Source organism: Pseudoxanthomonas sp. (assembly GCF_035999195.1).
In the GTDB taxonomy this organism is placed as follows: domain Bacteria; phylum Pseudomonadota; class Gammaproteobacteria; order Xanthomonadales; family Xanthomonadaceae; genus Pseudoxanthomonas_A.
The window spans coordinates 1-56,577 of the sequence record NZ_DASYGY010000009.1 but is presented as its reverse complement, the minus strand read 5'-3'; the positions used below and the strand labels follow the sequence as shown (position 1 = coordinate 56,577).

The following is a 56,577-nucleotide window of genomic DNA, read 5'->3' as shown; positions in this document are numbered from 1 at the left end:
CTGCACAACGGCGCGTACTTCTGCCAGCACGAGTCCGTCAACGAATTCGACCTGGCCGAGCCGATCCCCGGCCCCAGCACCGAGCGGCTCGGGAAACTGGCCAAGCAGCACGGCGTGGTGCTGGTGTCGTCGCTGTTCGAGCGCCGCGCCGCCGGCCTGTACCACAACACCGCCGTGGTGTACGAAAAGGACGGCAGCATCGCGGGCAAGTACCGCAAGATGCACATCCCCGACGATCCGGGCTTCTACGAGAAGTTCTACTTCACGCCGGGCGACATCGGCTTCACGCCGATCGACACCTCGGTGGGTCGCCTCGGTGTGCTGGTGTGCTGGGACCAGTGGTATCCCGAAGCCGCGCGCCTGATGGCGCTGGCCGGCGCCGACCTGCTGCTGTATCCCACCGCCATCGGCTGGGATCCGGACGACGAGCAGGCCGAGAAGAACCGCCAGCGCGATGCCTGGGTGCTGAGCCACCGCGGCCACGCCGTCGCCAACGGCCTGCCGGTGCTGAGCTGCAATCGCGTCGGTCACGAGCCGTCGCCGCTCGGTGCCTCCGGCATCCGGTTCTGGGGCAACAGCCATGTGCTGGGTCCGCAGGGCGAGTTCATCGCCGAGGCCGGCGGAGACCCGACCATTCTCATGGCCGAGGTCGACCTGCAGCGCAGCGAGCACGTGCGCCGCATCTGGCCGTTCCTGCGCGACCGCCGCATCGATGCGTACGGCGATCTGCTCAAGCGCTACATCGACTGAGGCCGCCGCGTGCCGTTGATCGTCCGTGACGCCACGCCGGCCGACGTGCCGGCGATCGCCGCCCTGTACGCGGACGAAGTCCGCCATCGCGTCAACACGTACGAGTACGACGTGCCGGACGAAGCCGAGATGACGCGTCGCATGCAGGGCGTACTGGATGCCGGGTATCCGTATCTCGTCGCGGAACTCGACGGAGACTTCGTCGGCTATGCGTATGCCGGCAGCTATCGCGCACGCGCCGGCTACCGCAAGACCGTGGAGAACTCGGTCTACGTGCTTCCCGGTAGGCAAGGTCGGGGCATCGGCGCCGCACTGATGCAGGCATTGATCGACGCCTGCGAGGCGCGTGGCTACCGGCAGATGATCGCCGTGATCGGCGAACCCACCAACACCGCGTCCATCCGGCTGCACGAAAAGTTCGGCTTCACCCTGGTCGGTATTTTCCGCGGCATCGCCTGGAAGCACGACCGCTGGCTGGACACCGTCCAGATGCAGCGCACCCTCGGCGCCGGCACCACCGCGCCCCCGCAAGATGGCTGACACGATGACCGAATCCAGCACCGCCGTTGCCGATCCGCTGCACGGACAACCCCACGAGATCGTCGAGCGGGACGGCATCCGCTACACCCTGCTCGGCACGGCGCACGTGTCGCGCGCCAGCGTGGATGCGGTTCGTGCCGCGATCGCCAGCGGCGACTACGACAGCGTGGCGGTGGAACTGGACGCCGGACGCCTGCAGTCGCTGACCGATCCGGACACACTGTCGCGGCTGGACCTGGTGAAGGTGATCCGCGAAGGCAAGACGCACCTGTTCGCCGCCAACCTGGCGCTGGCCGCCTACCAGCGGCGCTTGGCCGAACAGCTCGGCGTCGAACCCGGCGAAGAGCTGAAAGCCAGTGCGCTGGATGCGCAGGCGCGCGGCCTGCCCGTGCACCTGATCGACCGCGAGGTCGGCCTGACCTTCAAGCGCGCCCTGCAGTCGCTGGGCTGGTGGCAGCGCACCAAGGTCGGCGCCGGCATCCTGGCCAGCATGTTCGGCGACGAGGAAGTCGGCGACGACGAGATCGAGAAACTCAAGCAGGGCGACATGATGGAGGCGAGCTTCGGCGAGTTCGCCGCCGAAAGTCCGCAGCTCTACCAGACCATCATCGCCGAGCGCGACCAGTACATGGCGGCGGCGTTGCGCCAGGTCGCCCTCCGCAAGCCGGCCAGTGCGTCGCCGTACCGCGTGCTGGCGGTGGTCGGCGCTGGCCATCTGCCCGGCCTGACCCGCCACCTGCGCGAGGACCTCGCCGATCCGGCCGAACTGCGCAGTGCGCTGGAAGTCGTCAAGCCCAAGTCGCGCGTGCCGTGGATGGAGCTGGTGATCGGCGTGTTCCTAGTCGGCGGTTTCGCCTGGGGCTTCTGGCAAGGCGGCGTGGACGTCGGTTCGGACCTGCTGCTGCAGTGGGTACTGGCCACCGGCGTGCTCGGTGCCATCGGTTGCGCGATCGCAGGCGGGCATCCGCTCAGCATCCTGGCCGCCTTCATCTCCTCGCCGCTCACGCCGCTGCATCCGGCGCTGGCATCGGGCACGGTCAGCGCGTTCGTGGAAGCCACGCTGCGCAAGCCCACCTACGCCGATTTCATGGCCCTGCGCGACGACGTGCAGACACTGCGTGGCTGGTGGAAGAACCGCGTGGCGCGCGTGCTGCTCAACTTCTTCCTGACCAGCCTGGGCACCGCCATCGGCGTGTGGACCGGCGGCCTGCGGATGCTGGGCAAGCTGGTCGGCTGACCGGGAAACTCCGGTCGTAGAAAAAGCCGGGCATTGCCCGGCTTTTTCGTTTCCACTCCCGTTACTCGATGTGCACCGCCGTCACGCTGCCGGCGACGGCTCTGCCGCCGCGCCGCTGGCGGGCCCGCTCGATCGTGCGGGCGGTGCCGCTGCGCAGGTCGTCGAGGATCGCGTAGATCGTCGGCAGGAACAGCAGGCTGACCACCGTCGAAAACGCCAGGCCGCCGGCGATGGCGCGCGCCATCGGCGCGTAGGCCGGGCCGTCACCCGCCATCTGCGTGTTCGCCATCGCGATGGGCACCATCGCCAGGATCGCCGTGCCCATCGTCATCAGGATGGGACGCAGGCGCTCGCGGCTGCCTTCGACCAGCGCATCGGTGCGCGACAGGCCGCGTCGCCGCAGGTTGTTGATGTGCTCCACCATCACGATGCCGTTGTTCACCACCACGCCCATCAGCACCAGGATGCCGATGAAGGACATGATGCCGAACGTCGTGCCGGTCAGGGCGAACAGCCAGAACACGCCGAACACCGAGAACACCACGCCGCTCATGATCGCCGCCGGGAACAGCAGCGATTCGAACACCGCGGCCATCACGATATAGATCATCACCAGCGCGATCAGCAGGTTGAACATCATCTGCGCCATCGCTTCGTCGTCTTCCTGGAAGGCGCTGCCGTCGAACGAGTAGCTGTAGCCGGCCGGGAAGGCGATGCCCTTCAACGTCTCCTCCATCGCCTTGCGTGCATCGGGCACGGTGACCTTGTCGGCCAGGTTCGCCTGCACGGTCACCGTCGTCTGGCGGTTGGTGCGCTGGATCTGGGTGGCCGCCGGCAGCACCGCCACGTTCACCAGACTCAGCAGCGGCACCGTGCGTCCGTCCGGCGAACGCACCATGAAGCCGGCGAGATCCTCGGTGCCGTAATCCTCGGCACCGGCGAAGCGGACCCAGACCGGCACTTCCGTCTCGCCGCGGCGGAATTCGCGCAGCGGCGCACCACGCAGGGCGAGGCTGACGAAGCGCGCGACCTCTTCCGCACTGAAACCGAAGGCGGCCGCACGCTCGCGATCCACCCGCACGGTCAGCTCGCTGTTCTGGTCGCCGACATCCACGCGCACGTCGCGCAGTTCCCTGCGCTTGGCGAGGATCGGGATCAGGTCGTTGGCGATCTCCGACAGCGTCTGGGTGGAATCGCCGACCAGCTGGAACGACACGCTCTGGCCCGGCTGACCGCCACCGCCCTGTCCGCCGCCTTCGCCATTGATGCCGATATTGGCGCGGGCCGATTTGGGCAGGTCCTTGCGCAACTGTTCGACGATGGGCTTGGTTTCGCTGGCCTTCTCGGTGTCGAACTTCACCTGCGTGCCGCCCCAGCCCTGCTCGCTGAAATACGAGTACACCTGGGTGATGCGGTACTTCTCGCGGTTCGCGTCCAGGAACTGCTCGACCTTCAGGATCTCGTCGGACATCTGCTCCTTCGTGTACGCACCCTTCCACTGGTAGTACAGCTCGGCTTCGCCGCCGCCGTCGCCACCGAACATGTCGAACTTGGTGAACTTGATCGGCACGAAGCTCACCACCACGATCAGCAGGATGCCCAGCACGCTCCAGCCGCGATGCTCCAGCGTCCAGCGCAGGAAGCCGGCGTAGCGCTTCTGCATGCGCGGGATGATGCCCGACTCGGTGCGCACCAGCGGCGGCGTCTTGAGCCGTGCCGAGATCATCGGGATCAGGCTCACCGCCACCAGCCACGAGGCCAGCAGCGACACCGAGATGGTGATGGCGATCTGCCCCAGGTAGATGCTGAGGAAGTTGCGCTCGCCGAACAGGTTGGGCACGAACACGATGCAGTGGCAGAGCGTACCCGCCGACAGCGCGATGGCCACGTGGCGGGTGCCGACGATCGACGCCCACACGGGGTTGTCCGGGTACTTCTCGCGCTCCTGGTAGATGCTCTCGACCACGACCACGGCGTTGTCGACGAGCATGCCGATGGCCAGCAGCAGGCCCATCATCGACAGGATGTTCAACGTCACCCCGGCGAAGTACATGAAACCCAGCGTCATCACGAAGCAGATCGGGATGGCCAGCGTGACCATGGCCACCGACGGCCAGTGGCGCAGGAAGAACCACAGCACCACGATCGACAGCACCAGGCCGATCAGGCCCGCCTCGGCCAGCTCCAGCAGCGAGGAGGTGACGTTCTCGCCCTGGTTCTCGATAACCTTGACCTGCACGTCGCTGAGCGAGGGCTGCGACCGGATCGCTTCCACCTCCTTCAGCGCGTTGCTGGACACCTCCACCAGGTTGGCGTTGCGCTCCTTGAAGATGTCCAGGCCGACCGCCGGCTGACCATCCAGGCGGCGACCGTAGTCCATGCGTGCCGGCTTCAGGCGCACGTCGGCGATGTCGCCGAGCCGCACGTTGCCGCTGCCGACCACCAGATCGCGCAGTTGCTGCAGGTCGGTCAGCTCGCCGACCGGCTGCACGCGCAGGCGCTGCGGACCATCGCTGATGACGCCGGCGGAGATCGAGAAGTTCACCGCCTGCAGGCGCTGGGTCAGGTCGTTGAGGCTGAGGTTGTGCGCGGTCAGCCGGTCCTGGTCGATCGCGATCTCGACCTCGTTCGGCGGTGCACCCGACACCTCGACGCGGGCGACGCCGGGAATGCGCTCGATGCGACGCTTGAACTCGCGCTCGATCATGTCGTACGCGCCGGTCAGGTCGGTCTTGCTGGCCAGGCGCACACGCAGCACCGGCTGGTCGGTGGTGGAGAACTTGAAGACGAAGTAGCGCTGCAGGTCTTCGGGCAGCTCGTCGCGGATCGCATCCAACCGCTCGCGGGCTTCCGAGGCCGCGATGGCGACATCGCGGTCCCAGTCGGAGAACTGGATGAAGATCTGCGCGCCCTCGGCCTTGGCGTTGGATTCCATCCGCTTGATGCCGGCCATCGTCGACAGCGCTTCCTCGGCCGGACGCAGCACGGTGCGTTCGACTTCTTCGGGTGTCGAGCCGGTATACGGCAGCGACACGAAGATGAAGGGGGGCGACACTTCGGGAAAGGCTTCCAGCGGCAGGCGGACCGCCGCGATCAGGCCGATCACGAACAGCGAGATGAAGAACATCACCGCCGTGACCGGCCGCTTGATGCTGAACTCCGCGACGCTCATGCGGGCTCGCCCTCCCCGTCGACCGGCATCGCCGCCGTCTTGCGGGCACGACGGCCGCGTTCGCGGTAGTACTCGTCGGCGCGACGGTCCAGCAGGTCGTAGACCACCGGAATCACCAGCAGGGTCAGCAGGGTCGAGACCAGCAGGCCGCCGATCACGGTGATCGCCATCGGCGAGCGCACTTCCGCACCCGGGCTGCCGAACAGCGGCGCGGTGGCCAGCGGCAGGAAGCCGAACAGCGTGCACAGCGTGGTCATGATGATCGGACGCAGGCGCGAGCGGGCGCCCTCGATCAGTGCGTCACGCTTGGACACGCCGGCCTCGCGCAACTGGTTGACCTTGTCGATCAGGATGATCGCGTTCTTGGTCACCAGCCCGACCAGCAGTATCAGGCCGATGAACACCACCACCGACACCGGCGAATTGGTCAGGAACAGCGCCGCCACGGCGCCGACCATCGCCAGCGGAATGGTGAACAGGATGACGAACGGATGCAGCAGCGACTCGAACTGTGATGCCATCACCAGATACACCAGGAACACCGCCAGGCCGAACGCGAACAGCAGCGAGTTGACCGATTCCGCCAGTTCCTCGCCCTGGCCGCCGATGTGCATGCCGACGCCGGCGCCGAGCGGGTTCTCGGCGACCATCTGCTGCACTTCCTGCACGGCGCTGCCCAGGTCGATGTCGCGCAGGTTGGCCGACACGATGGCCACACGCACCTGGTCGGCGCGGTGGATCTCGCTGGGGCCGGTGGTGGCCACCACGTCGGCCACGGCCGACAGCGTCACCGGACGGGCACTGCCCGGATTGACGATCAGCCGGCGGATGCTCTCCACCGAGGCGCGGTCGCCTTCCTGCGCACGCACCAGCACGTCGATCTTGCGGTCACGGAAGCTGTAGCGGGTGGCGACTTCGCCACGCACCTTCTTCACCACCACGTCGGCGATCTGCCGCGTGGTCAGGCCCAGCGCACCGGCGCGCTCCTGGTCGAAGCGGATCTGGATCTCGGGGAAGCCCTGCTCCACCGTCGACTTGACGTCGGCGTAGTGCGGGTTCTCCCGCAGCAGTGCCGCCAGCTTCTGGCCGGCCTGCTCGATGCTGGCCAGGTCCTGGCCACGCAGTTCGACTTCCAGCGGTGTGGAGAAGCTGAAGAGCTCCGGCCGGCTGAAATCGACCTGCGCGCCCGGGTGGTCCTGCATGGTCGTGCGCAGCGCTTCGGTTTCGCGGGCTTCGATGGCCTCGTTGCCGCCGTTGGCCATCACCACCGTCAGCTTGCCGATGTTCTCGCCGCTCTCGGTCGGGTTGGCGTCCAGCCGGGTGCCGCTGCCGCTCACGCCGTACAGCGCATGGATGCCCTCGGCCTTGGCGTGCTTGTTCTGCAGCTCGCGCACCAGGGCATCGGTCTTGGCCAGCGGCGTACCCGGCGGCAGCTTCACCGTCATCTCGAAGCGGTCCTGCGCCAGCTGCGGGATCAGGTCCGCGCCCAGCATCGGCACCGCGGCGAGCGCCACCACGAACGTGGCCGCGGCGAAGCCCAGCACCAGCCACGGTCGCTGCAGCGATGCCGGCAGCAGGCGCATGTAGCCGGCTTCGGCGCGATGGTACGGCGCCATCGTCAGGTCGCTGGCCTTGCGCATGACCGGGCCGACCACGGCGACCAGGCCGCGCCACGCGCGCACCACCACCCAGGCCAGGCCGAAGAAGGCGTAGCGGAACATCGCACCGATGCCGCGTCCGCTCGCGGCGACCGGCTTCTGCCAGCGCGAGGTCGGCTTCCACTGCGGGTGCGGCGCTTCTTCCGGGAACGCCAGCGGCGGGCGGCCCTTCAGCGAGCTCAGCATCGGGATCAGCGTCATCGACACGATCAGCGAGATACCGATGGCGATCGCCACCGTCAGCGCCTGGTCGCGGAACAGCTGGCCGGCGATGCCCTGCACGAACACCAGCGGCAGGAACACCGCGATGGTGGTCAGCGTGGAGGCCACCACCGCCATGCTGACTTCGCGGGTGCCGACCATCGCTGCTTCCAGGATGCCTAGGCCGCGTTCGCGCGCCTTGGCGATGCTTTCCAGCACCACGATGGAGTCGTCCACCACCAGGCCGGTGGCCAGCGCCAGGCCGCCCAGCGACATGACGTTGAGGCTCAGTCCCAGCTCGCCCATGAAGAAGAACGTGGTGACGATGGAGACCGGCAGCGACAGGCTGATGACGAAGGTGCTCCAGCCATCGCGCAGGAACAGGAAGATGATCAGGATCGCCAGCAGGCCGCCGATCACGGCGTCCTTCTTGACGTCGGCGATCGCGTGCTCGATGAACAGCGACTGGTCGTCGATGATCGTCAGTTCGACATCCGGCGGTACCTGCTGCTTGAGCTGTTCCAGCTTCGCTTTCAGCGCTTCGGCCGTGGAGACGGTGTTGGCATCGCCTTCCTTGTAGATGGCCAGCTCCACCGCTTCCTTGCCGGCCAGGCGGATGATCGCCTCGCGCTCCTTGAAGCCCTGGCGCACGTCGGCCACGTCCTTCAGGCGCACCGGCATGCCGCCGGCGATGACGTTGCCGCCGCCGCCCGAGGCGCTCTGCACCGAGGCCGCCGCTGCCATCGCTTCGGCCGAACCGGTGGACGCCGCGATCGCCGCCATCTGCGCCGCTGCCGATGCCGCAGCGTTGTCGCCGCCGCTCTGCGTGGTCACCAGCATGTCGCGGATTTCGTTGACGGTGGCGAACTGGTTGACCGTCCGCACCAGGTAACGCTGCGAGCCTTCTTCCAGGCGGCCGCCGGAGATGTTGATGTTCTCCTGCTGCAGGCGCTGGATGACGGTGTCGATCGGCAGGCTGAGCTGGGCCAGCTTCTGCTGGTCGATGTCGACCTGGATCTCGTCCTCCAGACCGCCACCGACCTTCACCGCGGCGACGCCGCTGACCGGTTCCAGCTTCTTCTTCAGGTCGTCGTCGGCATAGCGCCGCAGCTCGGTGAGCAGGCGGATCGCGTCGGTGTCGTTCTTCGGTTCCTGCTTGTTGGACAGCACCAGGCGCAGGATCGGCTCGGTGGAGGGATTGAAGCGCAGCAGCACCGGCGCCTTGGCCTCCAGCGGCAGCGACAGCACTTCCATCTTGTCGCGGACTTCCAGGCTGGCCTGGTCCATGTCCGTGCCCCAGGCGAACTCGAGCACCACGTCGCTCTGCCCGGTGCGCGAGACCGACTTCAGCTTGCGCAGGTTCTTCACCACGCCGACGGCTTCTTCCACCGGCTCGCTGATCAGCGTTTCGATTTCCGACGGCGCCGCACCGGTGTACTCGGTGCGCACGGTCAGCGTGGGATAGCTGAGATCGGGCAGCAGGTTGACCTTCAGCGAGCCCAGCGCGATCACGCCGAACAGGAACATCGTGATCCAGAACATCGCGATGGTGACGCGGCGGCGGGTGGAGAACTCGACGAGTCCGCCGCCCATGGTCCCGTCGCCACCCGGTGCGTGGGGGTCGTGTTCCCCCGGAACGTGGCCCGGCGTGCTCATTGCTTGCTTCCTGCGGTCTTGGCGGCGTCCGCCTTGGCGGCGACCTTGGCCGGCTCGGCGCCGATCACCTGCACGGCACTGCCTTCGCGCAGCGCCACCTTGCCGGCGGTGACGACCTGCTCACCGGCCTTCAGGCCTTCGCGCACCTCGATCCACTCGCCATCCACGTAGCCCACCTTCACCGGCACGCGCGCGGCCTTGCCGTTGCGCACGGCGAACACCGCCGGATCGCCATCGTCGAGCAACGCGACGCGCGGTACCACCAGTGCGTTGGCGCGCTGGTCGTAGTCGATGCGGATGCGACCGAACATGCCCGGCTGGAGCACCCCGTCGCTGGCGAACGAACCCACCACGCGGAAGGTGCCGCTGCCCGAATCCACCACCGGCGCGATGCGGTCGACCGTGCCCTGGAACACCTTGCCCGGCAGCGCGTCCACCGCCAGCGCGATCGGCAGGCCCGCCTTCAGCGTGGACAGTTCGCGCTCGGGCACGTTCAACGTGGCTTCCAGGCGCGACTGGTCGACGATGCGGATGATCGGCGTATTGATCTGCACGAAGTTGCCGGTCTTGATGGACCGCGAGGCGACCACGCCGGAAATCGGCGCGGTGACCGTGGTGTACGACAGTTCGAGCGCGGCGGCGCGGTAGAAGGCCCGCGCGTTCTCCAGGTCGTACTTGATCTGGTCGACGTCGTTGGCGCTGATCATCTGCTGCTCGACCAGCTGCTGCGCACGGCGGTAGTTGTTCTCGAGCTTCCGCATCTGCGCTTCGGCCTGGGCCACCTGCAGGCGCAGGCGGTCGGGGTCGAGCCGCACCAGCGCCTGCCCGGCGCGGACCACCTGCCCTTCCTCCACCAGCACGGCGAGTGCCACGCCGGAGGTCTTGGCGACGACCTGCGACTCGCCCAGCGCCTCGAGCGCGGCCGTGCCGCTGTAGCTGGCCGCGACCGGACGGTGGGTAACCTTGGCGACCTCGACCGGGACCGCGTCGGGCTCCTTGGGGGCATCGCCGTTCTTGGCCTGGGCCTCGGGCGTCGGGCCGCCCCCCTTGCAGGCGGACAGGACCAGCAGGCCGCACAGCACGGGGACCAGGGCCAGGCGCAGGTAGGAACGGCCGGATTCGGGGCGGGGTCGGGACATGGGGGCGGTACCGTGGTGGTGTTGTGGTGGTGTTGTATGAAGGTATATCACCCATGAACGACTTCCATGCGCCGAAGGTCATGGTGACTTGCGTCGGACGTCGTGCTGCCTGCGTCCCGACCCAGGCGTCGATGCCTCGCACCGCGTTCGCCTTCGACGACGCGAAGCACTGTCTATTACACCCACAACGTCGATGCGTCACCGCGCACGGCAACCGCCCGGCGGCGCACGCCAGCGTCCTTTCGCTCGACCGCGCGCTCTGTGCGCGACATTCGGTCGCAGGCTATACTTGCGTTCAGCCAAGCGCTGCGGTGGTACGTGGCGCGCGCAACCTGAGAGTTTCACGAGAATGATGCGACTGCTGCCGCTCGCCGCTTGCCTTGCCTTGGCCGCCCTTCCGCTGGCCGCCCTGACCGCTCAACAGGATTCCCAGGCCGCGCCGCCGGCGACCGAAGCCGCCGCTCCGACCGCGGCACCCGCCGCCGCTCCCAAGCCGCTGGTCGGCAATGCCGACACCGGCCGCACCCTGACCTACACCTGCCAGGGCTGCCACGGCATCGTCGGTTACAAGAACGCCTATCCGAGTTTCAAGGTGCCCAAGATCGGCGGGCAATCGGCCGACTACCTGGCCAATGCCCTGACCGAGTACCGCACCGGCAACCGCAAGCACCCCACGATGCAGGCCCAGGCCCAGAGCTTCTCTGACCAGGACATCGCCGACATCGCCGCATTCCTCTCCACCGTCAAGTAAGCCCACCATGCCCAACGCCAAGCACGCCCAGCGTCTAGCCATCGCCCTGTTCGCGGCCCTCGCCCTGGTGGCTTGCTCGAAGGAGAACACGGAGGCTTCGGCCGCCGATCCGGGTCACGCCAGTGGCGAGCACGGGTCCAGTTCGTCCGCCGGCCTGCCCAAGGGCCACATCGCCAAGGGCGAGGAACTGGCCAAGGCCAAGGGCCAGGCCACGGGCCAGAGCTGCATCGACTGCCACGGCGCCGAAGGCAACGCACCGATCGACGACACCTACCCCAAGCTCGGCGGCCAGTACGGCGACTACCTGGCGCATGCGCTGCAGGCCTACCGCAGCGGCGATCGCCAGCACGCGCTGATGACCCCGCAGGCTGCCGCCCTCAGCGACCAGGACATCTCGGACCTCGCGGCGTATTTCGGTTCGCGTCCCTCGCAGCTGCGCGACCTGCACGGCGTGCACGAGTAGGTCTTCCCCCTATCGGGAATGCGGAAACGGAGCCCGAGGGCTCCGTTTTTGTTTCCAGGCGAATTCGGCTGCTGTGGGAGCGACGTCAGTCGCGATGAAGCATCTGGATGGCTCATCGCGACTGACGTCGCTCCCACAGGAACAACGAAACCCTTGCCTTCTCAGCTGTCGGTCGGGATCGGTGTTCGCTTGACCGGGATCTCCGGCGGCGGACGCGCCCTGGGCGGCTCCGGGAACAGGCTGCCCAGGCCGCAGCCGCCACCCAGTTGCAGCACGGAGATCGCGCACTTGAGCTTCATGTTGGTGCCGGGAATCGGAATCTCGACCTCGCGCACGTTGCGCCGCACCCATTCGGCGAGCAGCGATTCGCTGGGCACCCAGTACTTGTCGAAACTGGTGGGCTCGTAGTCGTAGGGCGGCCGCTGCAACCAGGTGCCCGCCTCGTCCAGCCGCTCGCGCGTCCACTGATCGTTGCCGCCGCCGGGCGCGCCGCGTTGCGCCGTCGCCTCACCGGCATTGCCGGGCACGCGCAGGCTGCCGTCGGCGTTGTAGAGGCCGGGCCGGTCGCGCCCGTCGGACGCACTGTCGCCCGCCACGTTGCGCCGGCTGTTGCCCCATTCATCCGTGCCCGCCGGCGTATTCCAGCCACCGGGTCTGGCAGCCGGCAACGCGCCCGGCGCGGCGGAGGTGGAGGACGCATTCCCCCGTGGGGATGCACTCGTCGCCGCTGACGTTGGCGCGGCAGTGCGATCGGCAGAAGACGACGCGGTACTCGGCTGAGGTGCGCTGGACGGTGCCGGAGGTGCCGGTCGCGGTGACGGCTCGCCGACCTCGGCCTGCCTCACGCTGCGTTCCTGCGTGGCGACGGGACGCGGCGCCACCTCGCGGGAAGGGACAGGCACCGCCCGGACCTGCGGCGCGGGCGCGGCCACCTCGCGCTCCCTGACCTGGGCCTCGCGCGTGGCCACGACGGGAACGTCGACGGCACGTACCGGCACGTCACGCCGCACGACGGGTGCGGCCAACGGACTGGGGATCTCACGGGTGGGGACACCGATGTCCCGCAAGGCCGGCTGGGTGATTTCGGCCTGCCGGGGCGTGGGCGGCGGCAGCACGAACGCGCGGGTGGGTTCGGCGACCTCGGTCACCTGCAGTGGCTGATCGGCGATCTCCGGTACGGGCACGTCACGCGGCGGAACCGGCGGCACATCCACCGCCACCTCCGGCGCAGCGGCATCCGAAGGCGGCGGCGAGGTATCCACCGGCTGCGGTTGTGCCGGCACTGGCGAGACCGAGGGTCGCGACGACGGTGCCGCCGCCGGCGCCTGCTGGGCGGTGGCTTCGCCAGCCTGCGTGGCGCCTCCCGCATCTTCCGGACTGCCCTCGCCGATCATTTCCAGCCGCACGCGACTGCTGTCGCCGGCCTCGTCGGGCGGCGGCGGAATCTGCACCAGCGCCACCCACAGCAGGAACAGGAAGAACAGCAGGTGCAGCAGGCTGCTGCTGACGCCGGCGACCCAGCGCAGCCAACGTTCTTCTCGCGGCGGCGGCCCCCAGCCCTGGTAGAACAGCGAGCGCAGCGCCAGCGCACGGCCCGGCAGGAACGGCGCCGCACGCCGCGCCTTCGGCGCATGCGAGGCCAGCAGGTCGAGCATCGCGTCCGCCTTCTCGCGGGTGATGCGGCCCAGCCGCTCGGGCAGCGCACGCAGCCAGAGGCCCCAACCGAAGGGCAGGCCGGTCTGGCGTTCGACGATGGGGGCCGCCTTGCGCGGCAGCAGGTGTGCGATTACGTCGGTGGCGTTCGTCACCGGCGGTGGGCTCCGTCAGGCCGCGTTGCCGCGCGGGATGTACGGCGCGTCGCCGGTCCCGTGATCGGTCGCGTCGCGGACCGCAGTGACGCCCGGCACGCGGGCCATCAGCGTCTTCTCGATGCCCTGCTTGAGGGTGACATCGGCCATGCCGCAGCCGTGGCAGCCGCCGCCGAAGCGCAGCCACACCACGCCCTCGCCGCTGACCTCCTCCACCGCCACGCGCCCCTTGTGGGACGCCAGCTGCGGATTGATCTCGTTGTCGATGACCCAGCGCACGCGTTCGACCAGCGAGGCCGTCTCGCCAGGCGCCTCGCCCTTGATGCGCGGTGCCTTGATGGTCAGCTGCGCGCTGGCGCCCTTCAGTACGTAGTCGATATCGGCGCCATCCAGCCAGTGCACGCTGGCCGCATCGACATACAGGGTGAAGCCGTCGCAGTCGACGGCCCACTCGTCCCCCGCCAGGTCGCGCGGTTCGGCGAACTCCAGCCTTGCATCGGCCTGCGCCGTGCCGGGATGGACCGCGCTGAGGCGCACGCCCAGCCCCGGCAGGGCTTCGCGTTCGATCAGCTTGCGGAAGTGCGCCTGCGCGCTGTCGGAAATCTGGATCATGAGGGCTATTCTAGCCCCCTGCCCCACGGGCATTCACATCCACAGGCCGGTCGTCGTGCTTCATTCAGACTGGTCGCCCCGCAGGAGACACGCCATGTCCGATCTGATTCCCCTCGCCCGCGCGCACTGCGTACCGCTGCGCGGCGGCGAGCACCGCCTGCCGCCGGCCCGCATCGCCGAACTGCTGCCGCAGATCCCCGGCTGGGAGGTGGTCGAGGACGGCCACGCGCTGTCGCGTACGTTCCCCTTCGACAACTACTACGAGACGATGGCCTTCGTGAATGCCCTCGCCTTCATTGCGCACGCCGAGGATCACCATCCCGACCTGGGCGTGCACTACAACCGCGCCGTCGTGCGCTATTCCACGCACGATGTGGGCGGCCTGAGCGAGAACGACTTCATCTGCGCGGCCAAGGCCAGCGCCCTGCTCGGAGAAGCCTGATGGAACGTCATGCGTTTGTACCGCCGATGCTGCTGCTCGCCGGCGTGTTCGCCCTGTCGGCCTGCGCCAAGAAGCAGGAGGAATCGGCGGCGCCGCTCATCGCGCCGACCGAACTGGCGGCCATCGACACGCCGCCACCCGCCTACCCGGCCGAGGCCGAGTGCAACAGCGACGGCGGCACCACCGTGCTGCGCGTGACCATCGAGAAGGACGGCGTGCCGGCCCGCGTGTCGCAGGTGCAGGGCAGCGGCAACGCCGCGCTCGACAAGGCCGCGCTGGAGGCCGTGCAGACCTGGCAGTTCCGCGCCGCCACCCGCAACGGCAAACCGGTCAGCCACACCATCAACGTGCCGGTGACCTTCCCGCCCGTACTGGAAAAGCCGACGCGCTGCTTCGCTCAAGGCGCCGGCTGAGTCATCAGCCGAGGCGATCCAGCGCCTCCGCCAGGTCCTCGGACAGCGGGGCGTTGAGCACGTAGGGCGTCCTGCCGCCGTCCAGGGCGAACTGCAGCGAGGCGGCGTGCAGAAACAGGCGCTTCAGGCCCACCTGCTCGCGCAGGCGCTTGTTGACGGCCGGATCGCCGTACTTGTCGTCACCGGCCACCGGATGGCCGATGTGCTGCGCGTGCACGCGGATCTGGTGGGTGCGGCCGGTCTCGATGCGCACCTCGCAGTACGAATGACCGCCGCGCCGCTCCAACACGCGGAAGTGGCTGAGCGACTCCTTGCCGTCGCGGTGCACCTGCACGTGGCGCTCGCCGCCCTGGCGCAGGCCGATGTGCAGCGCCGCATCCACGCTCATCACGCCGTCCGGCATGCGGCCGACCAGCAGGGTCAGGTAGCGCTTCTCGATACTGCGGGTGCCGTCCTCGCTGTCCTCGCGCAGCAGCGCCTGCAGTTCGGACAGCGCCGACCGCTTCTTGGCCATCACCAACAGGCCGGACGTGTCGCGGTCCAGCCGATGGACCAGTTCCAGCGTCTGGTTCGGCCGCAGCGCGCGCATCGTCTCGATGGCGCCGTGGCTGATCCCGCTGCCGCCATGGCTGGCCACGCCGGTCGGCTTGTTGATGACCAGCAGGCGCTCGTCCTCGAAAACGATGGCAGCCTCCATCCGCTTCAGGAAACCGCTCGGCGGCGCCACCTTGTCTCCCACCTCGACGAGACTGACGGGCGGAATCCGGACCTCGTCGCCGCCCTCCAGCTTCCGCTCGGCCTTGGCCCGCCCCCCGTTCACCCGCACCTGGCCGCTGCGCACCAGCTTGTAGACCAGGCTGCGTGGGGCCCCTTTCAGCTGGCCGAGCAGGAAGTTGTCCAGCCGCTGCCCGCCCCGGTCCTCGGGCACCGTGACCGTGCGCACGGCGCTCTTGGCGCCCGCAGCAGGCTTCTCGGACGGGGGGCTGGGGTTGGAGCCATTCATTCTGTTACACTCAGAGGGCGAGATAAGGGTTTGATTTCGCAGGGAGTTGCAGTTGGGCCAGAAGCCCGTCTCCCCGCGATTCCGGCAAGTGCGCGGCCACCGCCCCAGGGGCGGCCATGTTAGCGGCTGATCGGCAGGCCCGGATACCGCCGGGTGCGTGACGGCACCTGATGCTGAACATGTCCCGCGTGGCGCCCCCTTCCGAGGGAAGCTGCCTCCGGCCCCGCAACACCTATTAGAAAGAAAAGCGCTCCCGCGGCCTGCCGTGGTGTCGTAGCGCTGGAAACCCGAATCTGCCCCGCTGCGCCTGCGCAAGGGGCGGTGCAACGTTCCAGAGGCGAAACCCCATGGCGTTCCGCGCGGTAGCAGCGCGCGAGGAACGCACAATGAAACGCATGTTGATCAATGCCACGCAGGCCGAAGAGCTGCGCGTGGCCATCGTCGACGGTCAGACCCTGTACGACATCGATATCGAACAGCCGTCGAAGGAACAGAAGAAGTCCAACATCTACAAGGGCCGCATCACCCGGCTAGAGCCCTCCCTGGAAGCCGCCTTCGTCGACTACGGCGCCGACCGCCATGGCTTCCTGCCGCTGAAGGAAATCTCCCGCGACTACTTCCAGGCCGGCGTCGACCACAACAAGGCCGGCATCCGTGAACTGCTGAAGGAAGGCCAGGAAGTCGTCGTCCAGGTGGACAAGGACGAGCGCGGCAACAAGGGCGCTGCCCTGACCACGTTCATCTCCCTGGCCGGCCGCTACATGGTGCTGATGCCGAACTCGCCCACCGCCGGCGGCGTGTCGCGCCGCATCGAGGGCGACGACCGGGCCGAGCTGAAGAAGGCGATGGACGCGCTGGCCATCCCCGACGACATGGGCGTGATCATCCGCACCGCCGGCGTCGGCCGCGACGCCGAAGAGCTGCAGTGGGACCTGGACTACCTGCTCAGCGTGTGGAAGGCGATCGCCGAAGCCGCCCTGACCAAGCCGGCCCCGTTCCTGATCTACCAGGAAAGCCGCCTGATCGTGCGCGCCCTGCGCGACTACCTGCGCAGCGACGTGGGCGAGATCCTGGTCGACACCGACGAACTGTACGAGACCGCCCGCGAGTTCATGCAGCAGGTCATGCCGCACAACCTGCGCAAGCTGAAGCCGTACAAGGACGACATCCCGCTGTTCAACCGCTTCCAGATCGAGTCGCAGATCGAAGGCGCCTACGAACGCAACGTCCGCCTGCCCTCCGGCGGCTCCATCGTGGTCGACCAGACCGAGGCGCTGACCGCCATCGACGTCAACTCGGCGCGCGCCACCAAGGGCGGCGACATCGAGGAGACCGCGTTCCACACCAACATGGAAGCGGCCGAGGAAGTGGCCCGCCAGCTGCGCCTGCGCGACCTCGGCGGCCTGGTGGTGATCGACTTCATCGACATGTCGAGCAACAAGCACCAGCGCGAAGTCGAGAACAAGCTGCAGAACGCACTGAAGTACGACCGCGCCCGCGTGCAGATCGGCCGCATCTCGCGCTTCGGCCTGCTCGAGATGAGCCGCCAGCGCCTGCGGCCCTCGCTGGGCGAGTCCAGCCAGATCGTCTGCCCGCGCTGCGAAGGCCACGGCCGCATGCGCAGCGTCGAGTCGCTGTCGCTGTCGATCATCCGCGTGGCCGAAGAGCACGCGATGAAGGACAACACCGGGCAGGTGCTGATCCAGGCGCCGATCGAGATCGCCAACTTCCTGCTCAACGAGAAGCGCAGCGCCCTGCGCGAGATCGAACAGCGCCACGACGCGCCGGTCATCATCGTGGCCGACGAGGCGCTGCATACGCCGCACTACGAAGTCACCCGCATCCGCGAGAACGAGCTGGGCGAAGAAAGCAGCAAGCCCAGCTACCACCGCGGCACCCAGCGCAAGCTGCCGGTGCATGCGTTGACCAAGGCGCAGCTCAACATCCCGGCCGCGCCCGCCGTCACCCATGTCAAGCACACGCAGCCGGCCCCGGTGCGCGAAGAGCGCGAAGCGCCGGCACCGGTGGCCGCACCCGCACCGGTCGCACCGCCGGCCCCCGTGGCCGCGCCGGCCTCGGGCGGCGTGGTCGGCTTCTTCAAGCGCCTGTTCGGCGGTGGCGAAGCCGCAACGCCCGCCCCGCAGGCGCGTCCGCAGCAGGACAGCCGCCCGCGCAACGACCGCAACAACAACAGCCGTCGCGAGAACCGCGACAATCGCGGCCAGCAGAGCCAGGGCCGGGGCGGCAAGCAGGACAACACCCGCCGCGACGAGCGCAACAAGGGCGAGAAGCAGCAGGGCGGCAACGCCCAGCAGCAGAAGCCGCGCAACGAGCCGCAGGGCCAGAAGCAGCAGAAGCCGCAGAACGGCCAGGGCAACGCGCAGCAGCAGCCCCGGGCCCCCAAGCAGGCGCAGGGTCAGCAGGGCGGCAAGCCGCAGCAGGACGGCCAGCCCCAACGCCAGCCGCGTGCGCCGCTGCAGCAGGACGCCGCTGCCAAGCCGGCCGCACCCGTCGCTGCCGATGCGGTGACGACGGCCGCCGCTGTCGTCGCCACGCAGGACGTCGCGCGCACCGCACCGGCCGCTGCGCCGACGCCGGTTGCAGCGACCGACGTGCCGGCCATCGACACCGACGCGACGCAGGTCGTCACCGTCGACGGCGACGCCGCACCGACCGCCGACGCGGGCGAGACCGGTGAAGGCGGTCGCCGCCGTCGTGGCCGCCGCGGAGGCCGTCGCCGCCGCCGTGGCAATGGTGAAGCGGGCGCCGCCGGTGACGAAGGCGCGCTGTCCGATGACCTGGGTGGCGATGACGAGGCCCCGGTCGCCGACCGTTCGCAGCCGGAGTTCGACTTCGACGACGAAGAACTGGCCGTCGCCGCGCCGCGTGCGCCGAAGCCGCAAGCGGCTCCCGCCGTCGCCCCTGCCGCACCCGTCGCGGCGGCAGCGCCGGTCGCGGCCGCCGTGGTCGCTGCGCCCGCCGCTGACCCGACGCCGGCCATCGTTCCCGCGCCGGTCGTGGTGGAGACCGCTGTGGCCGCCGAGGTCATCGAGGACGTGAAGGCCGAAGCGGCCCGCGCGCAGCCCGAGGTGACCGCCACGGTGCAGCAGGAAGCTCCGGCTGCCGTCGCCGTCGTCGACACGGTGAAGGCCGAGATCGCCGCCGAACCGGCTCCGGTGATCGCAGCCGTCGAGGTGCCGGCGGTCGAGGACGACCGCAACGTCACCGCGCGCAGCGAACCCGTGCAGATCGACCTGGTCGACGCCGTGAACGAAGCCACCGCCGACACTGCGACGCCGGTGGACGTCGCAGCCCCCACCCCGCCGGCGGCCACGCCGAAGCCGGTCAGCACGCCGGCCACCGGCTCGCTGTTCTTCGTCGCCGACGCGGACACACCGCCGTCGGTCACGCGCAGCCTGTTCGAGCCGGTGGTTACGCCGGTCAAGCCGGCCGACGGGATCGCCCAGGCCGACAAGCAGGACGAGGAAGGCAGCGAGGAACGCAGCGCCTGACGCGCCGCGCTCCTTCCTGGCGGTAAAGCACACTGGCCGCGCAAGCGGCCAGTGTCGTTTTCAGCGCCCTGGATCGGCACGGGTTGGCAAGGGCCCGACGAGCCGACTACAGTCCTTCCATGTTCCCTGTGCATGGATGCCTGTGATGAAGCGCAACACGCTGCCCGTACGCGCGTCGTCCGCCCTGGGCGCCGTCACCGCCGCCCTGCTTGCCGCGCTGCCGTTCCAGGGGGACGCCCAGCAACGCAGCGTCCGGGGATGGGCCGAAGGCCCCTATCAGGTGAAGGGCACGGGCGGCGCACAGTCGCTGCTGTTCGAGTGGAAATTCCTCGATGTGTACTGCATCGACATGCCGCCGTTCAGACCGGCCACGGATGTGGTGCACGGGACGCTGGGCGGCGGTGCGATCTCGTTCTACCGCCTGCGCTACGAGAACGACCTGAGCGCCTATGTGGTGACCTCCACCGTGCCGAAGGATCGCAGCCCGGCCGACGAGTACCGGATCCTGCTGCAGCGCGAACAAGAAAGCGCGCGCGCCGTCGCGTCGGTCGCGTCGGCCGAACGGTATCGCGTCGACACCGGCACATCGTCGTTCGGCCCGACGGTGAAGCTGCGGCTGTTGAACCTCGGCGACGACGATCCCGATGAACCCTTTCCCGTCAGCCGTGCCCTGCTCGACGCACCGGACGAGCCGCTGCGCTCGCTCTCGGTCCACCGTCTGTTCGTGCACGGCGGCAGCCGCTACGAGATCGCCGTGCGGGGCGTTCCCACCGAAGGTGAAGGGCGTGCGGCGCTGGAAGCACGGGCCACGCAGCTTGCCGACACCATGGTGGACTCACTGCAGACCTGCACTGCGGCGATGGAAGCGAAGGCACAGGCGCAGCCCGCGCGCTAGCGCGCACATCCTCATGCCCGCGGTGGATTCCCGCGCGCGTTGGAATGAGGAACCTGCGCGGAACGGCAGCCCGCCGTCGTCCCCGCGAACGCCGGGACCCATCTTGCGCCTGCGGTGACATCAGCGGCGCGCATGGGCAATGGATTCCAGCGTTCGCTGGAATGACGGCATGGGAACGGGATGGATCAACCACCGTCGTTCCCGCGAACGCCGGGACCCACCTTGTGCCTGAGGTGACATCAGCGGCGCCCATGGGCAATGGATTCCAGCATTCGCTGGAATGACGGCATGGGAACGGGATGGCTCACCATCGTCGTCCCAGCGAACGCTGGGACCCATCTTGCGCTTGCGGCGATGTCAGCGGCGCGCACGGATCGTGCGCATCCCGGCTCAGAGCGAGCGCGTCGGGTCCATCAGGCCCCACTGCGCGGCCAGGCGTGCCAGGGCGATGGTGTCCTGCACGCCGGTCTTCTCGAACAGGCGCGTCTTGTGCGTGTTCACCGTCTTCGCGCTGAGGCTCAGGCGCCGCGCGATCTCTTCCTGGCGCAGGCCCTGGGTCAGCAGCATGGCCACTTCCAGTTCGCGCGGGGACAGCGCATCGAACGGCGAGGCGTCGCCGCCGACCGTGTGCAGCGCCAGGTTCTGCGCCACGTTGCTGCCCAGGTAGCGCTTGCCGCGCGCCACGTCGCGCACGGCGCGGATCAGTTCCGCCGCATCGCCGGCCTTGCCGAGATAACCGGACGCACCGGCTTCCAGCAGGCGCTTGGGCAGGGGGCCATCCTCGAGCACCGACACGATGATCACGCGCACGCCCATGTCGGCCCGCACGATGCGTTCGGTCACTTCCAGCCCGCTGTAGCCCGGCAGGTGCAGGTCGCACAGCACCACGTCGGGTTTCAGCTGGCGCACCAGCGGCAGGGCCGCCTCGCCGGTTTCCGCCTCGCCCACCACCTCGATGTCCGCGTCGGTGCCGAGGATCATGCGCATGCCGGTGCGCACCAGCGCGTGGTCGTCGATCAGGAAAACGCGGATGGTCATGTAAGCCGATGCCTGGGGAGAGAACGGGTCCAGCGTAGAGGGGCCGTCCGTCGCCGCGCAATTAACATTGTATCGGTGCCCGGCGACTACATGGGTGTAGTCGCCCGGTGCGTGCGGCATACTCGGATTTTCCACGGGGATTCCGCCATGTCCGAGATGCGCCGTCGTGTTCGCGTTGCCTTGCTGCTGTCCCTGTTCGCCAGCGCACCGGTCTGGGCCGACACCACGGTGTCGGAGCGCTGGCACCAACAGGTCGAGGCGATCAGCGCGGGCACCGGCACCGTCGCCCGCGGCGACGCCATCGGCGCGCGCCTGGATGCGCTGGGCATCGCGTGGAAGCGTGAGCCATTCGTGCGCGGGGACCAGGCCGGCGAGAATCTCGTCGCCGACCTCGGCGGACCCGCCGACGCGCCGCTGCTGCTGATCGGTGCGCACTACGACAAGGTCCCGGTGGGTCACGGCGCCACCGACAACGCCTCCGGCGTGGCCGCCGTGCTGGAACTGGCGCAGGCGCTGAAGGCCAAGCCGCTGGCGCACCACCGCGTGCAGGTGGTGTTCTGGGACCTGGAGGAGAAGGGTCTGGTGGGCGCGCACGCCTGGGTCGCCACCGAAGGGCGCGAGAAGCCGGCGCTGTACGTCAATTTCGACGTGTTCGGCTGGGGCGACACGCTGTGGATGATGACGCCCGCCGCCGAGGGCGACAGCCTGCTGGTCGCCGCCCTGCGCGCCGCCAGCAGGCACGAGAAGCTCGGCTTCTCGCCGGGCGACCAGTATCCGCCCACCGATCATCTGGCGTTCCTCAAGGCGGGGTGGCCGGCGGTGTCGTTCTCGCTGGTCGGCGGCGACGAGATCGACCCCATCCTCGCCGTCTTCGGCGGCGGCAAGCCGGCGCAGGTGCCGAAGGTGATGCAGGTGATCCACAGCGAACGGGACACGACGGACGAACTCGACGCGACCCGCGTGGACGATGCCCTGCGCGTGGTCGAACAGGGCCTGCGGGCCTGGGATGCAGCCGCCGGCCGCTGACCGACACCATCCCACCACGGACACACGAACGGGCCCTGGCGGGCCCGTTTGCGTTGGGGGCGAGAACACGCCTGGCTCTCCGGGCGGCGACGGTGTCGGACTCGCGGTCCACCGCCAGGCGCAGCACGGAACAGGGGGTGTCCGGGGACGCTGCGTTCGGTTCTCTCGTGGTGCCCTGGGTGTCAGCCTTGCGGCTCGGTAGCAGGGTGAGCGCGGGGGCAGAAGGGGTGGATCTGCCGGCCCGACCACTGGGCGTCGTTTTACGGTGCCACATGCGAAGGCCATGTGTAGGCCATTCAGCCTGACCGCACAGTTTTCTCACGCGCCGTGCACGTGGATTAATCCTGCAAAACGGCAGGCTGCGCGTATGCGTCCGCGTCACGGCACAGGACGTACGTTTCCGTACATCAAGCCTGCAACGACCTCCATGATGACCTTCGACCTCTTCCACGCCCCCGCGGACGACGGCTCCTACGAACTGTCGATCAACGAGTCGCCACCGCTCCGTTTCGCCACCCCCGGCGCCGCACTCGGCTATGCCGTGAAGCTGGCCAACCAGCGCCACCAGCAAGGGCTGGACTACGCCATCAACATCGAAGGCGGCGACGGCCGCTGGCGGCTGTTCGAGGGCTGGAAACTCTGCGCCTGACACCCGGCGTCGGCGAATGAGGCGCAGGGAGCGGTGATGCTGTCCGCATCCGGTGAGTGCGCTCCGCCCGACCGTGGCACCCTGTCGGTCCGCTTTCCACCGCCGGTCCGCCGATGCCTGCCACGTCCCCCGCCACCCGTTTCCGCCACTTGCATACGCAGGGCCTGCTCCGCCTGGCCAATGCCTGGGATGCAGGCACCGCCCGCCTGATCGAACACCTGGGCGCGCCGGCCGTCGCCACCACCAGCGCCGGCCTCGCGTGGTCGCAGGGCTGGCCCGACGGCGACGCGCTCGATCTTGACGCCCTGCTGCACGCGGTCGGCGGAATCGCGCGCGTCGTCACCGTGCCGCTGACCGTCGATGTGGAAGGCGGCTACTCGGACGATCCCGCCATCGTCGCCGACACCGTGCTGCGCGTCGTGCGTGCCGGAGCGGCCGGCATCAACCTGGAGGATGGCGCCGGCGATCCCGACCTGCTCGCCGCCAAGATCCGCGCGATCCGCCACGCGTGCGCCGCACAGGGCCTGGATGTCTTCATCAATGCGCGTACCGATGTCTATCTGCGCGGCCTGGTGCCGGACACGGCACGCATCGGGGAAACGCTGGCCCGTGCCGCGCGCTATCGCGTCGCCGGTGCCGATGGCCTGTTCGTGCCGGGCCTGGTGGATGCCGACGGCATCCGCGCCGTGGCCGCCGGCATCGGGCTGCCGCTCAACCTGATGCTGCGTCCGCAGCTGCAGGACCTCGCCGCACTGGAAGCGCTGGGCGTGCGCCGCATCAGTGCCGGCTCGGCGCTGGCCGAGTCCATGTACGGCCGGCTGGCCGAGCAGGTCGAGACGTTCCTGCGCGCCGATGTCACTCCCCTGCCCGACCCGCAGGCGATGGGCTACGGCGCGATCAACCGCCTGTTCGGTTGAACCCGGGCGCCGCGTAGGATTTTTCCTACAGCACGGCGGGACAAGACCCGACTGTGAATGTGAAAGCCATGGATGAGGATAACCCTGTCCCCGGCAGCACGCCCTGCGCAGGCCACGAATGGCCGCTCTGCAATGGAACTGGGCGCTGCCTTGAGCAAGCAGCACTGCCGGAGCCGGGGACTCCCCCTTTCAGACCCGACCTTCATGGTCGGGTTTTCTTTTGCCTGTCGTGAGCCGGCGATCCGCGAATCAGCGGCCCAGCCAGAGCTCGGGCGCCTGCAGCAACCCGAACAGCACCAGCGCGGTCGCCGCGATCAACAACCAGACCATGCTCCGCATCACCAGCATTCGCATCGTGGGTCTCCTGCCCCGTGTGTGACGCGACTATCGCCACTCGCACCGCACCCGTCAAAGGTAAATGCATTAAGCCGCGATGGCCGCGTGCGTAGCCGCATTCTCCTCGTCCTCGCCCTGTGCGGCCGCCAGGAACTCGCGGCCCCAGCGCGACAGGTCGTGGTGGCGGACGATGTCGAACAGGCGTCGCTGCCGGTCTTCGCGTTCGCCCGGTGTCATCACCAGGGCCTGGCGCAAGGTGCGCGCGAGGTCGGCCGGATCGTGCGGATTGGTCAGCACCGCGCCCTTCAATTCCGCCGCCGCACCGGCGAACTCCGACAGCACCAGCACGCCGTCGCCGCCATCCAGGCCCTGCACCGCGACGAACTCCTTCGCCACCAGGTTCAGCCCATCACGCAGCGGCGTGATCCACATGACGTCGGCGGCGGCGTAATGCGCCACCACGTCGGCGAACGGCAGCACGCGCGCGAAGAAGCGGACCGGCGTCCAGTCCAGCTGCGACAGCCGGCCGTTGATGCGGCCCACCGCCTGTTCGATCTGCTGCTGCAGCGGCCGGTACACAGTCATCTCCTTGGCCGCCGGCACGCACACCAGCACCAGCGTCACCTCGCCGCGCAGCTCGGGCGATTCGTCCAGCAGGCGCTCGAACGCGTGCAGCTTCTGCAGGATGCCCTTGGTGTAGTCCAGCCGCTCGATCGACAACACCAGCTTGCGCCGGCCGATCTCGTCGCGGATCCGGGTGATGTCCTCGGCCACCTGCTCCGTCTCCAGGCAGGTGCGGATGCGGCCCACGTCGGTGCCGATCGGATGCGCGCCGATGCGCACCGTGCGCCCGTCGATGCGCAGCTCGGTGGCCATGTCCTCCACGCCGACCGCGCAGCCGAAGGTCAGGAAGCGCGGCGCGCACGAGGCGCGCTGGGTCACCTCCACCGGGAAGGTGCTGCGCACCGCGTCGGTGAAGTTCTCGGCGTGGCGCGGGATGTGGAAGCCCACGTAGTCGCAGGCCAGCAGACTGCCCAGGATCTCGCGGCGCCACGGCAGGATGGCGAAGATGTCCGCCGACGGGAACTGCGTGTGGTGGAAGAAGGCGATCTTCACGTCCGGGCGCAGCTCGCGCAGCACCGACGGCACCATCCACAGGTTGTAGTCGTGCAGCCAGACGGTCGCGCCCGGCGCGGCCTCGGCGGCGGCGGCCTCGGCGAAGCGGCGGTTGACCCGCTTGAACAGGTCCCAGTCGTCCTCGTTGAAGCGCGCGCGCTCCCAGAAGCTGTTGATCACCGGCCAGAACGCTTCCTTCGAGAAGCGCTTGTAGAACACGTCCACCTCGTGCTTGGTCAGCGGCACATGCGTCGCGGTGAGGCCCGGGTACTGCTCGGCGTCCACCGGCGCGCGCGCTTCGACCGGCGGCGCCTTCGGGTCATCCACCGTCCACGCCACCCACGACCCCGGCTGGCCGCTGCCGAAGAAGCTGAGCAGGCTGGGAATGATGCCGTTGGGCGAACTGTGCGGCCGGCGCACGCGCTGGCCGTCGACGATGTGCTCCTCGTACGGCAGGCGGTGGTAGACCATCACCAGTTCCGCCTTGCCCGGCGGATGCGGCGTGGGCCGATAGTCGTCGGCATCGATCAGCGCGAAATGCGCCATCGCCTGCAGGATGCCGCCGCACCCCGGCGCATCGGCATGCAGCACGTTGTCCATGTCGGCCGTGGCGGCGACCAGCGCCGGCTCGGATTCGCCCACGCATACGCCCGGGAAGTCCTCGCCGTACATCGACAGGTCGTTAAGCGTGTCGCCGGCCACCAGCACGCGCGACGGGTCCAGATCCAGCTCGTCCACCAGCGCGGTCAGCGTGCTGCCCTTGCGCGTGTCGCGCGGCAGGATGTCCAGGTAGCGGTCGGCCGAATACAGCACTTCGCAGCCCAGCGAGGCGGCGACCGCCTCCACTTCGGCCTGGATGGTGGAGAGCTGCTCGGGGTGGCAGTAGTAGGAGCAGCGTCGCTCCTGCGGCACTTCCTGGCGCACCAGCATGGGAAAGCGGCGCATGGCCTCGGCCACCACATGCTCGCCCGGCCAGCGCGCTTCGATCTGCGACTGCAGCGGCTGGATGGGCTGCATGTCGGCGGTCCGCAGCACGGTGGCGCCGACATCGCAGATGACGTAATCGGGCGTGGGCAGGCCGGGATCGGCGAGCAGCGGCAGGATCGCTTCACGGCCGCGACCGGTGACCCACGCCAGCTTGACGTCGGGATGGGCGTCGACCAGGTGGTACAGGCGCTTGCGCGCGTCCGGATCGCCGGCCAGGAAGGTGCCGTCCAGATCGGTGGCCAGCAGCAGGGGTTGGTCGGGTTGTTTCAGCAGGCTCATGCAAGTGCACTCCAGGGTGGGGAGATGCCGCGCACAAGGCACGACGCGAAGGCATCCACGGACGCCGGCGGGGAGAGTCATCGCATCGCGAGAAAGCGCCGCGATCGGGCGCAGGAAACGAGGTGCCGCGTGCCGGGCACGCTGCGCGCGGAAGCGCTGCAGATGTGCGTCCGTCCCCGAAGCATGGACGCGGACATCGACTGATGCGATGCAGCATTGTAGTCCGCATCTCACGGCGAGAGGTCAACGTGATGTTAAGAATGTTAAATCGACGCGCGAAGTCGCGGCTTTACACGCTTGAGGGTGATCGCGCCCTCAGCCTCAATACGGCGAATTTCGAAATCCAAGCAGGAAAAGTCACTTTTGCGGCTGAACGGTGCTCTCGTCCATCAGCACGCACGGACGTTGGATCGAAATGATGGGCTCATCCATCAAAAAGATGGAACGTTGGATCGAAACGATGCATTGATCCATCAAAACGATGGAACGTTGGACCGAAACGATGCACTGATTCATCGAAACGATGGAACGTTGGATCGAAACGATGCACCGGTCCATCGAAAAGATGGAACGTCGGATCAGAACGATGCATTGATCGATCAAAAAGATGGAACGCTGGATCGAAACGATGCGCCGATCCATCGAAACGATGGAACGCCGGGCACAAGCGCCCCGCTCTCCCCACGGGTGCGCGCTGACGCAGAGGAGCCCGCGAGGCCGACACCCCCGTCGTGCCCTCCTGGACTTCCGGTGCCGGGGGCGACGGGGAGCCAGCGCCGCACCACGGCGCCCGCCTCAGTCGACGAAGGCCTTGCCGCTGCCGTACTCCCACGTCCACGGTACGCCGGTCTCGCCCAGCACGAACGCCACCAGCCGCGGGAACGCGCGCTCGGCGCGCACGTCGTTGCCCAGGATCACCACGCAGCGCCTGCGCTGTTTCACGCACACCCAGGTGTTGCCGGTGGAGTCGTTGTGCCCGCCCTTGAAGAAGCCCGCGCCCTGCGGGCCCTCGAACACCAATACGCCGAGCCCGGCCGCGAGATCCTTGCGCCGCTGCGCCGGCGGCAGCGCCTCCTGCAGCGTGGGAAACTGCGAGGCCGTGGTGATGGGCAGCTGCGGCGCGGTGATGGCATCGAACGTGGCCCGCTCGAGACCCTCTCCGTTGATGAAGGCCGCGGCCAGGTTCGCCATGTCGGCGATGGTGGTGTCCATCGAACCGGCCGCGCGCACGCGGCCGCGCTCGTCGTGCGGCTCGACGGTGCCGTCCTCCTTCCAGCCGTCGGCGAGGTTGGCGGCGAACTCCGGGCGCCACGTCATGCCGGTGTCCGGCATGCCGAAGCAGTCGAACACGCGCCGCTGCATCTCGGCGCCCACGTCCAGGCCCAGCCCGCGCTCGATCACGTACTGCAGCAGGATCAATCCTTCGCCGGAGTACGCGTAGCGCGTGCCGGGATCGAAGTGGATGCGCAGCTTGCCGTCCGGTTCGAGGAAGGCGAAGTTGGCGAAGCCGCCGCTGTGGGTCAGCAGGTGGCGCGCGGTGATCTTTTTCCAGCGCGGGTCGCCGGCCAGGTCGGGCCACGGGCCGTAGCCGGCCACTGCGGGATAGTCGGGCAGCGCCTTGTCGAAGTACGTGCCGACGGGACGGTCGAGGTCCAGCCTGCCCTCGTCCACCAGCTGCATCACGGTGTAGGCGAACACCGCCTTGGTCAACGACGCCCCGTACATCACCGTAGCGGTCTGCAGCGGATCGCCCTTCGCATTGCGCTGGCCGTAGGCGGCCACGTGGACGACTTTGCCGTCGTCGATCACCGCGATGGCCAAGCCATTGGCCTGCGCGGCCTTCATCGCCGCGGCGACCTCGGCGTCCAGCGCGGCACGGGTGGGAATGGGATGCGGCGCGGTTTCCGCCGCAAGCGCGGCGAACGGCAGCATGGCGAGCAGGCAGACTCCGAGCAATCGACGCATGACCCCTCCTGGTTGGGCCCGATGATACGGTCGGCGGGCATCGGATTGAGCGCCGGACGTCACGCCGATGGCCGCGCGCGCCGCCGCGACGGCTAGGCCAGCAGGATCTTCATCAGCGCCAGTGTGGCCACGGCAGTCGTCAGCCAGATCATCACGCGCTTCAGCAGCGCGACATCCAGCGCCCCCGCCGGCCGCGACTCGCGCGGCACATTGAAGCCCACCACCAGCACATGCATCGGCAGCGCGATCACCAGCAGGAACGCGAACACCCAGTTCAACGTCTCCTCGCCCAGGTGAGGCCAGACCAGCGGCATCACGATGCCGGCGAAGAGACCGGTGATGGCGGCGGTGATGGGGGTTGGGGTGAGTTTCATGCGCCACGGCATCCGGACAGATCGTTACCGCAGTCTAGCCGCCGCACCGCGTGCGTGGCGGAGATGCGCACTGGCAAAAAGTCGTAGACCGTAGCCCGGGTACGCGAAGCGCACCCGGGGAAGTTCGTCAGGGGGACGTGCACTGCAGAGACCTCGGTTGCGGCCGTTGGCCTTACGCGGGCTACGCCGCTCCAGTCACTTGCGACTGGACATATCAGGCCTCTAGTATCACAGCCCACCATGCAGCCGCGGGCAAGAGTCTCGCCAGGGTGGTGATGGGAACGGACGGGCTGCGATGCCTCTTAAGGATGACAAGTACGATGACTATCTTGTTCCGCGCACTGTTCCCGATGATGCTTTTGACCCTATCAGGCTGCGATCGCTCTTCGATCCAGCAGCACGACGACGGGAAGCCGCCGGCAGGGTCTTCCGCGAGTGCCGGCAAGGGCGCTTCGCCGGGCGCTCCTGCCCGTCTTGCATCTGGCAACATAGCTCGCGCAGCGACCGCCTTCGGCTTTGGTCCGCACGTCCCACTGGCCCGAGAGGAAGGGGGCTCGATGGCGGACTATGAAGCGGTGGTCGTCGGCGATTTCAACGGCGATCTTCGAGACGACATTGTCGCACTTCCCCGCTCGAACTCGGCCGAGTTTTTCATGCAGATGGATGGCGGCGTCCTGGCTCCCCCGATCATTTTCAGATATGGGTCAGAGAACTACAGGTCCAACAACCTCCTGCTGAAGGACGATTTCAACAACGACCACCTGCCCGATGTCGCATTCCACACCGTAGATAGGAATGGCGCATTTGGTGGCGTCGGACTGCTTCTGTCGCGGACACAGGAGACCCCGGTTTTTCATCAGGGCTATCCCGAACTGAACTTCGCATCCGGCGAGTCGATCGGCGACTGGGCATCGATCGATGTCGATGGCGATGGAAACAAGGACATTGTCGTCCTCCGGGGAACCGACGACTACATTACTTATCCGGAGTGCTTCCAGGGTTGCCCTAACATCCAGACCCTCAAGGGCGACGGTCGCGGAAGTTTTCTGAAGGGTGACAAAATCTTTCTTCCGTTCAAGGTCGTGCGCGGATTGGTCACCGAGGATATCGATGGCGATGGTATACAAGACCTCGTGCTATCAGCCGATGATTCAGTTAGTCCTCCCTACGGTACCGGCGTGTATTCAATGAAGAGACTCGCCACGGGCGGGCTTTCGAACCCGGTTCTGCTGCATCGACTGGCCGAGCACGACCATCTCTCGTTCGCTGATCTGAACGGCGATGGCCGCATCGATTCCATCGCGGGATACGAAGTCCACTTTCGAACCGCAACGGGAGACTTTGGCCCACCGTTAGGACTTGCAGGCTGGTATCCGTATCCGTCAACCGCTTTCGTAGCCGATATCGACGGGAACGGGCAAGCCGACGTTATCAACCATCAGTTTAGCGATTTCGGCACCTACCCCTTTCTGGCGGTCTACCTGCAGCAGGATGGCGTCATCCAGTCGCCGCTCCTGATCCAGGACGCGCCGCTGCGCTACATGTTCAAAGTTTCGTACCACAAGCGCGCCTATGCCGCTGGCGACGTGAATGGCGATGGCTGCCAGGACATGGTGATCGCCGGCGGTTACGACGGAGTAATCCTGCTCCACGGCAAGCATTGCGTCCCTAAGCCACCTCGCCCGACAGGAGGGAATCTCCCGCCGCGCTTGAGGCAGTAGAGAACCCAGCGCGCGGCGTATCGCGATACATCTTGCTGTCGGTGACTATGCGGCAAGATGGCGGGAGAACGGTAACCTCTTTCACTGCGGGCAACCCGATGCCATAAACCAACGGGTATCGCTACAGCCCACCCATCATCGCGACCCGTCGGGCATAGCAAACGATGGGTATCGCTGCGCTCAACCCATCCTAAATTTCATAATTATCGAAGTGGCGGAGAGAGTGGGATTCGAACCCACGGTAGGCTTACACCTACGGCAGTTTTCAAGACTGCTGCCTTAAACCGCTCGGCCATCTCTCCGTTGTCTGGAACTGCCCGCGACCCCGTCGCGGTGCCTCGCCACCCTACCCCGGCGGCGCGCCCGGCCCCTTGCAGGCCGGTGCGCATTTTCGCACGAACCCCGCCGCCGTGGCTTACGAAGCCTTCTTCACCTTGCCGGCCTTGGTGTTGTCGATCGCCATCGCGATGGCCTTCTCCTTCGCCTCCGCGCAGGCGCCGCCGCAATCCAGCCGCGACGACTCGATCTGCTGCGGCAGATGCTCGGCCAGGAAATCGATGAACACCCGCACCGCCGGCAACATGCCACGGCGCGACGCGAACACCGCGTGGCAGATGCCTTGCGGCAGGCTCCATTCCGGCAGCACCACTTCCAGCTCACCCTTGCGCACCGCGTCCGCGCATACCGTCTCCGGCAGCAGCGTGATGCCGTACCCGTCCTTCGCCATCGACTGCAGCAGCGGGAAGTCGAAGCCGGCCAGGCGCGGATTCAGTTCGATGCGGCGCACCTCGCCGTCCGGACCATGCAGCTCCCAGCGCTGGCGCGCCTCGTCCTCGCTGATGCTCAGGGTGACGTGCTCAGCCAGGTCTTCCGGCACCTTCGGGCGGCCGGCGCGGTTGAGGTACTTTGGGCTGGCGACCAGCAGCTCCTGGATCTGGCCGAAGCTGCGCATCACCAGGCTGCCGTCGTCGTCGAGCTTGGCGCGCACGCGCAGGGCCACGTCGTAGCCCTCGTTGATGATGTCCACGCGGCGGTTGTTGACGTGCAACTGCAGGCGGACCTTCGGGTACTTGTCGAGGAAGGCCGGCAGGATCTTCGGTAACTGCATCTGCGCCACCGCCACCGGCACGCTGACGCGCACCACCCCGCGCGGCTCGGCGCTGAGGCGATCGACCACTTCGCGCGCCGCCTGCGCTTCGGCCAGCATGGTCTGCGCATGGCGGTGCACGCTGGTGCCGACGTCGGTCACCGCGAAGCGGCGCGTGGAACGCTGCAGCAGGCGCACGCCCAGGTCGGTTTCCAACTGGCTGATGCGCCGGCTCAGGCGGGACTTGGGAATGCCCAGGGCGCGCTCGGCCGCGGCAAAGCCGCCGTGGTCCACCACCATGGCGAAGTAGTAGAGATCGTTGAGGTCATGCTGCATGAAATAATTCCGCCCTTAGAACAATCAGTGACGTTAAACCACGTTTATCCCACCAATGCAACGACCTACAGTGGTCTCCAAGGCGGCGTTGGGCCGCGTCCAGACCGGAGCACCACCATGAAACTATTGCATATCGACAGCAGCGCCCTGGCCGCGAACTCGGTCAGCCGACAACTGACGGCCGCCATCGTAGCCCGTTGGCAGGACAGCGTGCCCGGGCTGGAGGTCACCTACCGCGATCTCGACGCCGACCCGCTGCCCCACCTGACCAATGCCGTACTGGGTGGGGGCGATGCCGCCGCCGCACAAGCCGGCGAGGCCACGCTGCAGCAGTTCCTGGAGGCCGACGTCATCGTGCTGGGCGTGCCGCGCTACAACTTCGGCGTGCCCTCCACGCTGAAAGCCTGGATCGACCGCGTGGCCGTGGCCGGCCGCACCTTCAAGTACACCGAGAACGGCCCGGTGGGCCTGGCCGGCGGCAAGAAGGTGATCGTGGCCGAGGCCAGCGGCGGCGAGTACGCCGGCACCGCGATCGACTTCGTCGCGCCTTACCTGACCCAGCTGTTCAAGTTCCTGGGCATCACCGATGTGGAGTTCGTGCGCGCCGAGCGCGTGGCCTATTCGCCCGAGCACAAGGCGCAGGCCATCGAAGCGGCGCTGGCCAGCATCCCGGCCCCGCTGCGCAAAGCCGCCTGACCTCATAAGTACCATCCGCTCCCTCTCCGTTCGGCCCGCGCAAGCGGGCCGTTTTCTTTTGGGCGCGCGAAGATGCCTGGATGACTTCCCTCGCCCTGCGCAGCGGGGGTGAGGATGGCCTGCTTGCGCGGCATGCCGCGCAGGCCGTCCGAACGCCGGGCGTGCTTCGCCCGGCCGGGGTGGGTGCCCGAAGGGCGGGTGAGGGGCGAGCGGAGATGGACGCTGGGACGTTCCGCGAAAGCCTAGCGTTCGATAAGCGAGGGCTTGGCACCTGAGGCACTCCGCGAAGAGCTGCCCCTCATCCGCCCTCCGGGCACCTTCTCCCCGCCTGCGGGGAGTAGGAACAAAAACATCAGACGATCCGTTCCGCCCCGCCCATGTACGGCCGCAGCACCTCGGGCACCGTGATCGAGCCGTCGGCGTTCTGGTAGTTCTCCATCACCGCGATCAGTGCGCGGCCGACGGCGGTGCCGGAGCCGTTGAGGGTGTGCACGGGCTCGGGCTTGCCGGTGGCGGGGTTGCGCCAGCGGGCCTGCATGCGGCGGGCCTGGAAATCCTCGCAGTTGGAGCACGAGGAAATCTCGCGGTACATGTCCTGCGACGGCAGCCAGACTTCCAGGTCGAAGGTTTTGGTGGCGCCGAAGCCCATGTCGCCGGTGCACAGCAGCATGCGGCGGTACGGCAGGCCCAGCTTCTCCAGCACGGTCTCGGCAGCGCGGGTCATGCGTTCCTGCTCGTCGTAGCTCTCCGACGGGCGCGCGATGGAGACCAGCTCCACCTTCTCGAACTGGTGCTGGCGGATCATGCCGCGCACGTCGCGGCCACCACTGCCGGCTTCGGACCGGAAGCACATAGAATGCGCGGTCATGCGCAGCGGCAGGCGGGCGTCGTCGAGGATCTCGTCGCGGACGATGTTGGTCAGCGGCACTTCCGAGGTCGGGATGAGGTAGCGCGTGTGTTCGCCGAGTTCGGTGGAGAACAGGTCTTCCTCGAACTTCGGCAGCTGGCCGGTGCCGCGCATCGAGTCGGCGTTGACGATCACCGGCACGCTGGTCTCTTCGTAGCCGTGTTCCGTGGTGTGCAGGTCGAGCATGAACTGCGCCAGCGCGCGGTGCAGGCGCGCCAACTGCCCGCGCAGCACGGTGAAGCGGGCGCCGGACAGCTTGGCGGCGGTGTCGGCATCCAGCCAGCCGTGGCGGGCGCCGAGTTCCACATGATCCTTGACCGGGAAGTCGAACGTGCGCGGGGTGCCCCAGCGGTGCTGCTCGACGTTGTCGCTCTCGTCCTGCCCGACCGGCACGCTGGCGTGCGGCAGGTTGGGAATGCCCAGCGCGATGGCTTCGATCTCGCTGCGGATCTCGTCCAGCTTCACTTCCGAGGCCTTCAGCTCGTCGCCGAAACCGGCCACTTCCGCCATCAGCGCGGAGACGTCCTCGCCCTTGGCCTTGGCCTGGCCGATGGCCTTGGAGCGGGTGTTGCGCAGGTTCTGCAGTTCCTCGGTGCGCTTCTGGAGCTGCTTGCGGGCGGCTTCCAGCTCGGCGATGCGGGACACGTCCAGGTCGAAACCGCGGGTCTCCCTGAGGCGCTGGGCGAGTTCGGCGGGCTGGGTGCGGAGCAGGACGGGATCGAGCATGGAAACAGCAGTCTGGCGTGGGAAGCGGCCATTATCGCCCATCTGCGACCGGCTGCCGGCGCGGTTAACCCCTGCTGTGCAAGAATCGGCGCGATTCCACCGGTGATCCCCATGTCGGCCCAGCAACCGCACGACCCGCACTTCACCTTCCGCCTGCCCCGCACCGCCCTGCGCAACGCCGCCATCGCCTTCGGCATCGGGCTGCTGCTGTTCGTCATCGTCTGGTGGGCGGGCCGCGACGACGGCTTCTACACCCCGGATGCCGCCGCGCCGGGCAAGCCGCTGCCGATCGAGGCGCTGCCCGAACCGCTGTCCACCGGTGCGGGCGCCAGCGGCATGGAGGAACCGGCGCCCCGCCCTGCGGCCGAAGAGCGCCCGCAGCTGGTGGAGGAAGCGCCGATGCCGCCGCCCGTGTCCGAGACGCCGTTGCCTGCCGTTCCCGGCGATGCCCCCGCGCCCACCGCCGCCGTTCCGCTGGCCCCGGGCGATGTGCCGGTGCCGATCCCCGGCCAGACGCCTGCGCCGGAATATCCCGCCGCCGCCATGCGCAACGGGGACCAGGGCACGGTGATGGTGCGGGTGGAAGTGGGCACCGATGGCGTGCCAACGTCCGTGGAGGTAGCGCAGCGCAGCGGCTCGCGTGACCTGGACCGCGCTGCGGTCAACGCCGTGCGCCAGTGGCGCTTCCAGCCGGCGCAGCGCGATGGCCAGCCGGTGCCCGGCGCGGTGACGGTGCCGATCGATTTCAAGATGCGGTGATGGGTCACCGGCATCGATCATGATGCGACATGTGCGCTTCGACGCCCCCACCTGAACACGAATCCACGAAAAACCGTTCGTGGTGAGCCTGTCGAACCACGCTTCTGGCGCTGATGTGCGCCGCCCTAGCTTTTGGATCTTCCGCAAAGAGCGTGGTTCGACAGGCTCACCACGAGCGGGGCCTCGGTTCGCAGCGTGCCATACGACAAGTGCGGTCCCAGGCCGAAAGGCTGCGCCCGTGCACGCGCCCTGCACACCGATGAACGTGTATTTCGCTAGCTGAACTCAAACCGGCACACTTCATCGCTCAATCACGCATCGCCAACATCGTCGCGCAAAGACTCGGCACCGTTCCAACGCGGAACCCACAACGCGAAACGGAGGTTCACATGTCGATGTCCACCCACAACGAATACCGCGCCCCCGACACCGTCGAAGACACCACGGTCGAACCGCGCCGCACCACCTCCCCCGTCCTGCTGACGCTGTTCGCCGTCGCCGTCACCGCCGGTGGCCTGGTCTGGTGGAGTCAGTCGCGCGCACCGGACGAAACCCCCGTGGCAACCGTGCCGGGAGCGGTGATCGGTGATGCGCCGCCCGCTGCGCCCGCAGGCGAACGCGCCGCCGCCAACCGTGCCCGCGCCGAGGCCGAACGCGTCGCCAAGCGCCCGGCGCCGATCAGCCGCGACGCGCGCCCGCTCGCGACCAACGCCGAGCCGAAGTATCCGGCCTCGATGCTGCGCGCCGGCGTGGGTGGCACGGTCGTGGTGCTGGCCGAGGTCGACGCCAACGGCAACCCGGTCGACGTGCGTGTGGTCGAGCGCAGCGGCGAGCGTGACCTCGATCGTGCCGCGCTGACGGCCGTGAAGCAGTGGCGCTTCGAGCCGGCCATGCGCAACGGCAAGGCTGTCGCCACCAGCGTGAAGGTGCCGGTGGACTTCACGCCGATCTAAACGACATCACTTGCGCTCCCGCCAGGGAGCGGACGAGGAACGAAAAGGGGGCGCGGGCAGGCGCCCCTTTTTTATGTATGCATCGTGCCTGCGAGCAGCTGTTGTGTGTTGTGGGAGCGACATAAGTCGCGATGAAGCGTTGGAGATGGATCATCGCGACTTACGTCGCTCCCACAGCACAGATTCCCGCGCTGTCTCAGGCCTTCCGCAGTGAGAATCCTGCGCCCATAGCCAATCCATCGTAGTTCGGGAACGACGTAGCCACATTCGCCACATCGCCCACGCGCACCTCGCCCGCCGCCAGCTGGCCGGCGATGGAGAACGCCATCGCGATGCGGTGGTCGCCATGGCTGTCGACCACCCCGCCCTGCAAGGTGCCGGGGTAGATCGTGGCGCCATCCGGCGTCTCGTCCACACCCAGGCCCAGCGTGCGCAAGCCATTGGCCATCGCGGCGAGGCGGTCGGATTCCTTCACCCGCAATTCGGCCGCGCCGCTGACGACCGTCGGGCCTTCCGCCGCAGCGGCGGCGACGAACAGCGCCGGGAATTCGTCGATCATGTCGGGCACCAGCGCTTCCGGCACGGCGATGCCGCGCAACGGCGCATGGCGCACGACCAGGTCGGCGACCGGTTCGCCGCCATGCTCGCTCGCGTTCTCTTCGGTAATGTCGGCGCCCATCAGGCGCAGCGCCTGCAACAGGCCGGTGCGTCGCGGATTGAGGCCGACCGCACGCAGGCGCAGTTCCGAACCGGGGATGATGCTGGCCGCGACCAGGAAGAAGGCCGCCGACGAGAAGTCGGCCGGCACCGCGATGTCCGTCGCTCTCAGCCGCTGGCCGCCATGCAGGCGCGCGAAGCCGGGCGAGAACTCGATGTCCACGCCAAAGGCCTTCAGCATGCGCTCGGTGTAATCGCGGGTGGGATGCGGCTCGCGCACGACCGTCTCGCCCTCTGCGTACAGGCCCGCCAGCAGCACCGCCGACTTCACCTGCGCGCTGGCGACGTCCAGTGTGTAGTCGATGCCGGCGAGTGGTTGTCCGCCATGGATGCGCAGCGGCGGCAGGCCGCCTTGCTCCGTATCGATGCGCGCGCCCATCTTCGACAGTGGGCCGGTGACGCGGCGCATCGGCCGCTTGGAGAGGGACGCATCGCCGACCAGCACGCTGTCGAAGCGCTGCGCCGCCAGCAGCCCGGCCAGCAGGCGCATGCCGGTGCCGGCATTGCCGCAGTCGAGTTCACCCTCTGCGGCCTTCAGGCCATCCACGCCGACGCCGTGCACGATGCGGCGCGACGGCGACGGGGTTTCGATGCGCACGCCCAGGCGCGAGAAGATCGCGGCCGTCGCACGCGTGTCCTCGCCCTCCAGGAAGCCGTCGATGGTCGACACGCCATCGGCCAGTGCGGCGAACATCACCGCGCGGTGCGAGACCGACTTGTCGCCGGGGATGTCGAGGGTGCCGCGCAGCGGTCGGCCAGCGGAGGCGATCCAGTCGTGTGTCATGGGATCTGTGATTCGTGATTCGTGATGGGTGATGGAGGATTCGAAGGGCCGCGTTCGGGTTGGGCCGGATCAGCACGCCTGCGAATCACGAATCCCCAATCACGAATCACGGCGTTCAAGGCACCGCAACCGGGTACGACCCCAGCACCTTGATCTGCGCCGAGTGCTGCTTCAGCTCGGCCAGCGCCAGTTTCATCGCGTCGTCGTCGATGTGGCCGGCCAGGTCGATGAAGAAGCCGTATTCCCACTTGGCACGGTGCGAGGGTCGCGACTCGATGCGGTTCATGCTGATGCCATGGCGCGCGAACGGGCTGAGCACGTCGAACAGCGCGCCGGGCTTGTCGTGGATGAAGACGAGCACGGAGGTGCGGTCGTGGCCGGACGGCGGGAAGAGGCTGCGGCCGATCACCAGGAAGCGCGTCGTGTTGTCCTTGTCGTCCTGGATCGGGCTCATGACGACCTTCTTCAGGCCGTACACGTGTGCGGCGCTCTCGCCGCCGATGGCCGCCGCGTCGTCGTTGCCGCGCGCGCGACGCGCGCCCTCGGCATTGCTCGACACCGGCACCTTCTCCACCTTCGGCAGGTTGGCGCGCAGCCAGCCCGCGGTCTGCGCGAACGACTGCGGATGCGCGTAGATGCGCTCGATGTCGTCGATGCGGCCGGAGCGCGACATCAGGAACTGGTGCACGCGCAGTTCGACTTCGCCGCAGATCTTCAGGTCCGAGGTCAGGAACATGTCCAGGGTGATCTGGATGGTGCCCTGCCCCGAGTTTTCCACCGGCACCACGCCGAAATCGGCGTTGCCGCTGGCCACTTCCTGGAAGACTTCCTCGATGCTCGCCAGCGGCAGGCCGTGCGCGGAGCGGCCGAAGTGCTTGAGCACCGCCTGCTGGCTGAAGGTGCCCTCCGGGCCCAGGTAACCGATCTTCAGCGGCTCCTGCTGGGCCAGGCAGGCGGACATGATTTCGCGGAACACGTGCACCAGCACTTCGTCCGACAGCGGCCCTTCGTTGCGGTCCACCACCATGCGCAGCACCTGCGCCTCGCGCTCGGGCCGGTAGTAATCGACCGCCGCCGCGAGCTTGCCCTTGGCCTTGCCGACCTGATGGGCGAAGCGTGCGCGCTCGGCGATCAGCGACTGGATCTGGCGGTCGATGCCGTCGATCTTGGCGCGCACGTCGGAGAGCGCGGGTGCCGGCGTCGCGTTGGCTTTCTTGCCCGCGGTTGGCTTGGCGGTCTTCTTCGGTTTGCTGGGTTTTGATGCCATGGGGTTTCCGTAGTTCCGTCGCGTCCCTGTGGGAGCGACGTAAGTCGCGAAGATCTACCGGTAACGCTTCATCGCGACTTACGTCGCTCCCACATCGGGTCGATGAGGTCGAATCATCCGTTGCGTTGCTGGAAATCGCGCATGAAGTCGACCAGCGCCTGCGCGCCTTCCACCGGCAGCGCGTTGTACAGCGAGGCGCGGATGCCGCCGACGGCCTTGTGTCCTTTCAGCGCCAGCAGGCCGGCGGCCTTGGATTCGGCGACGAAGCGCGTGGTCAGGGTCTCGTCCGGCAGGAAGAACGGGATGTTCATCCGCGAGCGCGCGGCCGGCGCCACCGCGTTGCGGTAGAAGCCGCCCGAGGCGTCGATGGCACCGTAGACCAGCGACGACTTCACCGCGTTCCGGCGGGCGAACTCGGCCACGCCACCTTCGGCGAGCATCCACTTGAACACCAGGCCGGCCAGGTACCAGTTCCAGGTCGGCGGCGTGTTGAGCATGGAATCGCGTTCGGCATGCGAGCGGTAGTCGAAGATGTCCGCGCGCGGCTGGCCGGTGCGTTCCAGCAGGTCCTTGCGGATGATGACCACCGCCACGCCGACCGGGCCCAGGTTCTTCTGCGCACCGGCGTAGATCACGCCGTACTTCGATACGTCCAGCGGCTCGGACGCGATGGACGAACTGAAGTCCGCGAACAGCGGAACGCCGCCGACGTCCGGCGTATCGCGGAACTCGACGCCGTGGATGGTCTCGTTGGCGGTGATGTGCACGTAGGCGGCGTCCGGGGTGAGCCGCCAGGTGTCGCGCGCGGGGATGTCGTGGAAGCCGCCGGGTTCGCCATCGGCGGCGATGTTGACCGTGCAGTAAGGCCTGGCCTGCTTGATCGCGGTCTTGCCCCAGTGCCCGGTCACCACGTAGTCGACCACCTGGCCCGGCGCGGCGAAGTTCAGCGCCAGCAGGGCCTGGTGGGTGGTCGCGCCGCCGGACAGGAACAGCACCGCGTAGTCGTCGGGAATGCCGACCAGCGCGCGCAGGTCGGCTTCGGCCTGCGCGGCGACGGCGATGAAGTCCTGGCTGCGGTGGCTGATCTCCACGATGGACGCGCCGATGCCGTTCCAGTCGAGCATCTCGGCCTGGGCCTGCCGCAGGACGGATTCGGGCAAGGTCGCCGGGCCGGCACTGAAGTTGAACGCGCGCGTCATGGGGCACCTGAACAGGAAGGGCCGTAGTATGCCGCAGCGCATCAGTTGCAGGGGCAACCAGCGCCGCGCATCCTTTTCTTCATCGGCGGCGTACTACCTTCTAGGCGCCCGGTCGATGAACCAATGCCGCAGCGCCGGGTCGAACCCACCCGCCTTCCGAGGAAACCCCTCCCATGTCCTTGCGCGATGCCCTGCGGATTCCCGCCTCCGAGATCACCGACGAGCGTGTCTACCTGGAGCGCCGGCGCCTGCTGCAGGCCTTCGCCGCCGCACCCGCACTGGCCCTGGCCGGGTGCGCCGAGGCCGAACCCCCGCCGCCGCCAAAGATCACCGTGACGCCGGAACAGGCGCGGTCCGGCTTCCGCACCACCGAGACGCTGACCCGGTTCGAGGACGTCAGCACCTACAACAACTTCTACGAGTTCGGCACGGGCAAGGCCGACCCGTCCAACGCGCGCAAGACGCTCAAGACCTCGCCGTGGTCGGTGGTGGTGGGCGGCGAATGCGCCAGGCCGGGCAAGATCGCGCTGGAAGACCTCATCAAGGGGCTCACGCCCGAGGAACGCATCTACCGCCTGCGCTGCGTCGAGGGCTGGTCGATGGTGATCCCCTGGCTGGGCGTCCCGCTGGGCGAGGTGCTGAAGAAGTTCCAGCCCACCGCCAAGGCCAAGTATGTCGCCTTCACCACGCTGGCCGATCCGGTGCAGATGCCCGGCGTGCGGTACCGCTCGATCAACTGGCCCTACCGGGAAGGCTTGCGCATCGACGAAGCGATGCACCCGCTGACCCTGCTGGCCACCGGCCTGTACGGCAAGCCGCTGCCGCAGCAGAACGGCGCGCCGCTGCGGCTGGTGGTGCCGTGGAAGTACGGCTTCAAGAGCATCAAGTCGATCGTGGAGATCAAATTCGTCGAGAAGATGCCGGAAACCGCCTGGCACGATCTGCAGCCGTCGGAGTACGGCTTCTTCTCCAACGTCAATCCCGCCGTGGACCACCCGCGCTGGAGCCAGAAGACCGAGCGCCGCATCGCCGGCACGCAGAGCAAGCTGTTCGCCGAGCGCATCCCGACCCGCCCGTTCAACGGCTATGCCGACCAGGTGGCGTCGCTCTATGCCGGCATGGACCTCAAGAAGTGGTATTGAGCGCGCGGCCGGAGACCGCATGCTGCGACTGTCCGGGGGGCTGGCATGGCAACGGTGTTCGCGGTCTGCGTGTGGTGCCATGCCACCCGATTACGGCAGGGGTGAGCTTCAACTCACTTCGTGATGATGTCCCCTTCCATTCGTGGTGAGCCTGTCGAACCATGTCGTTCGAGACCGACGCTCAGGCTTTCCGCCAAGAGCGTGGTTCGACAGGCTCACCACGAACGGGACCTCGACGGGCTCACCACGGACGGGGCCTCGACAGGCTCGCCACAGCTCCTCGACGGGCTCACCACGGACGGCTTCTCGAGGGTTCTGCACGACGGGCGTGGGGACGGGGGTCACCCCCTTGGGACTCGGACCTGCAGGCGCTGACGTCGCCCGCCTCCCGACATCGTCGCGCACCTGACATCATCGCCTTCCGACACCGACACCATCACCATCCCGCATGCCCGAGACCTCCCCGCGCCTGATTGCCGCCAAGACCCTGGTCCATGCGCTCGCGCTGACGCCACTGGCCATCCTGGCCTGGCAGTTCCATGACGTGTGGCGCAACGGCAGCGACGCACTCGGGGCCGATCCCGTGGCGGAGATCGAACACCGCACCGGCCTCTGGGCGCTGCGGATGCTGATGATCGGGCTGGCGGTCACGCCGCTGCGGCAGCTGACCGGCCAACCGGTGCTGCTGCGCTTCCGGCGCATGCTGGGGCTGTACGCATTCTTCTATGCCACGCTCCACCTGGCCGTGTACCTGGGCCTGGACCTGCGCGGCTACTGGACGCAGATCTTCGAGGAGATCGTCAAACGTCCTTACATCACCGTCGGCTTCGCCGCGTGGCTGCTGCTGGTGCCGCTGGCCATCACCTCGACGCAGGGCTTGATGCGCCGGCTCGGGCGCCGCTGGGGCCAGCTGCACAAGCTCGTCTACGCCATCGGCGTGCTGGCGGTGCTGCACTTCTGGTGGCTGGTGAAATCGGACATACGCGAGCCACTGCTGTATGCCGCCATCCTGGCGGTCCTGCTCGGCTGGCGCGTGTGGAAGAGGTTCAGCCCGCGCCGAACAGCAGCAACGCGCTGAGCGCGCCCGCCATCAGCAGGGCCGCGATCAGCAGCCACGGCCAGCGCAGCATCGACGCGGCAGGCGTGTCCGTCATGGCGGCATCCGCGGGCACGGCGCCGGTGTCGTCCACCGGCACGGCGTCCTCCGGCTTCGCGCTGGGCATCCACGGCACTTCGAGCACGAAACGGTGCTGCGCATCGAACACCACCTGGTCGCCGGCCACCAGCAGGGCATCGCGCACCGCCACGCCATTGACCCTGGTGCCTTCCGCCGAGCCGAGATCGCGCAGCAGCACGCGCTCGCCGCGCAGTTCCAGGCGGGCATGCCGTTCGGCGAATCCGGGATCGTCGATGCGGATGTGGGCATCGCGGGCGCGGCCCACGATGCGCGGCTGCTCCAGCGATACGCTCCTGCCGTGGTACTTGCCGCCCAGGCCACGCAGGACCACCCGCATATCACCCTGGCCTGCATCGCTGTCGCGCAGGTCGACCGCCGACGCGTAACCGGATTGCAGCAGCAGTTCCACGCCTTCCACGAACACCGCGTCGCCGGGCCGCAACACCGCCATCCGCCTGACCGGCCGGCCGTTGATGTGCACGCCGCGCATGCCGTTGGCCACCTGCAGCCACAGGCCGCGCCGGTCCACGCAGATCTGCGCGAGCAGCGCGCCCTGCAGGGCGTCACCGACGCCGATCGTGCCGGCCGCTTCGCGCACGATGCGGTGCACGCCGGTGGTGAGCGGCCGGTCGGGCGCGGGACGGTTGCTGAAATGAAGTCTGAGGTTCTGCACGCGACGGGAGCCTAGCAGGTTGGCGCGGGACCGGCAGCCCCGGCTTGGCATCTTCACGCGTCGCCGCGCAGAATAGCCGCTCGTCACCGGAGCCGCGCATGGCCAGCATCGATATCCAGCACCCGCATTCCAAATCGCCCGCGCAGGCGCGCAAGGCCATCGAAGGCGTGGCGAAGAAACTGGCCGAACGCTTCGACATGGAGTACGGCTGGGACGGCGACACGCTGAATTTCAGCCGCTCCGGCGTGGACGGCAAGATCGCCCTGCTCGCCGACAAGCTGCGGGTCACCGCCAACCTGGGTTTCCTGCTGTCGGCGATGAAGGGCCCGATCGAGGCCGAGATCCGCCGGGTGCTGAGCGAGAAGTTCGACTAGTCGCGGAACGGGTCCGGATCGCCCGCGAACAGCCGGCGCGATACCGTCCGCTCCGCCCGTTCGATGTCGCGCACGAACGCCTTGCCGTCGCCCAGCGCGGCGAAGGCCGCGAACCCGCGCTCCAGGAAGCCCTGCAATTCGCCCAACCCGGTCGCCTTGGCCGGGCCGCGCGACAGCTTGAGCAGCGTGGCCACGCCGGGCGTTTTCACTGCCCGCGCCAGGCCCACCCCCACTTCCGCGATCAGGTCGATCTGGTGCCTGCGCAACCGCGGCAGGCCCACCTCACGATAGGCCTGGCCGTACAGCTCGACATCGAGTTTGCGGCGGGTCGGCGCCAGCCTGTGCAACGCCTCGGCCATGCGCATGTCCAGGGCATGCGTCAGCACGCCCAGCTCGATGCCGTGGGCGACGGTTTCCAGCACCGCGCCGGGCAGCAGGCGCTGCATCATCGGCATGACCTTGGCGACGTTGGCGTCGCGCCCGCTGAAATCGTGGTCGCCGTAGACGTCGGTGAGGAAGAACATCGCCGCCGCGCGCCGCTTCGGATCGTTCAGGAAGTGCGCGAAGCTCGCTTCCAGCCGCGCCGCCTGCCAGCGCCGCACCTCGGGCAGCCAGCGCAGCCGGTTGCGCGGCTCGTGGTCGGGGTCGTGCGCGGCCTGGTGCCAGGCCAGGCGCCTGCCCACGCGTTCGATCAGCGGATTCGTTCGGGCCATGGGGGTCATGATCCGGACCCGACGCGAGCACCGCAACCCGGCGGGTGGTCGGCTACACTCGGGCGGCAAGGTCATCACGGGTAGTACATGCTTTCGATCCACAGCGCGCGGCAACGGAGCCACAACGGCAAGATCGGGCTGGCCATCGCCGGCGGCGGCCCCATCGGCGGCATGTACGAACTGGGCGCGCTGCGTGCGCTGGACGAAGCGCTGGACGGCCTGGACCTGACCCGCATGGACTGCTACGTGGGCGTCAGTTCCGGGGCGTTCCTCGCGGCCGGGCTGGCCAACCGGATGGGCACGGCCGAGATGTGCCGCATCTTCATCACCGGCACCAGCGACGACGCCGAGTTCCGTCCCGAGACTTTCCTTCGCCCCAACGTCGGCGAATATCTGCGACGCGCCGCCAGCCTGCCGGGCCTGTACGCCGACTGGCTGGCGCGGCTGATGCGAAACCCGCGCCGGGCCACGCGCTGGTCGGACCTGTTCCTGCGCTTCGGCGGCCTGGTGCCCACCGGCATCTTCGACAACGAGGAAGTCGAGCGCTTCCTGCGCGACATCTTCACCCGGCGCGGCCGCAGCAACGATTTCCGCACCCTGGAGGCCGACCTGTTCGTGGTCGCGGTGGACCTGGACAGCGGCGAGGCGGTGCGATTCGGCGAGGAGGGCTGGGACGACATCCCGATCTCGCGCGCCGTGCAGGCCAGTTCCGCCCTGCCCGGCCTGTACCCGCCGGTGGAGATCGGCGGCCGGCATTTCCTCGACGGCGCCCTGCGCCGCACCATGCACGCGAGCACCGTGCTCGACCGCGGCATCGACCTGATGATCGGCATCAACCCGCTGGTGCCGTTCGACGCCAACCAGGCCACCCCGCAGGCGGACGAGGCCGAACAGGTCGGGCTGGCCAGCGGCGGCCTGCCGGCCGTGCTGTCGCAGACGCTGCGCACGCTGCTGCAGTCGCGCATGCAGATCGGCATGGAGAAGTATCCGCACCGGTATCCGAATATCGACCAGCTGGTGTTCGAGCCCAATGCCGACGACAGCGAGCTGTTCTTCACCAACCTCTTCAGCTTCTCCTCGCGTCACCGCGTCTGCCAGCTGGCCTACCGCAACACGCTGGCCGACCTGCGCAAGCGCGCCGCCGTGCTCAAGCCGATGCTGGCCGCGCATGGCATCCGCTACCACGACGACATCGTCAACGATCGCCATCGTTCGATCCTCGACGGGCTGGACGTGACGCCGCGCATGACCGAAACCACCGCCCGCCTGCGCCGTGCGCTGGACGACGTGGACCAGCTGGTGTCGCGCCATCGCGCGGCGCGACGCTCCTGAGCCGATCACGGATGCGTCACCCGCTGGTGTGAAAACTCTAGACGCGGCGCCGATTCTGGCCCGCACTCACCCCTCCCTCCAATGACGGAACGCCATGGCCACGCTGAAGAAATCCGCACGCAAGAAGACCGCTTCCGCTTCCAAGAACGAGGACCTGCAGGCGCAGGCCGAACAGATGTCGAAGCGTCTTGGCGAATCGGCGCAGCAGGTATGGCTGGCCGGCGTGGGAGCCTTCGGGCGCGCCCAGGCCGAAGGCACCAAACTGTTCGAGACGCTGGTGAAGGAAGGCCTGTCCCTGGAACACCTCACGCGCAAGGCCGCCGGTGGCAAGGCGCAGGCCGTGCGCGACGCGGTCGAGACCACGGTCGGCCAGGCGCGTGAGCGCGCCTCCGACACCTGGGACCGGCTGGAGAAAGTCTTCGAGGAACGGGTGCACCGCGCACTGCGCCGCCTGGAGGTGCCCAGCCGCGAGGATCTTTCCGCGCTGATCGACCGCGTGGACGCGCTCAATGCGGAACTGCGCAAGCTCGGTGGCACGCCGTCGGCCAAACCGGCCCGTGCGGCGCGTCCGCGCAAGGCCGCCAGCGTCAAGAAACCGGCGCCCGCGGCGAAGAAAACGCCCGCAAAACGTGCGCCGCGCAGGAAGGCCGCACCATAAGGTCGCACACGATTTTTCGTGTGCTTTTCTGAATGAAAAATTGTTGCGCGGCAGCATCGAATGACGTAACAATCATTCCGCCCGCCAGTCCATCGAAGTTCGTTTGCTCCCCTCCCCTTACGGCTTCGGACTGGCGGGCGCTTCATAGCCCGCCGCCCTCCCCCTGTCGCCATCGGGCACAGACACGTACGGGGCCGGCCCGGTAGAATCGCGGGTCTAATAACAACAACGCATCCGCGACGCATGTCCATCTGGCTCATCGGCTTGGCCGTCACCCTTGTGAGCGGCACCGCCGCCACGGTTTATCTCTGGCTGATCCGTCGCCCCCGCGACGAAATGTCGTATGGACTGCACGCCCTGTCCGGACTGCGCTGGCGCGAATTTTCGAAGCTCGTGCTGGCCGCGATGGCACGCCGTGGCCTGGTGGAAGCGACGCCGGACCAGCAGGAATCGCGCGAACCGCAGTCGACCTTCCTGCTCGCCCGGGGCGAAGAACGCTGGTTGCTGTCCTGCAAGCATGGGTCGGCTTACCGCATCGCCGCGGCACCGGTGCAGGAACTGGCCGCGAGCATCCGCCTGGGCGCCGCGCGCGGCGGCATCCTCGCCACCGAGGGCAAGGTCGAGAAGGAAGGGCGAGACGCCGCGCAGGGCACCAGCATCGAACTGCTCGACGGTCCACGGCTGTGGCCGGAAGTGCGCCACCTGATCGAGCCCGCCCTGCGCGAGCAGATCGCCCACTACGCCACCAGCCGCGCCAAGCGCCACACGGGCATCTCGTGGCTCGGCGCGGTGACCCTGGGCGCATTGGCGATGGCGGCCTGGTCGAACGTCTATCCGACGGTCCGCGAGGACGCGGAACCCGCGAGCCCCACCCGCGTGGCACGCCCGGCCACGCCGGCGGCACCGGCGACGCCGGCCGTCCCGCAGGAAAGCTTCCGCGAGCCCACCGACGAAGAGCTGGAAGCGCAGATGCGCGATGTCCTGAAGGCCCTGTCGAAGACGCCCGGCATCACCCGCGGGGTCTGGCAGACCAAGCTGACGCTGAGCATCGACCGCACCGCCAGCGAGAAGGAGATCTGGCCGTGGATCTGCCTGGAACTGGAGCGCTACCCGGCCCTGCGCGCGACCCGCGTACAGCTCAACCCGCCACCGGGCAGCAGCGAACCGGTGCGCTGGCGCCAGTGCAGGACGATGTGATCGCCGGCGCACCGCGACACTCCGTCGCTGTGCGCGGGGGCAGCGCTGCAGGATGATCCTGCCGCCGCCCCGCCTCCCGATCCGATGAACGATCCCGCTGTTCCCACACCTTACGACCGCATCGGCGGCGAGGCCGGCCTGCGCCGGATGACGCAGCGCATGTATGCGTTGATGGACACGCTGCCCGAAGCCGCTGCCGTGCGCGCGCAACATCCCGCATCGCTGGAAGGCAGCGAGCAGAAGCTGTTCGAGTTCCTCAGCGGCTGGCTCGGCGGACCACCGTTGTTCACGCAGAAACACGGCGCACCGATGCTGCGCGCCCGCCATCTGCCCTTCCGCATCGGCATGGAGGAAGCCAGCGGCTGGCTGGCCTGCTTCCATGGCGCCATGACCGAGACGATAGAAGATGCGGACCTGCGCGAGTTCCTGTGGTCGCGGATCGAACCGCTCGCGCTGCATATGCGTAACCTGCAGGCGGTGCCGTTGCGGTGGGCGTACACGCAGGACGCATAGCGCCCAGCGCGCTCCGCGACGCCTCCTTCACCGTCCGGCAATGACCACAGCGCAGCAGGCGCAGGCCCTATCGGAACGCAGCCTGCCGACAAGCCGATATCCGCAGTGTTGCGGGTACTCCGCAGCGCCACCTACCAGTGCACGCCCCGCATCAGCGACGCGAACGCGATCTGCTCCTGGCTGGGCGCCGCTTCCTTCATCGCCTTGCGGTCGCCCTTGGCCGCGGCCGAGTCCGGGAACAGCTCGAACGCGGTGTTCATCACCACCTCGTAGGCCTTGGGCGCGAGCGCATTCACCAGCGCGGCGAAGATGCCCAGGCGCGTGGCGATGCGACTCGGCTTCTCGATGATCGCCTTGACCAGCAGGTCGGCCGCTTCCTCCGGCGACAGCGTCGGCACGCTGTCGTACATCTTGGTGGGCGCGATCATCGGCGTCTTCACCAGCGGCATGTTGATGGTGGTGAAGCTGATGCCCTTGCCCGACAGTTCGCCCTGCGCGCAGCGGCTGAACGCATCCAGCGCCGCCTTCGACGCCACGTAGGCCGAGAAGCGCGGCGAGTTGGCCAGCACGCCGATCGAACTGATGTTGATGATGTGGCCCTTGCGGCGCTCGGTCATCTTCGGCAGGAAGCCCATGATCAGGCGGACGCTGCCGAAGTAGTTCAGCTGCATCGTGCGCTCGAAATCGTGGAAGCGGTCGTAGCTGGCCTCGATGGAACGGCGGATCGAGCGGCCCGCGTTGTTGATCAGGATGTCGACGTGCCCGTGCTCGTCCAGCACGGTCTTCACCAGCCGGTCGCAGTCCGCCATGTCGGACAGGTCCGCGGTGTAGGCATAGACCTTGCCGCCCGCCTTCTTCATGTCGTCGCGGGCCTTGAACAGTTCCTCCTCGCCGCGCGCCACGATGATCGTGGTCGCGCCCGCTTCGGCCACGCGCTGCGCGGTGGACAGGCCGATGCCCGAGGAACCACCGGTGATGACCACCACCTTGTTGCGCACCTTGCCCTTCAACGTGCGGTCGACGAACAGGTCCGGATCGAGGTGGCGCTCCCAGTAGTCCCACAGTCGCCACGCGTAGTCGTCCAGCCGCGGCACGGCGATCCCGCTGCCCTTCAGCGCCCGCTCGGTCTCGCGGCTGTCGAACCGCGTCGGATAGGTGATGAACTTCAGCACTTCCTTGGGAATCTTGAAGTCGCGCAACAGCATGCCGATGAAGCGCCGCACCGGCGGCAGGTTGCCGACCGCGGTGCGGATGCCGCCGGGGACGAACGCGAACATGCGCGCATCCAGGCGCATGGTCATTTCGGGTGCATGGCCGGCGCGGGCGAAGGTGTTCAGCACTTCGCCCACGCGCATCGGTTCGGGATCGGTCAGGTGGAAGGTGTGGCCGTCCAGCTTCGGCTTGTGCGCGATGTGGTCCATCGCATCGGCCACGAAATCCACCGGCACGATGTTGATGCGTCCACCCTCGATGCCGAGCACCGGCATCCACGGCGGCAGCAGTTCGCGCAGTTTCTTGATGAGGGTGAAGAAGTAGTACGGGCCGTCGATCTTGTCGATCTCGCCGGTCTTCGAATGGCCGACCACCATGCCGGGGCGGTAGATGCGCCACTTGATGCGCGTTTCGCGGCGCACCAGGCCTTCGGACTCGTGCTTGGTGCGCAGGTAGGGATCGTCCAGGCCTTCTGCCTCCTCGAACATGTCTTCGCGGAAGATGCCGGGGTACAGGCCGGCGGCGGCGATGGAGCTGGTGTGGTGGAAACAGCCGGCCTTCACTGCGGCGGCGAGATCCAGCGCATGCTGCGTGCCGCCGATGTTCGCGGCCTGCTGCGCCTCGCGGCTGGCGGTCAGGTCGTAGATGGCGGCCAGGTGGAAGAAATGCTTCACCTTGCCGGTCAGGGCGCGCAGCTGCGCGGGCGTCAGTCCGCACTTGGGCTTGGTCATGTCGCCATGCACCACGGACACGCGCTTCATGTCCCAGCCGGCCTTCTTCGCGATGGCGTCGAACTTCTTCTGCGAGTCCTTGCGGACCAGTACGTGGACCGTCCCGCTGCGCTTGAGGAGGTTGCCGACCAGGTAACGGCCAATGAATCCCGTGGCGCCCGTGACGAAATAGCTCATGACGTCCCAACCCTCGCAATGTGTGGGCCAGCCCCTCCGACCGCCCTGCGGGCTACGTTGCCAGAGCGATCCGGATTCGACAATCCCGTCACGGATTGACCGCCCCCACCACCCGTGGTGTGATGGCCCCGATCACTGGGAGGGATCATCCATGGCAGATCTGAAGAACGCGTTCGAGCAGGCATCCAGGGACATCCAGACGCTGAGCGAGCGCCCGGACAACGACACGCTGCTGCGCCTGTACGGGCTGTACAAACAGGGCGCGGAAGGTGACGTGAAGGGCGACAAGCCCGGCTTCTTCGACTTCGTCGGCACCGCCAAGTACGAAGCCTGGGCCAAGCTCAAGGGCACGTCGCAGGAGGACGCGCAGAAGAAGTACGTGGACCTGGTGAAGAAGCTGCTGGCCTAGGATCGGCCCGGATGGCGCGCGATACCCGCCAGCGCATCCTCGATGCCGCCCTCGCGATGTTCAACATGCAGGGCGAGCCTCATGTCACGACGAACCACATCGCCGACGAGCTGGAAATCAGCCCGGGCAACCTGTACTACCACTTCCGCAACAAGGACGACATCATCGAGCAGCTCTTCGCGCGGTACGAAGAGCGCATGGATGCCGCCCTCACTCCCCCCACCGACCGGCTGCCGGGGCTGGAGGACATCTGGCTGCAGTTGCACCTGGTGTTCGAGTGCATCTGGGATTACCGGTTCCTGTACCGCGACCTGGTCGAGATCCTCAGCCGCAACCGCCGCCTGCGCATGCGCTTCGCCCGCATCCTCAAGCGTGCCGACGACAGTGCGCACGCGGTGATGCGCGGCATGGGCCATGCGGGTGTGATGCGCGCGTCGGCGGCGGAACTGGCCGCCACCGCCACCAACGTGCTGGTGATTTCCACGTTCTGGCTGAACTACGCGGCCACGCGCGGCGAGAAGGACGAACAGGCCGCCATCCGCCAGGGCATCGTGCAGGTCATGATGCTGGTGGCGCCGTTCCTGCGTGATGCCGAGCGCGTGCACCTGAATACGCTGACGCAGGCGTACACCGTCTGACGCCGCCCCATCGTTGCCCGTGCCCTGTGGCGCAGCGTCGAGCTTGCTGCACGACGGACGGCACAGGTGCCTCGGGAAACGAACGGCAGCGGAGCAAGCTCCGCTCTACGCCAACCGGTGGATGGTCAGTGGGCGGAGCTCAGGCGGCCAGCGCATCGCCCAACCGGGCCGACGCCGCGCGAAGCTCCGGCAGCAGTCCGCGGTCGTCGACGATCTCGAACTTCGGGCCGATCAGGGCAATCAGCGCGAGCAGCGCGTCGATCGATTCGGCGCCCAGCTCCAGCAGGCAGTGGTGCGCATCGCCGGCTTCGAGGATGCCGCACCATGTCGGTACGCGCGCGGCCTGTTCTTCGATCGAGCCCGGCAGACGCAGCCTGATCTGATAGCGGGTGAAGGGCTGGGTGATCGACTTGGCCACGTAGTCGGCCACGTCACCGGGGAACTCCCGCGGCGGGAACTGCGTGCCGGTGTCGTGCAGCGACTGCACGCGATCCACACGGAACGTCCGCCAGTCCTCGCGCTTGAGGTCCCATGCCACCAGGTACCAGCGGCTGCCGGTGTGCACCAGGCGCAGCGGTTCGATCAGGCGCTCCGTGGCGCGCTGGCTGCGGTCGCGGTAGTGCATGCGCAGCCGGAAACCGTCGCGGCATGCGCCGGCGATGCGCAGCAGCAGGTCCACATCGGAGGTCGGCACGCCGCCGGCCAGCGAGAGCGTGACCGAGTACAGCGCACTGGCGCGCTTGCGCAGGCGTGCGGGCAGCCACTGGTCCAGTTTGGACAACAGGCGCAGCGAGGTGTCTTCCATCCGTCCCACGCTGGCGGCCGCCGTGCGCAGGGCCACCGCTACCGCGACGGCCTCGTCGTCTTCCAGCAGCACCGGCGGCATGGCGGAGCCGGACCCGAGACGGTAGCCGCCGCCCAGCCCGGGCGAGGCGTCGATGGGATAGCCCAGCTCGCGCAGACGTTCGACATCGCGCCGGAGGGTACGGCGATCAACGTCCAGCCGCTGGCTCAGCTCCGCGCCGGTCCAGTGGCGACGGGACTGCATCAGCGAGAGCAGGCGGAGGAGACGGTTGGAGGTGCTGAGCATGGGCGCAGTATGCGCGCCTATTGAGGACCGATACTGTCCTCGACTCCCGATCGTCGCCGGCGGGGGCTGCCGGTTCTGGCGGCGATGCGCGGTGACGTCGTCGCGTCGCGACGTGCCGGACCTCCTGCTTCGTCCCGGGGGCTCCGTGGCACGGACCACAGGGAAATCAAGGAACTGCTCCGGCGGGCGGCGATTGCGACCGCCTGCGCCACCCGGCGACGACGGCGCGTTCCCGCGCTCCGCCACCCCCGGCCCTGCTCCGACCGGCCACAGCAGAACGCCCCGACAGGCGGGGCGTTCCTTCTGGTTACTCGCCCGGCCCTCAGGCCCGGCTGCGGCGTGCCGGCCGCTTCGCGGCGGCCTTGCGGGGCGTAGCAGCCTGACGCGTGCGCTTGGCAGCCGGCTTCTTGCGTGCACGAGGGGCCGACTTGCGGGCCGGTGTCTTCAGGCCCAGCTTGGCCAGCACGGGCTGCAGGCGGGCTTCGACGTCGGCGCTGAAGCGCTCCACGCTGGCCTCGCCCTGTTCGCGGACATCCGCCAGGCGTCCCAGCACGTCGCGCTGGGCCTGTTCGGCCAGCGCTTCCGCCTGCTGGCGCGCGGCCTGCAGCTTGCCGACGGCATCGTTGGCGGCGCCGATGGCTTCACGACGGCCCACGGCGATCAGGCCGAGACCGGCGAGCCAGACGTGGCGCAGGGTGGGTTCGGGAGTCTTGTTGCGGGTGGTCTTCCGGGTGGCCATGGGGGCATCCACATGCCGGCCACGGTGGCCGGCTTTCATGAGGTGATGCTGTCCGGCCTGCGTCGAGCAATCACACTATTGGCCGCTCGTGTCACCGATTGCGTAGGGGTTGCCTGCGGACCGCGTTCGCGGCGATGCTCGCCGCTTCCTGGGAGGGATGATCGATGGCAGCGAAATCTTCGAAGTGGACTCCGTTTCCGCACGACGCCAAGAACTATTCGTACGCCGGCGATGCCTTGAAGAAGGCGTGGCCGGCCCTGCATGCCGGCGATCAGGAGCCCTACCCCGACGAGAAACGCGCCATGGCACTGATCGCCGCCGCCGGCAAGGCCGCCAAGGGCATCGAGCCCGCCGATCTGGCGCAGCGCCTGCAGGACGCGTGGCGTGCGTTCCATCGCGGCGACTTCCAGGCCGCGTACGAAGCCGGCGAGGCGCTCGGACCGCTGGGCGCCTCCGTCGCGGTCAAGGCGATCGGCATCCACGCCACCTACCTGGTGGATGACGACGCAGAGCAGCTCAAGCGCTTCGAGCAGGCCGCCAAGCTGGCCGAGGCCGCGATCAAGGCGCTGCCGGACGAAGCCAACAGCCATTACCGCCACGCCTTCGCCCTGGGCCGCTACAGCCAGGGCCTGAGCATCGCCAAGGCGCTCAAGCAGGGCATCGCCGGGAAGGTGCGCGCCGCGCTGGATGCGACGCTGGAGCGCGAACCCAAGCATGCCGAAGCGCATACCGCACTGGCGCTCTACCACGCCGAGATCATCGACAAGATCGGCGCGATGATCGGCGGCCTGACCTACGGCGCCAAGGCCAGCGAGGCCGAATCGCACATCAAGACCGCGCTGAAGCTGACGCCCGACTCGCCCATCGCCCATGTCGAGTACGCCAACGTGCTGCTGCTCCTGCATGGCGACAAGAAGGAAGACGCGGCGGCCGCGTCGTTCGAGAAGGCCGGCAAGCTGAAGCCGCGCGACGCCATGGAAGCGCTCGACGCCGCCCACGCGAATGCGCAGATCGAGTAAGTCCCTGGCCCGGGTGCTGGCGGCGCTGTCGTTGGCCGCTTCGACGCTCACGTCGTCCGCGCAGACGGTCGTCGCACCCTCGCCCACTGCCCTGCCCGCACCGGCGGCCGGCCCTGCCGACACGCTGCTCGACGCGCTCACCTGCCGCACGTCGAGGGCCGACGTGCCGGCCCTGCTGACGCGCTTGCGGCGCGAGCGTCCGTCGGAGTTCGTCCAGACCGAACGCCAGTACAGCGCACCGATGATGGATCTCTACCGCCTGGAGGATCCGGTACAGGCGTGGGGGCATCGCAGCGACGCGGTGGTCATCACTGACAATCGCGTCCTGCTGCTCGTCAACCATCCGATCGAGCAGGCCACCGTGCAACTGGAGCGTGCACTGGAAGAGAGCAAGGACGCGCCACTTGCCGGCGCACTGGACGATGCGCACGCGCTGGTCGTCTATCCGCCCGAACATCCCAGCCTGCAGGGACGCACCCTGGTCGGCTGCGAGTACCGCCTGAGCGGCGTATCCCTGCTCGCCGATCCCGCCGACGCCTGGCGCAACGCCACACCGACACCCTGATCGCGCGCTGCGCGCGAGCGCGCTTGCTCACCTTTCACATGTTCACGCGCACGGGCGCTCGCCCGCGCCCGCACGCGTGGTCGCGTGCCGTTGCAGTCGGAAGGGCGCGGTTAACGGCAGCGCCCGCGCCTTCTTTAGGGCCTTCGTCACGCTTTTCCTCTCCTGCGCGAATCCCTGCCAGACAGGCCTTTCCGCGGCCTAGCACATTTTTTCGCATGGCCCCTAAAGGTTTTTTGGGGAGCGCCGTTATTCATTTCGCAACACGAAGACGACTAGCCCAACAAAACAAACCGGCAGCGTCTTTTCCCTTCAACGCCGTGAATCCAAATAAGAGGAGACGAACATGGCACAGGTAATCAACACCAACACGATGTCGCTCAACGCTCAGCGCAACCTGAGCACCAGCGGCGCCTCTCTGGCCACCACCATCCAGCGCCTGTCGTCGGGCCTGCGCATCAACAGTGCGAAGGACGACGCCGCCGGTCTGGCCATCTCCGAACGCTTCAGCACCCAGATCCGCGGCCTGGACGTGGCCGTGCGCAATGCCAACGACGGCATCTCGCTGGCCCAGGTCGCCGAAGGTTCGCTGACCGAAATCGGCAACAACCTGCAGCGCATCCGCGAACTGGCCGTGCAGTCCTCCAACGCCAGCAACTCCGCGTCCGACCGCGCCGCCCTGAACGCCGAAGTCAAGCAGCTGACCGCCGAAATCGACCGCGTCGCCAAGCAGGCCGACTTCAACGGCACCAAGCTGCTGGACGGTTCGTTCACCAGCCAGCTCTTCCAGGTCGGCGCCAACGCCGGCCAGGCCATCGCCATCGACAAGGTGGTCGACGCCCGCGCCCAGACGCTGGGCGGCGTGACCTTCGCCAACAGCTACGTCGGTACGGCGCTGGCCGTTGACGCGGCGGCGGCCGATACCACCTTCTCGCAGTTGCAGGTCACGGTCACCCCGACCGGCGGCACCGCGACGACGTTCGACATCGGCGCCTTCGAAGTGAAGGCCGGCCAGTCGATCACGCAGGGCGCGGCCGCCGCGCTGAACGCCCGACTGGGCGAGACCGGCGTCTACGCCGAGGTCAAGGCCGGCGTCATCAACCTGACCGGCATCAAGGGCGGGCAGGAATTCGCCCTCGCCTTCGGCGGGCCGGTCGTCGCCGGCGCCACCGCGTCGACGGCCGCCAACCTTGGCCTGACCGAAACCAGTACCAACGGCGGCGACCTGGCCACGACCAACAGCTTCGTCCAGGGCCTGGACATCACCACCTTCGCCGGTTCGCAGCGCGCCCTGGAAGTGGTCGACAAGGCCCTGACCTCGGTCAACGGCGCGCGCGCCGACCTGGGTGCCATCCAGAACCGCTTCACCTCGGTGGTCGCCAACCTGCAGACCAGCTCGGAAAACCTGGCCGCCTCGCGCAGCCGCATCCGCGATACCGATTTCGCCAAGGAAACCGCCGAACTGACCCGCACCCAGATCCTGCAGCAGGCCGGCACGGCCATGCTGGCCCAGGCCAACCAGGTGCCCCAGAACGTGATGTCCCTGCTGCGGAACTAAGCCTTTGCGTCCCGGGTTGCACGGCCGGGAAGCGTTGGAATCTCCATCCCCCGTGCGACAAACGCCTAAGGAAAACTTCTCATGGCACAGGTAATCAACACCAACACGATGTCGTTGAATGCTCAGCGCAACCTGAGCACCAGCGGCGCCTCGCTGGCCACGACCATCCAGCGTCTGTCGTCGGGTCTCCGCATCAACAGCGCCAAGGACGACGCGGCCGGTCTGGCCATCTCCGAACGCTTCAGCACGCAGATCCGCGGCCTGGACGTGGCCGTCCGAAATGCCAACGACGGCATCTCGCTGGCCCAGGTCGCCGAAGGTTCGCTGACCGAGATCGGCAACAACCTGCAGCGCATCCGTGAGCTGTCGGTGCAGTCGGCCAACGCGACCAACTCGTCGTCCGACCGCGCCGCGCTGAACGCGGAAGTCAAGCAGCTGACCGCCGAAATCGATCGCGTGGCCAAGCAGTCCGAGTTCAACGGCACCAAGCTGCTGGACGGCTCGTTCTCCAGCCAGCTGTTCCAGGTCGGCGCCAACGCCGGCCAGGCCATCGCCATCGACAAGGTGGTCGA

48 protein-coding genes, 1 tRNA gene and 1 pseudogene (1 of these 50 only partly in view) are annotated in these 56,577 nt (G+C 68.0%); 29 read left to right on the top strand and 21 right to left on the bottom strand.

Features of this window, described 5'->3' with window-relative positions; all coding sequences use genetic code 11:
* The 3 genes in view from VGN58_RS07545 to VGN58_RS07535 are tightly spaced (at most 9 nt apart) and all read left to right on the top strand, a layout consistent with a single transcriptional unit that may run on beyond the window.
* Positions 1–750, top strand: the 3' portion of a protein-coding gene (locus VGN58_RS07545) for a carbon-nitrogen hydrolase (RefSeq protein ID WP_327482682.1). It extends 135 nt beyond the left edge of the window; 750 of the gene's 885 nt are visible here — the last part of the coding sequence; the start codon falls outside the window, past its left edge; the stop codon is at positions 748–750.
* Positions 751–759: 9 nt separating this feature from the next.
* Positions 760–1,290, top strand: coding sequence for an N-acetyltransferase family protein (locus tag VGN58_RS07540; protein WP_327482681.1), 531 nt, complete (start codon positions 760–762; stop codon positions 1,288–1,290).
* Between the two features lie 4 nt (positions 1,291–1,294).
* Complete coding sequence (locus VGN58_RS07535; RefSeq protein WP_327482680.1) at positions 1,295–2,527, top strand: TraB/GumN family protein; 1,233 nt, start codon at positions 1,295–1,297, stop codon at positions 2,525–2,527.
* A 61-nt stretch (positions 2,528–2,588) separates the two neighbouring features.
* Here VGN58_RS07535 and VGN58_RS07530 read toward each other — a convergent pair whose 3' ends face one another.
* From VGN58_RS07530 to VGN58_RS07520, 3 genes are read right to left on the bottom strand one after another with little or no spacing between them, the layout of a single operon-like run.
* The gene (locus VGN58_RS07530) at positions 2,589–5,699 is read right to left on the bottom strand and encodes an efflux RND transporter permease subunit (protein WP_327482679.1); all 3,111 of its coding nucleotides are present in this window, start codon (positions 5,697–5,699) and stop codon (positions 2,589–2,591) included.
* A complete protein-coding gene (locus tag VGN58_RS07525; RefSeq protein ID WP_327482678.1) occupies positions 5,696–9,214 on the bottom strand; it encodes an efflux RND transporter permease subunit in 3,519 nt (1,172 codons plus the stop codon). The genes VGN58_RS07530 and VGN58_RS07525 overlap by 4 nt, the downstream gene beginning before the upstream one ends.
* Positions 9,211–10,353 (bottom strand): efflux RND transporter periplasmic adaptor subunit, encoded by a 1,143-nt coding sequence (locus VGN58_RS07520; protein WP_414710768.1) that lies wholly within the window; start codon positions 10,351–10,353, stop codon positions 9,211–9,213. The genes VGN58_RS07525 and VGN58_RS07520 overlap by 4 nt, the downstream gene beginning before the upstream one ends.
* 352 nt (positions 10,354–10,705) lie before the next feature.
* On the opposite strand from VGN58_RS07520, the gene VGN58_RS07515 reads away from it, so the two are divergent.
* A complete protein-coding gene (locus tag VGN58_RS07515; protein ID WP_327482677.1) occupies positions 10,706–11,104 on the top strand; it encodes a c-type cytochrome in 399 nt (132 codons plus the stop codon).
* Positions 11,105–11,111: 7 nt separating this feature from the next.
* Entirely contained in the window at positions 11,112–11,567 is a 456-nt protein-coding gene (locus tag VGN58_RS07510) for a cytochrome c (RefSeq protein WP_327482676.1), read from the top strand.
* A gap of 161 nt (positions 11,568–11,728) precedes the next feature.
* On the opposite strand, the gene VGN58_RS07505 is transcribed toward VGN58_RS07510, so the two are convergent.
* Positions 11,729–13,375, bottom strand: coding sequence for a hypothetical protein (locus VGN58_RS07505; protein WP_327482675.1), 1,647 nt, complete (start codon positions 13,373–13,375; stop codon positions 11,729–11,731).
* Positions 13,376–13,390: 15 nt separating this feature from the next.
* Complete coding sequence (locus VGN58_RS07500) at positions 13,391–13,987, bottom strand: NfuA family Fe-S biogenesis protein (protein WP_327482674.1); 597 nt, start codon at positions 13,985–13,987, stop codon at positions 13,391–13,393.
* A gap of 94 nt (positions 13,988–14,081) precedes the next feature.
* On the opposite strand from VGN58_RS07500, the gene VGN58_RS07495 reads away from it, so the two are divergent.
* Positions 14,082–14,429 carry a 4a-hydroxytetrahydrobiopterin dehydratase gene (locus VGN58_RS07495; RefSeq protein ID WP_327482673.1) on the top strand — a complete coding sequence of 116 codons (348 nt, stop codon included), beginning with the start codon at positions 14,082–14,084 and terminating at the stop codon, positions 14,427–14,429.
* Complete coding sequence (locus tag VGN58_RS07490; protein WP_327482672.1) at positions 14,429–14,842, top strand: energy transducer TonB; 414 nt, start codon at positions 14,429–14,431, stop codon at positions 14,840–14,842. The genes VGN58_RS07495 and VGN58_RS07490 overlap by 1 nt, the downstream gene beginning before the upstream one ends.
* A gap of 4 nt (positions 14,843–14,846) precedes the next feature.
* Here VGN58_RS07490 and VGN58_RS07485 read toward each other — a convergent pair whose 3' ends face one another.
* Entirely contained in the window at positions 14,847–15,845 is a 999-nt protein-coding gene (locus tag VGN58_RS07485; protein ID WP_327482671.1) for an RluA family pseudouridine synthase, read from the bottom strand.
* Positions 15,846–16,231: 386 nt separating this feature from the next.
* On the opposite strand from VGN58_RS07485, the gene VGN58_RS07480 reads away from it, so the two are divergent.
* Entirely contained in the window at positions 16,232–19,357 is a 3,126-nt protein-coding gene (locus VGN58_RS07480) for an Rne/Rng family ribonuclease (protein WP_327482670.1), read from the top strand.
* Between the two features lie 145 nt (positions 19,358–19,502).
* Entirely contained in the window at positions 19,503–20,252 is a 750-nt protein-coding gene (locus tag VGN58_RS07475) for a hypothetical protein (protein WP_327482669.1), read from the top strand.
* 390 nt (positions 20,253–20,642) lie between these two features.
* On the opposite strand, the gene VGN58_RS07470 is transcribed toward VGN58_RS07475, so the two are convergent.
* Positions 20,643–21,290, bottom strand: a complete 648-nt coding sequence (locus tag VGN58_RS07470; protein WP_327482668.1) for a response regulator — start codon at positions 21,288–21,290, stop codon at positions 20,643–20,645.
* Between the two features lie 147 nt (positions 21,291–21,437).
* On the opposite strand from VGN58_RS07470, the gene VGN58_RS07465 reads away from it, so the two are divergent.
* From VGN58_RS07465 to VGN58_RS07455, 3 genes are all read left to right on the top strand, one after another.
* Positions 21,438–22,316: a M28 family metallopeptidase gene (locus tag VGN58_RS07465; protein ID WP_327482667.1), complete on the top strand. Its 879-nt coding sequence runs from the start codon at positions 21,438–21,440 to the stop codon at positions 22,314–22,316.
* Between the two features lie 430 nt (positions 22,317–22,746).
* A complete protein-coding gene (locus tag VGN58_RS07460) occupies positions 22,747–22,965 on the top strand; it encodes a hypothetical protein (protein WP_327482666.1) in 219 nt (72 codons plus the stop codon).
* Positions 22,966–23,078: 113 nt separating this feature from the next.
* Positions 23,079–23,882, top strand: coding sequence for an isocitrate lyase/phosphoenolpyruvate mutase family protein (locus VGN58_RS07455; protein WP_327482665.1), 804 nt, complete (start codon positions 23,079–23,081; stop codon positions 23,880–23,882).
* A 423-nt stretch (positions 23,883–24,305) separates the two neighbouring features.
* Here the strand turns inward: VGN58_RS07455 and ggpS are convergent, their stop codons facing one another.
* The 3 genes from ggpS to VGN58_RS07440 form a co-directional block, all read right to left on the bottom strand.
* Entirely contained in the window at positions 24,306–26,600 is a 2,295-nt protein-coding gene (gene ggpS / locus VGN58_RS07450; protein ID WP_327482664.1) for a glucosylglycerol-phosphate synthase, read from the bottom strand.
* Positions 26,601–27,395: 795 nt separating this feature from the next.
* Positions 27,396–28,565 carry a serine hydrolase domain-containing protein gene (locus tag VGN58_RS07445; RefSeq protein ID WP_327482663.1) on the bottom strand — a complete coding sequence of 390 codons (1,170 nt, stop codon included), beginning with the start codon at positions 28,563–28,565 and terminating at the stop codon, positions 27,396–27,398.
* Positions 28,566–28,657: 92 nt separating this feature from the next.
* Positions 28,658–28,939 (bottom strand): hypothetical protein, encoded by a 282-nt coding sequence (locus VGN58_RS07440; RefSeq protein ID WP_327482662.1) that lies wholly within the window; start codon positions 28,937–28,939, stop codon positions 28,658–28,660.
* A gap of 320 nt (positions 28,940–29,259) precedes the next feature.
* Here VGN58_RS07440 and VGN58_RS07435 point away from each other — a divergent pair, with 320 nt between their 5' ends.
* Entirely contained in the window at positions 29,260–30,660 is a 1,401-nt protein-coding gene (locus tag VGN58_RS07435; RefSeq protein WP_327482661.1) for a VCBS repeat-containing protein, read from the top strand.
* Between the two features lie 212 nt (positions 30,661–30,872).
* On the opposite strand, the gene VGN58_RS07430 is transcribed toward VGN58_RS07435, so the two are convergent.
* Positions 30,873–30,962, bottom strand: a tRNA-Ser gene (locus VGN58_RS07430).
* A gap of 113 nt (positions 30,963–31,075) precedes the next feature.
* On the bottom strand, positions 31,076–32,083 hold the full coding sequence (locus VGN58_RS07425; protein ID WP_055944637.1) for a LysR family transcriptional regulator: 1,008 nt from the start codon (positions 32,081–32,083) through the stop codon (positions 31,076–31,078).
* Positions 32,084–32,200: 117 nt separating this feature from the next.
* Here VGN58_RS07425 and VGN58_RS07420 point away from each other — a divergent pair, with 117 nt between their 5' ends.
* Positions 32,201–32,779: an FMN-dependent NADH-azoreductase gene (locus VGN58_RS07420; protein WP_327482660.1), complete on the top strand. Its 579-nt coding sequence runs from the start codon at positions 32,201–32,203 to the stop codon at positions 32,777–32,779.
* A gap of 352 nt (positions 32,780–33,131) precedes the next feature.
* Here VGN58_RS07420 and serS read toward each other — a convergent pair whose 3' ends face one another.
* On the bottom strand, positions 33,132–34,412 hold the full coding sequence (gene serS / locus VGN58_RS07415; protein WP_327482659.1) for a serine--tRNA ligase: 1,281 nt from the start codon (positions 34,410–34,412) through the stop codon (positions 33,132–33,134).
* A gap of 111 nt (positions 34,413–34,523) precedes the next feature.
* Here serS and VGN58_RS07410 point away from each other — a divergent pair, with 111 nt between their 5' ends.
* Positions 34,524–35,171 (top strand): TonB family protein, encoded by a 648-nt coding sequence (locus VGN58_RS07410; protein ID WP_327482658.1) that lies wholly within the window; start codon positions 34,524–34,526, stop codon positions 35,169–35,171.
* A gap of 389 nt (positions 35,172–35,560) precedes the next feature.
* Positions 35,561–36,124, top strand: a complete 564-nt coding sequence (locus VGN58_RS07405) for an energy transducer TonB (RefSeq protein ID WP_327482657.1) — start codon at positions 35,561–35,563, stop codon at positions 36,122–36,124.
* Positions 36,125–36,320: 196 nt separating this feature from the next.
* On the opposite strand, the gene aroA is transcribed toward VGN58_RS07405, so the two are convergent.
* The 3 genes from aroA to serC all read right to left on the bottom strand — a co-directional run bounded on the left by aroA (position 36,321) and on the right by serC (position 40,091).
* The gene (aroA, locus tag VGN58_RS07400) at positions 36,321–37,625 is read right to left on the bottom strand and encodes a 3-phosphoshikimate 1-carboxyvinyltransferase (RefSeq protein WP_327482656.1); all 1,305 of its coding nucleotides are present in this window, start codon (positions 37,623–37,625) and stop codon (positions 36,321–36,323) included.
* Positions 37,626–37,740: 115 nt separating this feature from the next.
* The gene (gene pheA / locus VGN58_RS07395) at positions 37,741–38,892 is read right to left on the bottom strand and encodes a prephenate dehydratase (RefSeq protein ID WP_327482655.1); all 1,152 of its coding nucleotides are present in this window, start codon (positions 38,890–38,892) and stop codon (positions 37,741–37,743) included.
* 113 nt (positions 38,893–39,005) lie between these two features.
* Positions 39,006–40,091 carry a phosphoserine transaminase gene (gene serC, locus VGN58_RS07390; RefSeq protein ID WP_327482653.1) on the bottom strand — a complete coding sequence of 362 codons (1,086 nt, stop codon included), beginning with the start codon at positions 40,089–40,091 and terminating at the stop codon, positions 39,006–39,008.
* A 173-nt stretch (positions 40,092–40,264) separates the two neighbouring features.
* Between serC and msrP the strand changes: the two genes are divergently transcribed.
* Positions 40,265–41,233 carry a protein-methionine-sulfoxide reductase catalytic subunit MsrP gene (gene msrP / locus VGN58_RS07385; protein ID WP_327482652.1) on the top strand — a complete coding sequence of 323 codons (969 nt, stop codon included), beginning with the start codon at positions 40,265–40,267 and terminating at the stop codon, positions 41,231–41,233.
* Positions 41,234–41,681: 448 nt separating this feature from the next.
* Positions 41,682–42,311, top strand: coding sequence for a protein-methionine-sulfoxide reductase heme-binding subunit MsrQ (gene msrQ / locus VGN58_RS07380; protein WP_327482651.1), 630 nt, complete (start codon positions 41,682–41,684; stop codon positions 42,309–42,311).
* Here msrQ and VGN58_RS07375 read toward each other — a convergent pair.
* Positions 42,280–43,083: an FHA domain-containing protein gene (locus tag VGN58_RS07375; protein ID WP_327482650.1), complete on the bottom strand. Its 804-nt coding sequence runs from the start codon at positions 43,081–43,083 to the stop codon at positions 42,280–42,282. The genes msrQ and VGN58_RS07375 overlap by 32 nt on opposite strands.
* 98 nt (positions 43,084–43,181) lie before the next feature.
* Between VGN58_RS07375 and VGN58_RS07370 the strand changes: the two genes are divergently transcribed.
* Positions 43,182–43,457 carry a polyhydroxyalkanoic acid system family protein gene (locus VGN58_RS07370; RefSeq protein WP_327482649.1) on the top strand — a complete coding sequence of 92 codons (276 nt, stop codon included), beginning with the start codon at positions 43,182–43,184 and terminating at the stop codon, positions 43,455–43,457.
* Here the strand turns inward: VGN58_RS07370 and VGN58_RS07365 are convergent.
* Positions 43,454–44,170 carry an FFLEELY motif protein gene (locus tag VGN58_RS07365; RefSeq protein WP_327482648.1) on the bottom strand — a complete coding sequence of 239 codons (717 nt, stop codon included), beginning with the start codon at positions 44,168–44,170 and terminating at the stop codon, positions 43,454–43,456. The two genes, VGN58_RS07370 and VGN58_RS07365, sit on opposite strands and share 4 nt — an antisense overlap.
* Before the next feature lie 87 nt (positions 44,171–44,257).
* On the opposite strand from VGN58_RS07365, the gene VGN58_RS07360 reads away from it, so the two are divergent.
* From VGN58_RS07360 to VGN58_RS07345, 4 genes are all read left to right on the top strand, one after another.
* Entirely contained in the window at positions 44,258–45,502 is a 1,245-nt protein-coding gene (locus VGN58_RS07360; protein ID WP_327482647.1) for a patatin-like phospholipase family protein, read from the top strand.
* A 94-nt stretch (positions 45,503–45,596) separates the two neighbouring features.
* Complete coding sequence (locus VGN58_RS07355) at positions 45,597–46,160, top strand: phasin family protein (RefSeq protein ID WP_327482646.1); 564 nt, start codon at positions 45,597–45,599, stop codon at positions 46,158–46,160.
* Positions 46,161–46,403: 243 nt separating this feature from the next.
* Positions 46,404–47,357, top strand: a complete 954-nt coding sequence (locus tag VGN58_RS07350) for a restriction endonuclease (RefSeq protein WP_327482645.1) — start codon at positions 46,404–46,406, stop codon at positions 47,355–47,357.
* 84 nt (positions 47,358–47,441) lie between these two features.
* A complete protein-coding gene (locus VGN58_RS07345; RefSeq protein WP_327482644.1) occupies positions 47,442–47,870 on the top strand; it encodes a group II truncated hemoglobin in 429 nt (142 codons plus the stop codon).
* Positions 47,871–48,001: 131 nt separating this feature from the next.
* On the opposite strand, the gene VGN58_RS07340 is transcribed toward VGN58_RS07345, so the two are convergent.
* Positions 48,002–49,990 carry an SDR family oxidoreductase gene (locus VGN58_RS07340; RefSeq protein WP_327482643.1) on the bottom strand — a complete coding sequence of 663 codons (1,989 nt, stop codon included), beginning with the start codon at positions 49,988–49,990 and terminating at the stop codon, positions 48,002–48,004.
* A gap of 151 nt (positions 49,991–50,141) precedes the next feature.
* On the opposite strand from VGN58_RS07340, the gene VGN58_RS07335 reads away from it, so the two are divergent.
* Together VGN58_RS07335 and VGN58_RS07330 are read left to right on the top strand one after the other, a co-directional pair.
* The gene (locus VGN58_RS07335; RefSeq protein ID WP_327482642.1) at positions 50,142–50,399 is read left to right on the top strand and encodes an acyl-CoA-binding protein; all 258 of its coding nucleotides are present in this window, start codon (positions 50,142–50,144) and stop codon (positions 50,397–50,399) included.
* 11 nt (positions 50,400–50,410) lie between these two features.
* On the top strand, positions 50,411–51,037 hold the full coding sequence (locus VGN58_RS07330; RefSeq protein ID WP_327482641.1) for a TetR/AcrR family transcriptional regulator: 627 nt from the start codon (positions 50,411–50,413) through the stop codon (positions 51,035–51,037).
* 139 nt (positions 51,038–51,176) lie between these two features.
* Here the strand turns inward: VGN58_RS07330 and VGN58_RS07325 are convergent, their stop codons facing one another.
* Together VGN58_RS07325 and VGN58_RS07320 are read right to left on the bottom strand one after the other, a co-directional pair.
* On the bottom strand, positions 51,177–52,127 hold the full coding sequence (locus tag VGN58_RS07325) for a YafY family protein (RefSeq protein WP_327482640.1): 951 nt from the start codon (positions 52,125–52,127) through the stop codon (positions 51,177–51,179).
* A gap of 322 nt (positions 52,128–52,449) precedes the next feature.
* Positions 52,450–52,866: a hypothetical protein gene (locus tag VGN58_RS07320; RefSeq protein ID WP_327482639.1), complete on the bottom strand. Its 417-nt coding sequence runs from the start codon at positions 52,864–52,866 to the stop codon at positions 52,450–52,452.
* A gap of 164 nt (positions 52,867–53,030) precedes the next feature.
* On the opposite strand from VGN58_RS07320, the gene VGN58_RS07315 reads away from it, so the two are divergent.
* The 4 genes and pseudogenes from VGN58_RS07315 to VGN58_RS07300 form a co-directional block, all read left to right on the top strand.
* On the top strand, positions 53,031–53,885 hold the full coding sequence (locus VGN58_RS07315) for a hypothetical protein (RefSeq protein ID WP_327482638.1): 855 nt from the start codon (positions 53,031–53,033) through the stop codon (positions 53,883–53,885).
* Complete coding sequence (locus tag VGN58_RS07310) at positions 53,869–54,450, top strand: hypothetical protein (RefSeq protein WP_327482637.1); 582 nt, start codon at positions 53,869–53,871, stop codon at positions 54,448–54,450. The genes VGN58_RS07315 and VGN58_RS07310 overlap by 17 nt, the downstream gene beginning before the upstream one ends.
* A 343-nt stretch (positions 54,451–54,793) precedes the next feature.
* Positions 54,794–56,005 (top strand): flagellin, encoded by a 1,212-nt coding sequence (locus tag VGN58_RS07305; protein WP_327482636.1) that lies wholly within the window; start codon positions 54,794–54,796, stop codon positions 56,003–56,005.
* A gap of 81 nt (positions 56,006–56,086) precedes the next feature.
* Positions 56,087–56,577: pseudogene (locus tag VGN58_RS07300) on the top strand (flagellin); the annotation flags it as partial.

Coding starts and splice junctions, on each gene's coding strand:
- VGN58_RS07535 (WP_327482680.1), top strand. CDS start 1,295: ATGACCGAATCCAGCACCGCCGTTGCCGATCCGCTGCACGGACAACCC.
- VGN58_RS07530 (WP_327482679.1), bottom strand. CDS start 5,699: ATGAGCGTCGCGGAGTTCAGCATCAAGCGGCCGGTCACGGCGGTGATG.
- VGN58_RS07525 (WP_327482678.1), bottom strand. CDS start 9,214: ATGAGCACGCCGGGCCACGTTCCGGGGGAACACGACCCCCACGCACCG.
- VGN58_RS07520 (WP_414710768.1), bottom strand. CDS start 10,353: ATGTCCCGACCCCGCCCCGAATCCGGCCGTTCCTACCTGCGCCTGGCC.
- VGN58_RS07515 (WP_327482677.1), top strand. CDS start 10,706: ATGCGACTGCTGCCGCTCGCCGCTTGCCTTGCCTTGGCCGCCCTTCCG.
- VGN58_RS07510 (WP_327482676.1), top strand. CDS start 11,112: ATGCCCAACGCCAAGCACGCCCAGCGTCTAGCCATCGCCCTGTTCGCG.
- VGN58_RS07500 (WP_327482674.1), bottom strand. CDS start 13,987: ATGATCCAGATTTCCGACAGCGCGCAGGCGCACTTCCGCAAGCTGATC.
- VGN58_RS07495 (WP_327482673.1), top strand. CDS start 14,082: ATGTCCGATCTGATTCCCCTCGCCCGCGCGCACTGCGTACCGCTGCGC.
- VGN58_RS07490 (WP_327482672.1), top strand. CDS start 14,429: ATGGAACGTCATGCGTTTGTACCGCCGATGCTGCTGCTCGCCGGCGTG.
- VGN58_RS07485 (WP_327482671.1), bottom strand. CDS start 15,845: ATGAATGGCTCCAACCCCAGCCCCCCGTCCGAGAAGCCTGCTGCGGGC.
- VGN58_RS07480 (WP_327482670.1), top strand. CDS start 16,232: ATGAAACGCATGTTGATCAATGCCACGCAGGCCGAAGAGCTGCGCGTG.
- VGN58_RS07475 (WP_327482669.1), top strand. CDS start 19,503: ATGAAGCGCAACACGCTGCCCGTACGCGCGTCGTCCGCCCTGGGCGCC.
- VGN58_RS07470 (WP_327482668.1), bottom strand. CDS start 21,290: ATGACCATCCGCGTTTTCCTGATCGACGACCACGCGCTGGTGCGCACC.
- VGN58_RS07465 (WP_327482667.1), top strand. CDS start 21,438: ATGTCCGAGATGCGCCGTCGTGTTCGCGTTGCCTTGCTGCTGTCCCTG.
- VGN58_RS07460 (WP_327482666.1), top strand. CDS start 22,747: ATGACCTTCGACCTCTTCCACGCCCCCGCGGACGACGGCTCCTACGAA.
- VGN58_RS07455 (WP_327482665.1), top strand. CDS start 23,079: ATGCCTGCCACGTCCCCCGCCACCCGTTTCCGCCACTTGCATACGCAG.
- ggpS (WP_327482664.1), bottom strand. CDS start 26,600: ATGAGCCTGCTGAAACAACCCGACCAACCCCTGCTGCTGGCCACCGAT.
- VGN58_RS07445 (WP_327482663.1), bottom strand. CDS start 28,565: ATGCGTCGATTGCTCGGAGTCTGCCTGCTCGCCATGCTGCCGTTCGCC.
- VGN58_RS07440 (WP_327482662.1), bottom strand. CDS start 28,939: ATGAAACTCACCCCAACCCCCATCACCGCCGCCATCACCGGTCTCTTC.
- VGN58_RS07435 (WP_327482661.1), top strand. CDS start 29,260: ATGACTATCTTGTTCCGCGCACTGTTCCCGATGATGCTTTTGACCCTA.
- VGN58_RS07425 (WP_055944637.1), bottom strand. CDS start 32,083: ATGCAGCATGACCTCAACGATCTCTACTACTTCGCCATGGTGGTGGAC.
- VGN58_RS07420 (WP_327482660.1), top strand. CDS start 32,201: ATGAAACTATTGCATATCGACAGCAGCGCCCTGGCCGCGAACTCGGTC.
- serS (WP_327482659.1), bottom strand. CDS start 34,412: ATGCTCGATCCCGTCCTGCTCCGCACCCAGCCCGCCGAACTCGCCCAG.
- VGN58_RS07410 (WP_327482658.1), top strand. CDS start 34,524: ATGTCGGCCCAGCAACCGCACGACCCGCACTTCACCTTCCGCCTGCCC.
- VGN58_RS07405 (WP_327482657.1), top strand. CDS start 35,561: ATGTCGATGTCCACCCACAACGAATACCGCGCCCCCGACACCGTCGAA.
- aroA (WP_327482656.1), bottom strand. CDS start 37,625: ATGACACACGACTGGATCGCCTCCGCTGGCCGACCGCTGCGCGGCACC.
- pheA (WP_327482655.1), bottom strand. CDS start 38,892: ATGGCATCAAAACCCAGCAAACCGAAGAAGACCGCCAAGCCAACCGCG.
- serC (WP_327482653.1), bottom strand. CDS start 40,091: ATGACGCGCGCGTTCAACTTCAGTGCCGGCCCGGCGACCTTGCCCGAA.
- msrP (WP_327482652.1), top strand. CDS start 40,265: ATGTCCTTGCGCGATGCCCTGCGGATTCCCGCCTCCGAGATCACCGAC.
- msrQ (WP_327482651.1), top strand. CDS start 41,682: ATGCCCGAGACCTCCCCGCGCCTGATTGCCGCCAAGACCCTGGTCCAT.
- VGN58_RS07370 (WP_327482649.1), top strand. CDS start 43,182: ATGGCCAGCATCGATATCCAGCACCCGCATTCCAAATCGCCCGCGCAG.
- VGN58_RS07365 (WP_327482648.1), bottom strand. CDS start 44,170: ATGGCCCGAACGAATCCGCTGATCGAACGCGTGGGCAGGCGCCTGGCC.
- VGN58_RS07360 (WP_327482647.1), top strand. CDS start 44,258: ATGCTTTCGATCCACAGCGCGCGGCAACGGAGCCACAACGGCAAGATC.
- VGN58_RS07355 (WP_327482646.1), top strand. CDS start 45,597: ATGGCCACGCTGAAGAAATCCGCACGCAAGAAGACCGCTTCCGCTTCC.
- VGN58_RS07350 (WP_327482645.1), top strand. CDS start 46,404: ATGTCCATCTGGCTCATCGGCTTGGCCGTCACCCTTGTGAGCGGCACC.
- VGN58_RS07345 (WP_327482644.1), top strand. CDS start 47,442: ATGAACGATCCCGCTGTTCCCACACCTTACGACCGCATCGGCGGCGAG.
- VGN58_RS07340 (WP_327482643.1), bottom strand. CDS start 49,990: ATGAGCTATTTCGTCACGGGCGCCACGGGATTCATTGGCCGTTACCTG.
- VGN58_RS07335 (WP_327482642.1), top strand. CDS start 50,142: ATGGCAGATCTGAAGAACGCGTTCGAGCAGGCATCCAGGGACATCCAG.
- VGN58_RS07330 (WP_327482641.1), top strand. CDS start 50,411: ATGGCGCGCGATACCCGCCAGCGCATCCTCGATGCCGCCCTCGCGATG.
- VGN58_RS07325 (WP_327482640.1), bottom strand. CDS start 52,127: ATGCTCAGCACCTCCAACCGTCTCCTCCGCCTGCTCTCGCTGATGCAG.
- VGN58_RS07320 (WP_327482639.1), bottom strand. CDS start 52,866: ATGGCCACCCGGAAGACCACCCGCAACAAGACTCCCGAACCCACCCTG.
- VGN58_RS07315 (WP_327482638.1), top strand. CDS start 53,031: ATGGCAGCGAAATCTTCGAAGTGGACTCCGTTTCCGCACGACGCCAAG.
- VGN58_RS07310 (WP_327482637.1), top strand. CDS start 53,869: ATGCGCAGATCGAGTAAGTCCCTGGCCCGGGTGCTGGCGGCGCTGTCG.
- VGN58_RS07305 (WP_327482636.1), top strand. CDS start 54,794: ATGGCACAGGTAATCAACACCAACACGATGTCGCTCAACGCTCAGCGC.